The sequence below is a fragment of the Mucilaginibacter sp. P4_D1 genome, from assembly GCF_056401935.1.
In genome coordinates this window covers 1-57671 of record NZ_JBFUIJ010000040.1, presented here as the reverse complement: position 1 = coordinate 57671, position 57671 = coordinate 1, and the positions used below count along the sequence as shown (strand labels likewise).

Genomic DNA, 57671 nt, shown 5'->3' with positions numbered 1-57671 from the left:
CAGGAGCCCGATCCAACTACCGGTGCTATCATGACGCCGATATACCAAACATCTACCTATTGGCAAAAATCGCCGGGAGATAATAAGGGATATGAATACTCGCGTGGTACAAACCCAACCCGTAAAGCGCTTGAGGGCTGTTTGGCTGCATTGGAAAATGCCGAGTTTGGTTTGGCTTTTTCAAGCGGAATGGGCGCGACTGACGCCGTGATGAAACTATTACAGCCCGGCGACGAGGTGATTACCGGAAATGACCTGTATGGTGGTTCGTACCGGATTTTTACCAAAATATATGCTCACTACGGCATTAAGTTTCATTTTTTGGATCTGTCTGATCCCGAAATTGTTGCCGAGTACACCAACTCATACACTAAACTGGTTTGGATAGAAACACCTACCAACCCAACCATGCAAATTGTAGATATTGAGGCCATAGGCAAAATTACCAAAGAGAAAAATTTGCTGTTTGTGGTAGATAATACTTTTGCATCGCCATACCTGCAAAACCCTATCGACCTTGGGGCCGACCTGGTAATGCACTCCGTAACCAAATACATTGGTGGCCATAGTGATGTTGTAATGGGCGCCCTGATGACGAACGACGAGGACCTGTACAAAAGACTTTGGTTTATTTACAACGCCTGTGGTGCCACACCGGGCCCAATGGACAGTTTCCTGGTGCTTAGGGGCATTAAAACCCTGCACCTGCGCATGAAGGCGCATTGCGAAAACGGTCGCTTAGTAGCCGAGTTCCTGAAAATACACCCCAAAGTAGAGAAAATTTACTGGCCGGGCTTTACCGATCATCCAAATCACGAAGTTGCCAAAAAGCAGATGCGCGATTTTGGCGGCATGATCTCTATCGTATTGAAAGATGCCGACCTGCAGGAGACCTTCCGCATCGCATCTTCATTTAAAGTATTTGCCCTTGCAGAGTCATTAGGCGGTGTGGAATCCCTGATTAACCACCCCGTAAGCATGACCCATGGATCTATCCCCAAAGCCGAACGCGAAAAAGCCGGCGTGGTAGATAACCTGCTGCGTTTAAGCGTAGGCGTAGAGGATATTGAAGATTTGCTGGAAGATTTGAAACAAGCGCTTTCTTAGTAGCAAGTAGTTAGTATCAAGTATCAAGATTTTTGGCTCCGGTCTAATATTTTGTACTTGATACTTGATACTCGCTACTTGATACTATTTATGGAAAATCTTCAATCCTTCCTCGACGCTAAAGTTGCCCAATACAACCGCCCGGAGTTTATTGAGAACGACCCTATAGTAATCCCGCACCTGTTCAGCAAAAAACAGGATATCGAGATCATGGGTTTTTGGGCAGCTACCCTGGCCTGGGGGCAGCGGGTTACCATCATTAAAAAGTGTAAAGAACTTATTACGTTGATGGATGGGGCACCCTATGATTTTATCATCAACCACGAAGAACCAGATCTTAAGAAGCTGCTGAGCTTTAAGCACCGCACTTTTAACGATATCGATACATTGTACTTCATCAGCTTTTTCAGGTATCATTATGAAAATTTTGATTCGCTTGAGGACGCATTTATGCCCCCTAACCCCCTAAAGGGGGAACAACGGGCGGCTAACAAAAAAACTCCCCCTTTAGGGGGTTGGGGGGCTGAAGATCATCTCAATCAATTCCGAAGTTATTTCTTTTCCCTGCCCGATTACCCTCATCGCACCAAAAAACACGTATCCTCTCCATCGCAGAAATCAACCTGTAAACGGTTGAATATGTTTTTACGCTGGATGGTTCGTAAAGACGATAACGGCGTTGATTTCGGAATCTGGAACCGGATCAAACCTGCCGACCTGATTTGCCCGCTCGATCTGCATGTAGACAGGGTTTCCCGCAAACTGTTACTCATCACCAGGAAACAAACCGACTGGCAAACTGCCCTTGAACTAACAGAACGCCTTAAACAATTTGATCCGCTCGATCCGGTGAAGTATGATTTTGCCCTGTTTGGTTTGGGCATTGAGGAACGGTGGGGCGTGCAGTTTTAGGCCCCCATTTTAATTCGCCGCCTTTTTGATGCCAAAATCTATTAAGGTTATCTCGTCGCTTCTTATCTTTCTGCCTTTCAATTCCTCATAAAAACCGATGATGTCGCTTTTTTTGATGCCTGATTTACTAAGCGCATATGCCCATTTTATAACTGCAATTTCCCGGTTGGTAGCATAAATGTTATCTTTTGTACTTGCGCCCGTTTGAATCCTTTGGCCATCATATTCATGCCCTTTTATAGGCGTCCAAAAATCAAACCTGCCACCATCTTTTGATTCGGCTAAAATTTTGCTTTTAACGTCTGCAGTAATAGTTGCAGAAGTATCTGTGTCATTTGTTTGGGCAAAAGCCGTTGTTATGGTTGTTAAAAGACCAATGGTAACGATTGTTTTCAGGAGGTGTTTAAATATCACCTTTTTATGGAGGTTACTCATGCTTTTTTATTTTAAAAATACAAAGTTAAATACAATATAACGGTTGAGGTAGTGCGATTTTATTGATTAACTGATTTTAATTTCTTGCTATCATTCTGATAAAACCTATCAAAATGATAGGTTTTTCGATTTTTATAAATTCATAAATTTACAGCCAATTATCTGTAATACAGATTTTTAGTTTTTCTAATCGCCCTGTAGGCATATGTTTTGAATACGAGGGTTCGTTATTAAAAACAGTTTATGGTGATAGTATTTCTTTGTTGCGGCGGTCAACATTCAATGTGGCTACAAAAAATATCCCTGGCAACAGTACTGTCACCTTTTCAATCCCCTAATTTTTTTATTTATTAAATGAACTCACACGTTAAGCACCTCACATTTGCGGGCATGATTGTTACGCTCGGTATCATTTTTGGCGATATCGGTACCTCCCCGCTATATGTATTTCAAACTCTGCTGGTCGAAGGCGGGAAAGTAAATCCGGCCCTGGTTTTAGGCTCCATCTCTTGTATTTTTTGGACGCTTACCCTGCAAACCACCTTTAAATACATTGTAATAACCCTGCAGGCCGATAATAAGGGCGAAGGTGGTATCTTCTCGTTGTATGCCCTGGTAAGGCGCTATGGCAAGTGGCTGGCTATCCCGGCTATTATAGGGGCAGGCACATTACTTGCCGATGGTATAATTACTCCGCCAATATCGGTAACTTCAGCTATTGAAGGATTGAATTTGGTACCTTATTTTTCGGATATTATTATTCCGGGTAATAACCTCATTTTGATCATTGTAATAGCAATAATTATACTGCTTTTCTTTTTTCAGCAATTTGGCACCAAGGTGGTTGGTTCGGCTTTTGGGCCTATTATGTTGATGTGGTTTTTGATGCTTGGCATTTTAGGCGGAATACAGGTAATCCATTCTCCCAGCATATTTAAAGCCCTAAACCCTTATTATGGGGCGCGCTTACTGATGGATCATCCAAAAGGTTTCTGGTTGCTGGGCGCGGTGTTTTTGTGTACAACAGGCGCCGAGGCCTTATACTCCGATTTGGGTCATTGCGGCCGCAAAAACATCCAGGTAAGCTGGATTTTTGTAAAAACCACACTGGTTATTAATTACCTTGGGCAGGGTGCATGGGTATTGGCGCAGTCGCCAACCAAGAATTTTACAGGTGTAAATCCATTCTTTGAGATAGTGCCTCACCAGTTCCTTATCCCGAGTATTGCACTGGCTACCATGGCTACTATTATTGCCAGCCAGGCGTTAATCAGCGGGTCGTTTACCCTGATCAGCGAGGCGGTGAGCATGAACTTCTGGCCGCGCATTACCATCAAATATCCATCTAACATTCGCGGGCAGATTTATATACCCAGCATCAACTGGATTTTGTGTGTGGGGTGTATCCTGGTATCGTTGTACTTTAAAACATCAAGCGCCATGACCGCGGCTTATGGCTTTAGTATCACTATTGCCATGCTTAGCACTACCATTTTAATGTACTACTTTATGCGTTATGTGAAGCATTGGCCTGTTTGGTTGGTAACCATTATACTGTGTTTGTTTTTAACTGTTGAGTTCTCGTTTTTTGTAGCCAACGCAGTTAAAATATTAAAAAGACTGTTCTTTGTAGGCTTTGAAGTAGGGTTGATATTTACCATGTACATCTGGTTTAGGGCAAGGAAGATTAACAACCGTTTCCTTCATTTTGTAGATATTAAAGAAAAATTACCCCTGTTAAATGCGCTTAGTGCCGATACTACCGTAAACAAATACGCTACGCATTTAATCTATCTGACCAAGGCCAATAACAGCAAACAGATAGAAGAAAAGATTATTTACTCTATCATGAGCCGCCGCCCTAAACGTGCCGATATCTATTGGTTTGTGCACATTGAGCGTACAGACGAGCCTTACACCATGGAGTACAGTGTTGACCATATTGAGCCGGGTAAGGTTATCCGGATCGAATACCGCTTAGGGTTCAGGATCCAACCGCGGGTTAATGTGCTATTCCGCAACGTGGTAGAAGATATGGTGAAACGTAAGGAAATTGATATTACCAGTAAATACGCGTCGCTTAAAGAATACAATATCCCTGCCGATTTCAGGTTTGTAATTATGGAAAAATTCCTGAGTTACAATAACCTGTTTAGTGTGAGCGAAGGATTTATATTGAACAGCTACTTCGCCATTAAAAAACTGGCCCAGTCAGAAGCCAAAGCTTTTGGGTTAGATACCAGCGAAACCCGGATTGAAAAAATACCCTTGGTAGTTAAGCCGGTGAGTAATTTGCATTTGAAAAGGGTGGAGCCGGTATAGGTTAGATGAGTGGTTGGTTAAGTTGATTAGGTGAGTGGTTGAATAAGTGAATGGTTGATTAAGTTGATTAGGTGAGTGGTTGATTAAGTTTAAAATGTTGATCACTTGTCAACCACTTAACCCAATCAACCACTCACATAATCAACTAACCCTACGCTTCTTCCTTAAAATAAACCTTATAAAAGTTCATAGCTTTATCGTCGTCAAAGCCTTTTTCGATGAGTTGTTTATCGCCATGGATATAAATGTGGAAATTTTTATCCAGCTTTAAAACACTTTTGTAGTCGCGGGCTTGTTTTTTTACAGCATTGCCCGATATTTCGAAGCTGTTGCCAATTGGGCTGTCAAATTCCTGTTCGTACTGGTTTTTGAAGGTTTTGAATGATTCAATGGCTTCCGGGTTGCCTATTACCTCGTTGCCAAATTCGTCCATATCAAAAGTTTCCTTTTCTTTAAAGTACTTCATCGACCGGTTAAGCAGGTCTATTTTGTCGGCCTTGCTCATTTCAAACTGATCGTCGAGTTTTTGGGTAACAAAGTTTTTGTAAATTCCCAAGGTATTGTTGGTTTGGTTAAAGCTATCGTTACGGATTTTGAGCTGTAAAAAATCGTCTTTCCAGTACACGGCTGCATCCTGGCCGCCGTTGGTTTTATCAACCACCACCACTTTATAACCGTTTTCTTTTTCGATATTGAAGATGAGCACGCCTTTATCCAACTTGTTAATGTTAATGGCATCCTGCTCATAATCAACCTGGAAGCCGCCTTTATCCGGGTAAACTTTCAGGTAGGTTTCTTTATTTTCCGATTTAAAAATGCCAATGGTATCCAGTGGGTTACCTTCAATTTGTACGCTGTTAAAGTAAACCACGTACAGCTCGCCGCCTTTAATATTGGGGTGGGTGGTAACCTTAAACAGGTGTTTGGCAATTTTTTCTGATGCTTCGTGAAATTTTTCCTGATCCTCAAACACCTGGGTGGCAAAGTTATGCAGCTCGTTAAGCGCAAGGTCGCCACTGCTATGTGTCAGGTGATAAACTTCGTTAACCTTTTCAAAAGGTTTTAAAAAATACTGCATCAGCAGGTTAGGAATAATCTCATCCTTCAATTCCAGCGGACTATCCGACAAGGCGTATAACTCGTCCTGCAAAGGATTACCAACATGATGTACCGAAATAGTATCGAGCGAAGCTTCAAAAAATGTTACCATAATTACGCGAAGTTAAGGTTTTTAGTCATTGGGTTATTTGCTGCGCGTCATTAAGTCATTGAAAAGTAGTTCATGGCCTTTGGTTCATAGTTCAAGGGATTTTGTTTTACTTTTGTGTCCGAACCGGAATTCATCGAATTTTTAGAATTGCGCAAATTTTAAAATTCTGTCAATTCCTTAATTCTACAAATTCCGGTTCAGATAAAACTATGGACACTCACAACTCACAACTCATAACTCACAACTCCGAAGATACCATCGTTGCCCTTGCCACCCCAAACGGGATTGGCGCTATCGCGGTTATCCGCCTTTCGGGGCTGAATGCCATAGCTATTGCCAACAGTGTGTGGAAGGGTAAAGATTTAACCAAACAGGCCTCACATACCATCCACTTCGGCCATATTGTTGACGGCGATTTGGTGCTAGATGAAGTTTTGGCTTCGCTATTTGTGGCCCCGCGATCATATACGCGTGAGAATGTTGTCGAGATCAGTTGCCATGCCTCGGGCTATATCATTGAATCCATCATAAAGCTATTCATTAAAAAAGGAGCACGGTCAGCCAAGCCAKGCGAGTTTACCCTCAGGGCTTTCCTGAACGGGCAGCTCGATTTATCGCAGGCCGAAGCCGTTGCCGATTTGATAGCCTCCAATTCCAAAGCATCACAACAGGTAGCTTTACAGCAATTGCGTGGTGGCTTTAGTACCCAGCTACAGGCCCTGCGCGAGCAACTGGTAAATTTTGCATCACTAATTGAACTGGAACTTGATTTTGCCGAAGAGGATGTAGAGTTTGCCAACCGCGACCAGCTGAAAAACCTCATCCATGAGATCACCAAAATAGTAGGCAGGTTAATCCAGTCGTTCGAACTGGGCAATGCCATCAAGAACGGCGTTAACACGGTTATAGCCGGACGGCCCAACGCGGGTAAGTCCACGCTATTGAATGCCCTCCTGAACGAGGAAAGGGCCATCGTGAGTCATATCCCGGGTACCACCCGCGATACTATTGAAGAGGTACTGAACATCCAGGGCATCAATTTCCGGCTGATAGATACCGCAGGCATCCGCGAGGCAACTGATGCTATTGAGCAGATAGGGGTGCAGCGCACGATGGAGAAAATAAGCCAGTCGGCCCTGTTGGTTTATGTGTTTGATGCTGCCGAAATTACTACCGAAGAATTGAACAGCGACATTGGAAGCCTGCAAAAGCCAGGAATTTCCATGCTGCTGGTAGCCAATAAAGCCGATTTGCTTACCGAAGCCCTGATAGCGGCTTTGCCACATGCCGATAAACTGACCATCATATCTGCTAAAGAGAAACAACATATTGACGAACTGAAACAACGCATCTATTCTTCATCAATTAAAGACCAGCTGAGTGGCGACGAAACCATGGTAACCAACATCCGCCATCTGGAAGCGCTTCAAAAAACTGAGGAGGCCCTTGTGCGCGTACTTGGCGGGATCGATGGCAGCATCACCTCCGATTTTTTGTCGATGGATATTAAACAGGCATTACATTATTTAGGCGAGATTACCGGTGTGGTCACTACGGATGATTTGCTGGAGAATATATTTAGTAAGTTTTGTATCGGCAAGTAGTCGGCATAACTAATTGATTGTCAATCAGTTATGAAATAAAAACAGAAAGTAAAATTCTTCATTTTAATTTCTTAAATACCATGTTATCAGGCGTTTATAAATAAAACCTATCGGTATATTTATGCTTTTTGTTACTATTTGAAAGTAATTTTGTTGCTTTTTTGGTTCCCAAATTATCTTTTGTTCCTCATTTTTAGGCTACTTAAAATCGTTGTAACTATCGGTAACTAAATAGCACTAAACGATACTAAATGCCACAAAACACTACAATTTAGGGAGAAGTAACAACCGATATCGTTGCGTTGATTTTCTTGGAGCGAGTGTTAATGTGGATAATTAGATTGTGGAAATTTAAAATACATGAGTTCAAATTTCACGATCCAAAGAAAATGTGTGCATTGTAAACAAACATTCAATGCCATAAAGCATTCATTGATGCCTCGGCACAGTATTTCCGGCATAACCTCGGCGTTCTAATGATGGCATTATCAGGGAAAGACTTTTCTGATAAGAAAAAGCAAGTTTTATTACCGGACATGTGGGCCTCTTTGTTTCTGGTTATCCCATGTATTTCTACAACATTTGCATCAGTTGGCAGGATGATGAAAGAACTGCCTCCAGAATCTTTAGGCTATCTTTTGGTGGATGAAGCCGGGCAAGCTTTGCCACAAGCGGCCATTGGCGCCCTGATGCGTACTAACCGAGCGATCATTGTAGGCGATCCGGTTCAGATTGAGCCTGTTGTGAGTTTACCAGATAGTCTAACACGAAGCATTTGCGGTGAATTTTTGGTAGAAGCAGATCGTTATAACGCGCCGGAGGGTTCAGTACAGACATTAGGAGATCAAACGTCTGCTTTTGTCGCTGATTTCGTAGCTCCTGGAGCCGTCCGCACGGTCGGAGTGCCTTTATTAGTACATCGGCGTTGTGCCGATCCGATGTTTTCGATTTCAAACAAGATCGGTTATGGTGGGCAGATGGTTCAGGCAAAGCGCCCTTTATCTTCATCAATACGAGATTTGTTCGGCCCTTCCCGTTGGTTTGATATTGCAGGTCAAGCACAAGACAAATGGTGTGCTCAGGAAGGCGATTGGGTGATAGGGATGCTGCAACAATTGAAAAGCTCGGGTATAAAGCCCGATCTCTATATTGTAAGTCCTTTTGTAATAGTCGCGGATAATTTACGTATGCTGCTTCGTCGTACCGGTATCCTGCATAACTGGGTCGATAACCCGGAAAGTTGGCCATCGGAGCGCGTAGGCACTGTACACACAGTACAGGGCAGAGAAGCGGAAGCGGTGATATTTGTTCTGGGAGCACCACTTCCTGCACAAAGTGGCGCTCGGAATTGGGCTGGCAAAAAGCCTAATTTATTGAATGTCGCAGTAACGCGATCAAAAGAGGTGCTATATGTAGTTGGAAACAGGAGTGCATGGAAATCTGCTCACCTTTTTCAAGAATTACACGGGAGCCTTTCGGATATACTGTAGTTAAAATTAATTACTTAGTAAAAGGAGCAAAATAATCATAGATCTGACAACAAAAGCTTCATTAATTGGAAGACATATTGGATGAAAAACTCTGTTGATACTGTCATTCAAGATTTGTAAATAAAAATTGTGAGTTATTAACATTTTTTACTATATTATGTATCTGTTACTCATTTGTTACTCAAACTCTGTAACTTTATGATAATCAACTGATTGGTAATTCCTGTATCGGGAAATAGGCCTGTCAAACGCCCTTAAATTCCATAAACCTACAAAGATAAACTGCTCATTATTAATAAGTTATGTTGATTCTTCTTGTCCCAGTCCTTAGATAATTGCCCTTGTTTTTCCGACTTTTGTTACTCAGATGTTACCCAAAATTTTATTTTTTGATTTCATCGGAAGTGTGGATGAAATTAAGTCGCTTCGGGTACTTAATTACTCTTAGATAACCTTAACCACCTTTAATGAAGGCCTGACCGGTTACTTCATTACCACTACCTTATTGGGCAGTTCCCCCGGCTAACTGATCCGCATTGTTAGCTTGCAATACACGCATGAGCCGTAAGAACAATGTAGAGCAACCCTATCCAATCTGGCTTATTGGTTGGCTTTGGCAGYCCTGCCAGTTTTTCGGCCGCCTTCTCTCGCCATTTTGGTTTTACGCCAGGTAACACTGTGGTGGTCTGATCTGTAAAAGTTATCTATAGATGTTTAATAAATTTCTTATTGGGTAAATAGGGAACAAATTCGAAAGAATTTGCAATGAATTCGAAAGTTTTTTTTGTGTTTCTTCTTTTTATTTGCCTTAAAAGAAATTAGTTATTCACAAAACATTTTACCAATGGAATTAAACTCAAATGCTGCTTTAAGCCGCGAAAACAAATTAGAAACTACAAGGACCGCTAAAGTTTATACGCTAAGTGGCCCGTCTACAGAACTATTATTACCCGGTAGCGGGGTAGTAATTGTAGCCAATGGCGATTCAGCTTTTTATGACCAGTTAGAACAAGCCGTTGCTTCAACAGATACTGAAAAGATAAACGATTTGGCTTATGAAAACAAATTGGAAGTTAATAAGCTAACTAAGCTGTCTGATGATCAAGCATTAGCTGCTTTACAAACTGCTCCTTTTATTGTCGACCTGAACTACGGAACCAAAACAATTGCGATAAATTTATTTACTGTTAAAGGTGTAGCGTTTACCAAGGTGCTTTTTGCTTTTTCAGGGGGGCAATTTGACGCGGATAATTTTAAGTACACTGTTTACTCAAATGATGAGTTAAAAGTTGAACCAAAAGTTATGGTTGTTCTCCATCAGCCACAATTATCTGAATTAGAAAAGCAGGCTGTTGACATCCCAATGGATAGGTCGTCCATGAAGTTTGGAAAAGTAGGCGGTGATGATATTGTATTCGCGACTCCTGCAATAGTAACTGTTGGCATAACACCTGGTATCTTGGTTGCCGGTGTTGCTACTATTATAGGACGTCGCTGTCTTAAATGGTATCAGGAACAAACAACAACCGAGATACCGGCTGCTACATTTAAAAGCGCAAATCCAACCGTTAAAGAACTTGTTGCTGCTCGTCAGGAAATTATATCACGTACAGCAAAAAGTTAATCCTTTGTGATGAATGAAATTCCGGGTATTTTATTAGGGTTTGTTTTAGCCTTGTATTTTATTATATCTATAATGAAATATTTACCTTTTGCCCAAAAATGGATAGATAGGACAGACAAGCTTACACTCGTTCCAACATGGACGTTTTTTGCCCCCGAACCTAATGGCACAGATTTTTACCTTTTTTTCAGGGTGTTTTCAGACGACTTTCAATCTCCCTGGCGATTAGCTGAATTTGGCAAAAAAAGAGCCTGGTACAGTTTTATATGGAACCCGAACAGGCGGCACAGAAAAGCTTTTTTTGATCTTTGCCAGTTGATCTTGACACAACCTGGCGAATCTGGGGAAGAAATGTTGTTCGGAGTGCCTTATTTACTGATATTAAACCATGTAAATAATTTGTGCGGGAGAGAGTTGGGGGAACTTGTTCAATTTACCATTGCCAGGAAGGTACCATCGCAATCGGACAAGCTTTCCCATGTTTTCATTTCAAACACACATCAGTTATCGTAATGTTTATAGGCTTTGATAAACTTATTGGTATTACTGAAGGCGGCGCAGTTATGTTGACCACAATCTGCGTCGCCTTTACCATAGTATTCATGAGTGTAGAATATTTGTATCTGATTTACAAACGGCGGTTTAGTAGAGATACGTTTTTTTCGTGGGAAATTTCTGGCGCAGGCGAAGGATGGTTATACTCGGGATGGCGCGCCAGGATTTTAAATTACATTTTCGACGGCAACAAATTTACATCGATAATTATTTTACGGTTGTTACTTGCAGTATTGGTTATGATTATTAGCGAAAACCGTTTATTAATAAGCGGCTGCCTTTTTATGCTTTTTTTTATATCATGTTTACTCAACTTAAGACACACACATGGGCGGGATGGGGCGGATGAGGTTATATTGATAGCATTGTTAGGCTTGGCATCGTACTATGTTATTGACAAAACATCAATTTTACGATGGGTTGGGCCGGGTTTTATTGTAGCGCAACTTACGCTATCTTATTTCATATCGGGTATATATAAACTAAAATCAGGTACCTGGAGGAATGGCAGCGCGGTTAACAAAGTAATAGCGACGGTTATATATGGCAAACCCGAAATGCAGTTTGTTTTAAAATATAAACCGACCGCATTATTTTTATGCTGGCTGATCATAATTTGGGAGTGCACTTTCCCAATGTTATTTTTGTTCCCACAGCCCGTATGTTTTATATGGTTGGGCTTAGGAGTTCTGTTTCACTTATCTATGGCAGTCATTATGGGATTAAATACCTTCATGTTTGCATTTTTATCAGCATACCCTTTATTTTTTCTTCTACTTTCAAAAATTCGTTTTCCAATATAGTTGGTTTCATCGCTTAAGATGCCAGTCTGTATCAATTACCGAATAGTGTAGAATTAATTTTTACGCAAAAATCTGTATTGCTATAACGTTATATAAGTATAATAGCAAATGGAAGTAGCTTTTACTAAGTATAACCAACTTATAAATAGGGTATTGTAGGGCTTATGCTTATTGTTTTAAAACAAAACGCTAAATGGTTTTGCAATATTGTCCTGTGAATTAATCAACCTGCAACAAATCGTATCAACATTTCGTCAAATCGTATCAATTTGAACTGTAGCGAAAAGTTACTTCATTTTTTTCCTATTTTTATTTCACAATTATAATAATACAATACCGGCTTAAAGTAATTAAAAATTAACGGCCTGTATTTAACTAACATTTACCAAATTATGAATACAAAACAAAATGCTATTATGGCCATGGTGGCTATGGTCAATTATTGCTGCCGGCTACCGGCGATCAGTCCCAAAACAATTTGTAGTAATCTAAAATGTTAGGAGTTAGTCCTGGATATTTATTCCTGCCTGCCTGCAATTAACTCAGTAAATACTTAAACTAAAATCTATGCTCACAAACCTTACTCAACATCACTCTTCCTGGCAAATGCCTCAGATGCTTAAGCAGCATACTGTCTTCGTGAAGGTGTAATCCTTTACAAAATCAATTTTTATATCCATTAATCAAATTATCCATTAATTATGCGATACTTATGGCTGTGCTTTGTAGTTTTTTCAGCAATTACTACAAATGCACTTACTTGCTTAGCTAAAGATAATAGGGGAGAGAGAAGCAAAATCAACTATATTGTGTTTAACAATGACACCACAGTTCGTCGCGATACAACTGTAAAGGACTCGTTGTTAAAGGATAGTACCAACTTTATAAAAAAGCGTACTATTTATAACGTTTTTGCCGATAGCGTTACTAAAAAACCTTTTGAATTATCCTTATTTCCGGCAGTTTCATTACAACAACTTTTAAAAGGGAAATTCGCCGGGCTATATGTTCAGGAGCCTTCGGGCGAGCCCGGTTCTGTACAAAACATGTTTATCAGGGGCGCGCCAATGCCCTTGTTGTCGCAAAGGGAAGTTTATCAATCACAGCCGCTTGTGGTACTTGATGGTATTCCGATAATAACCGAACACCCGTTTGCATTTGATATTCAGCAATATGAGTTTAACAGGCCCGGCCCTGCTACTAACATATTTGCCGGTATTGATATGAACAATATTGCGTCGATAGAAGTACTGAAGGATTTGGCGGCTACTGCGGTTTATGGCCCAAGGGCTGTAAACGGAGTAATTGTTTTATCTTCAAAAACGCCTGGCGCCTCAAGAAGCATCACTTTCGATTCGTATATCGGATTGGCGCAACGGCCGCAGGTAACAACCATAAACGGTAAGTACGAAAACGCTTTCAGACAAAGGTTTTACGACCAGTATACTACCAACGGCCGATATTCTGATGATGAAAATTACCCTATTTATTTAAGCGATTCGCTTAACAATGTATATAGCGGAAAAGCCGACTGGAGCGATCTTTACTACCGCAACGCTTTAGTTTATGGTATCAACTTCGGCATTTCGGGAGGTACAAACCGGGCGAATTTTCGCTTTTCTTTAGGCGATATGAAAAATGAAGGGGTTGCTGACGGAACAGCGCTAAATCGGTATAGCGCCATGTTTAACATCAATATGAAACCCGTAAAGTGGCTGTTGTTTTCAACCATGGTAAATGCTAACAGGTTGGACCGTACCCGTAATAAAAATTTACGCGACAGGTTTGCGCAGATCAATTACTTCCCGGACCTGAGCGCGCCCTTACCTCCCAATAAAGATTATTATGCCAACTATCTTAAAGAGTACCAAAAAGGCTTTGACAATAACAAAACCAATATTATTGACGGGTACGCAAGGATTGGCGTTGAATTTGGAAAATTCAATTTCAGTACCACTTTTGGTGTAGATTATAATGAAGGTTATCGTGATGTGTTTTATGCCCGTACACTTTTACAGGGTAATAGCTATGCATCAAACTACTTTGGCTTTAACCAAAGATTAATGTTGGATAATAAAGCAACATATTCTTTTAACCTAAACAAAGTAAATGATTTTCAACTGGAGGTAGGGCAATCAACCCAATGGAACATTTATAAATACAGCAATGCATATGCATATAAAGGTGTAAACGATTTTATCAAAATAAACCTGTTAAACTCCGATCCCAACGATCCTAATTATTTAACTCCCGTTGCTTTTCCACGTGAATTAACCTACCGCTTTTTGGATAAAACCAGGGACAACCTGGTATCGTTTTATGGCAAAGTAGATTACACACTAAAAGAAAAGTACCTGTTATCAGTTACGTTACGCGCTGATGGTTCTTCAAATGCTCAGCCAACAAGCCGTTGGTTTTATTCGCCTGTAGTTTCTGCCGCATGGAATATTAAAAAAGAAATGCTGAAGGATAACAGCGCTGTCAATGACCTTTTATTGCGTGTTAGCGCAGGTCGGTTAGGGCGATTGAATGCATATGATAATTATGCACAGGGCCCGCAGTATACGGCATCGGTAGGCTATACCGGCAACTTAACTGTACCTGGTTACAATGCATTTGGTGTATTAACCAGGCCATACTCAACCGGGTGGATTGGCTACGGCATCCCATGGTCGTATTCAGATCAGCTTAATCTTGGCGTAGATGCCGGTTTACTTAACAACCGTTTACACTTATCTGTTGATTGGTACAATAAAGAAGAAAAGAATCAGCTTATTGGTATACCTGCCTTTGCCGAATACGGTTATAAGCAATCTATAGAAAGTGGGATGGCTGTAAATAACAGCGGTATAGATGTTTCGATAGCAGCCAATATAATCAATCATAAAAACTTTGGCTGGTCATCATCTTTAAACCTTAACCACAATACCAATAAATTAAAAGCGCTTCCAAGGGGCTTAAATGAAATTATAATTGGTGACAAGCTTTTAAAGGTGGGCCAGCCGGTTGATCAATACTGGCTTTTAGTGAACGATGGTATTTATACGTCAAATGACCAGGTACCGGTGGTTAACGGACAACCCACTAAGTATAACGGCATCCCATTGCAGGCCGGCGATCCTAAATGGCGCGATTTGAATGGCGATAATGCTATTGATAACAACGACAAAATATTAACAGGCCATTCGTTGCCCAAAATATCGGGTGGTTTTGATAATAATTTCAGATACGGTAACTGGAGCTTAAACCTCAATTTTTATTTCAACCTGGGCAGAAACCTGATTAACCAGGAAATGGCCAACCGGTTTGATTTTATTAACAGGGAAGGCAATAGCGATGTTAACTCTGTTAAAGAGATTACTTATTGGGAAAAACGCGGAGATTACAGCAAGTACCCTTTGTATAATCCATGGAGCACGGTAATTCCGTACCGTGTTGATCAGAATTTATTTCTTGAAAATGCTTCATTCCTGAAATTGAGGACGGTGTTAGTTGGGTACGACCTTACCAAAACACTGCGCAGAAAAAGCATAAACGTAACCCGGTTTTATGTGTATGCATCAGTAAATAATGTATTTACAATCACTCCTTACACCGGCCAGGACCCCGAGCTGGTAAACTATAACGGGTATGATACAGGCTACGGACTGCCAATACCAAGAACGTACACATTAGGAGTGAAAATGGAATTATAACATGGAAAAACGAATTACAAAAATGAAAAAGATATTATATATCACGCTTCTGTTTTTTGTGGCCTTAACCGGTTGTAATAAAACATTGGATATAAATTCTGTAAGGGTGGTTGCCGAAGTGAATATGTGGAATAAGTTGGAAGATACCCGTGCCGGCTTGCTTGGAGTTTACGCGCTTACCCGTGCCGCATTATCTGATAACGACAGTCATTGGTTGTATGGAGATGTTCGGACAGGCGAGTTTATCAGCCCAAACAGGCCCGATCTTAAGGCCATTGCCGGCAATAAACTAAATGCATCCTACCCAACCGTAGACGCTTTATCCGACTGGACCAGGTTTTATGCCATCGTGAATGCAGCCAATATTTTCCTGGAACGCGTTGGCGATGTAAAAGCGGCAGATAAGCGCTATACAGAAAACAATATGATTGTTGATGTTGCCCAGGCCCGCTTCCTCAGGGCCTTCGCTTACTTCTACATGGTTAGGATATGGGGCGATGTACCGTTTATTATCACATCGCACGATGGCAAGTTTGAAAACAAAGCCCGTGAAAACCAAGGTAAGATATTGGTTTGGGCTCAGCAGGAAATGCTAACAGCCGCAGCCGATTTACCATTTATTTATAGTGGCGGCGATGTTCAGCAACCCGGTAACTATTACAATGAGGATGGAACCAGGTGGGGTGGTGCTTTAGCAACAAAAAATACGGCTTATGCTGTTTTGGCTCATTTGGCGGCCTGGCAAGGCAATTATACCGATGTTGCCACCTATACCAAATTTGTTGAAGATAACTATGGCAAAAGTGGCATAGGCTTCCAGAATACCGAAGACCTGACCAAATCAAACGGATTCTTTTTTAATAAAAACACCAGTCAGATGTTTGGTTTCAACTCCGATTGGGGGCATATTGATGGATCTGGAACTGGCCATATAGAGGAGTTGACCCTGGCGGAACCTGTTTTAAATAAAAAGGTTCCTGATATCTATATGCCTAAGGACACCATTTTAAAAATATTTAATCAGCCAAATGACGAGCGATTTAGCGTTGATACACTTGGGCTGCCACGGTCCGAAAGATATTTTACCAATATAAATGGTAAGTACCCCATTTTCAGTAAGATAAAAGTTATACAGGGAGGTACCACCGACCCTACTTTCAGGTATTTCACCAGTGCGTTGATTTTTACCAGGCTTGAAGATATTGTTTTGTTACGTGCCGAAGCATTAGCTGTTTTAGGTGATCAAAACGGTGCCATAGGCGAGTTGATAAACGTAATGACAAGGCGTGGGATAACCACTATAACCATCAATAGCGGCGAGTTGGTTGACTTGATATTTGAAGAGCGGCATCGCGAATTACTGGGCGAGGGGCAACGATGGTACGATTTGGTAAGGTATAATAAAATCAAGCAAAATAATCCCGCTTTTTTAAACCTTATAAACTCCCAGGGAATTTATTGGCCGATATCCCGTAAGCTTATTTCACAAAACAACTTATTAACTCAAAATCCATTTTGGAAATAATCAGACCATATATGAAAAACTCTAAAAAATATATGAGTGCCTTAAAGCTATCAGTAGTTATGGCACTGTTGCTGTCTGCCTGTAAAAAAGATGGGGGATACCATAGCACCGCAACCAACAGCCCCGTGTTTGCCGGTAATACTTATGAATATTTAAAAAGCAAACCGGGTGTTTACGATTCGCTGATAGCAGTGATTGACAGAATGGGCTTAAAGCAAACCTTAACCGATAGTAATATAACCCTGTTTGCTGTTACAAATCCCAGCTTTCAACTGGCAATCAATAACCTGAATACCTTAAGAAGACAAGGGGATAAAGACCCGCTTTTTCTTTCGAACATTGATGGTGTACAGCTGGATACCATGGCATCGTACTATATTATGAGGGGAAGGCGCACTACCGATTCATTAACCTTACAGGATGGGCTTGATTTGTCAAGCGTGCGGTTTGGTTATCCAATGCATGGTAAAGTTACACGGGCATCGTCATCAGGTTTGGTAGATGGTGGCCCGCAGGTAATTGAATTCAGCAATACCAAAAAGAGCAAATTTATCCGCTTTTGGTCAACAACCACAACAGGATCTAATAACATCATTACCAAAAATGGGGTAGTACATGTGGTAAGTGCCGACCATATTTTCGGGTTTGATGAGTTTGTTCCCCGGCTCACATTTATCCCGCCGCCACCAAACCTAATATCATTAATTGGAGGTAAGCTATCTGTATTAAGAGATAATGATGGTGGACCTGATAATGGCGAAGGATCGAAAAAAGTTATTGACGGAGATGACCATACCAAATTCCTGGCAGAGCTACAAGGCAGGTTATGGATCAAATTTGAGCTGAATACACCGGCAGTATCGGGCGTATACACGCTTACTTCGGCAAACGATGCGCCCGAAAGAGACCCGAGGGCATGGACTTATGAGGGGTCAAATGACGGACAAACCTGGGTTGAACTGGACAGGCGCAGCAATTTCTTTTTTGAAGAACGGTACCAGACAAAAGTTTTCAGCTGCCCCAATACAGTAGCTTATAAATTTTACCGCATTGACATTACCGAACTCAGGGACGGCGGCCTTTTCCAGTTAGCTGAATGGTCAATTAATAAGGCTAAATAAGTGATGAAAATTCAAGGAATTAATACAATTAACCATAAACAGATGCGAACATATTTTAAAAAAGAGTTCATTTTCTTCTTGTTTGCTATTGCTGTATTAAGCAGTTGTAAAAAGATATTTAATCTGCCAAATGATAAGGACTATTTGAGCTCAAATGTAAATTACAGCAATAAGATATTTGAACCAATTATAGGGCGCACTACGGTGATAGGTGGCTTTAACGGCGATAATTCAACACAGCCCATAAAGTTTGAAATTGTTAACCCCCGCTTTGGCGATGGCCGGCCGGTAACAGATCTTTTTCAGAAAAAATCAACTTACGTTTGGACAGCCCCTTATAACGGCCTGGAAAAAAGTTTGGCCGAAATTGAAGCCAAAAGAAAATTGCAGGAACATCCATTATTTGAAGTACTCCCATCCGGCGAGTTTATTTTATGGGCATCGTCAACCAATGAACTTATTGCTCCGAGGCCGGCAGATAGTACAAATTTTCCGCAGGATACCCGTTTTTTTGATCTGAAGATCACCAACACGGGCGGCCATACCATTATCCGCGATTTCCAGATAAGGCCTTTCCGGGAGCGCCCTTATGAACCATCTGACGATTTTAATATTTACTCAGGCGGCCCGGCCCCGCACCCAAAAACACCTTATAACCCGTTAAGCCGGAATTATATAAGGCCGTTTTTAAATAATGTTATTGGGGCTACTACCGATATACCACTTGAAAGTAACGACGATAAAAAAGACGTGGTGGTCTATATCCGCCCATTTACAGGTGGTACGGGGAATTCGCTCAGGTTTAAATTTTTAAATAAAGACTCGGTAGAGATGAACCCTGCTTTGTTTAATGAAACAGTATGGGATAAGATAGTGCACGGGTTTAACTTTCAAAAAACACTTACATACGCGCAGTATGATGTGGCTTACCCAATTCCTTTAGTTGAAATACCTACTATATATGCTCCCGGGGGTACCCGTGATCATGCCGAATTCAGGTATTCAAGAATTGGTTTTGGTGGTGTTAGGGTAGTGGCAAGTTTCGGGATCGATTTTGCCATATACAGAAAAGGAGACTGGGAAATAGTTTTCCATTTCCGAAAGGATAATCCAAAGTTCGAAAACGAATAATAGCATTTAAAGCCACTGAAATGAGAAAACATATACTATTTTACGTAGTACTAATAGTTTGCATAATCTGCAGTGCAGATATATATGCGCAAACAAAAAATATAACGGTTTCTGGTAAGGTACTTGATAAGCCCGAAAACAAGGTGCTGGTGGGGGTAAATATCGCTATAGATAAAAAGGGAATAGGCCAAACCGATGCCAGTGGAAGGTTTTCCATTACGGTGCCGGTCAACTCTGTAGTTTCATTCTCATTTATTGGGTTTGTTACGCAAAAGTTAAAAGTTGAAGAAAACCAGAAAGACGTTATCATCACATTAAGCGAAGACAAAAAAGGGCTTAATGAAATAGTTATTGTGGGTTATCAAAACCGCAGTAAAGAAACCACTACAGGCGCTTCGGCAATTATTACCAATAAGGATATCGCCGATATCCCGGTATCAAGTTTTGAACAGTTACTGCAAGGTAAGGTTGCCGGCTTAAACATTCAGAACAATACGGGTGCGCCGGGCTTCAGGGGCTCGGTACAGGTGCGTGGCTTGTCAACCCTTAGTGTTAGCGGCAGCGGTAACGAATCGTTTTTACAGCCGACATCTCCGCTGTATATTATTGATGGGGTTCCGTTAGATGCAGATAAGGCAGCTGAGTTTGGTTTTCAAACCCAGGGCCCCGGGGTTAGCCCATTGTCTTTGATTCCGGTAGAAGACATCCAGAGTATCCAGATCATGAAAGATGCCCAGGCAACTTCTCTTTATGGTTCAAGAGGCGCCTATGGTGTAATTATCATTACCACCAAACGCGGCAATTCAAAGGTGCCAAGGGTGCGTTATACCACTAACTTTTTTGTTAACGCGCCGCCAAAACTGCGCGAAACATTGGGAGGTAACGATGAGCGCCGCGCAAAAATTCAGCAAATATTATCAAATGCCACAACGGTTGACGAGTTAAGAAAAATAGGATTGACAGGCTTTTTGGCCGACAGTTTAAACGCTTATTGGAATAACTCAACCAACTGGCAGTCTATATTTTATGCAACTACCTATAACCAAAGCCATAACCTGGCTTTAGATGGCGGCGATCAGAAATTCAACTACAAGGCAAACGTTGGCTACTACTCAGAAAAAGGGGTAATAAAAAACACCGGATTTGACAGGTATAACCTGAACATGAACATGGAGTTTAAACCAAACGACAAGTTTAGGTTTTTCGGATCCTTATTTGGCTCGGTAGGCAGCCAGGCTAAAGGCGATGGCCTGGGGCTGTTGCAGCAAGGCGTTGCTACAAACGGCCAGGCATCAACGTTATTGCCACCGCCGTCGTTCTACCTGTCGTCAGACGGTGTTACATCGGCGTTGAAAACGCTCAACAGCAACAGTTCAAGAAACATACGGGCCAACGTAGACGGCCGGTACGAGTTTATCCCCGGGCTTGCTTTATCATCAAGCATCAGTTATGATTATACCTCCGATGCCGAATCGACATTTACGCCGGCTGCGGCCAATTCCCAGTTTGCACAGGTATATGATTTTGAGGGGCGAAACTACACCTTGTATAACCGTAACGCCATTACTTATGCTAAAACATTAGGTAGCAACCATAATATATTTGTTAACTTATTTAATGAAATATATAAACAGGGTGGTCAAAGTGGCATCATCAGGCAAGAGCGTACGCCCAACGATCAGCTCCAGGGACCGGTAGGTTACGATTCGTATTACTCGCGTGGAGGTGGTGTGCTTTCAAATTACAAAAATGCCACCATCGCTTCTTTTGCGGGTGCGGTAAGTTATGATTTTCAGCGCAAATACGTTGTTGAGCTTTCATACCGGTTAGATGGCACGTCATCAAACGGATTAGAAAACCCATACTCCAAAAACCCATCGGTGGGCTTAAAATGGAATTATAGTAAAGAAAACTGGTTTAAAGACCTGTCCTGGCTTAATTATGGAGGTATAAGGCTAACCTGGGGCCAAAACATTGTGCCTACCGGTAGCTTGCAAAGTATTTACGGTATCTATAACCTGAATGGTAACTTTAATAATAACCCAACTATTGGTATAAATTATGATTTTATACCCAATCCTACATTAAAACCAACTACCACTACACAATACAATTTAGGATTTGATATCGGGCTGTTTCAAAGCCGGGTTGATTTAAACTTCGATACCTATTATAAAAAGGTTGATAATTTATTGTTTGATAGGTTTTTATCAAACACTACCGGCTTTAACCGCCGGGTGAGCAATGACGTAGCTATTGCCGATTATGGTTATGAGTTAACACTTACGGTAAGGCCGGTAATTTCAAAAGATTTTAACTGGAGTATCTCGATGAACGGCGCCATCAACCGTGATGTTTTATTAAAGCTACCTGCGGAGTATAATGGTCAGTACATTAAGTTTGATAACAGCCCTTATTTGCAGCACATTGTTTTCAGGGTAGGCCAAAACACGCTGTCAAACTATTTGCACATCAACCAGGGCGTATATGCAACAGATGCCGATGTGCCGGTAAACCCTGCAACCGGGAAAAAATACTCGTCGAACGGCGTGCCGTTTAAAGCAGGCGACCCTATTTTTAAAGATGTTAACGGCGATTATATATTAGACGACAGAGATTATGAAATAACCGGTAATTCGCAGCCTTTGGTAACCGGTGGTATATCAACAAACATCATCTACAAAAACTTTGGCCTTAATATTTACGCAACATTTACCGCCAAAAGAACTGTTCTGAATAATGCATTAGCCGACCGTTTGGCCATATCCCGTAATCCTTATGATTTATTGGCTGTTGTGCCATTAAGTAATATGGATATATGGAGAAAGCCTGGCGATCATACCGTTTACCCAAACCCCTATTCGTTTTCAACCTATAACCAGATACAGCCTTTAAGGCCCGATCAAACATTATGGGCCGAGGATGGATCGTATTTTAAATTAAATAACGTAACGCTGTCGTACTCGTTTGATCGCAAACTTATCCGCAAGATTGGTTTTAACAACCTTAGGGTATATTTCTCAACCAATAACCTTACTACTTTTTCAAGCTATAAAGGGCCAAACCCCGAGAACGTAACAACGCTGGGGCGGGATATTTCCAGCGGATACCCTGTACCGCGTACTTATAATATTGGTTTAAACTTAGAACTCAACACAAGTAAATAAAACTTAAAATCATGAAAAAAAGTATTTTATACATTTTAGTAATTACAGGAAGTTTCTGTTTACCTGCCTGTAAAAAGTTTTTGAACATTCAGCCTATTGATAAGTTAACGGGTAACAACTTTTACCGCTCAAAAGAGGATGTTGTTGCCAATATATATGACCTTTCGCGACTGTTTTTCGGGAAGATCAACGAAACTCATTTCATAGGCGCTACGGGCGAATACCGCTCTGGCGAGGTAATGCACGAAGCACAATCAGACCAGGGCCCGGCCCGCGAGTATGTTGAAGTATTGGGCAGAAACGATTTGCTGGGTCTTATCAACGGTAACCCGCCATGGAACTTTTACAATTTTTATAAGATAACCAACTGGACGGGTTATTACCAGGTTGTACAGGGAGCCAATATCCTGATATCGAAACTGGACGAAGGCATACCCGGAGTATCCTCCACCGAGAAAAACCAATTTAAAGGCGAAGCGGCTTTTATACGGTCGCTGGCTTATTTCTTTATGGTACGGCTTTATGGTGATGTGCCTTATTATACCGATGCTTTTCATTCCACTTCGTTACCCCGTGAAAACATGGTTTCGGTTTTAAATAAATGCATTGCCGACCTGAAAATATATAAAGACAACATGCCCTGGACTTATTCGGACCCTGCCCTAAAAGGAGTACGGGCAAGCAGGGGCAGCATCATAGCGCTGATGATGAATATGAATATGTGGAATGCCGGTTTTGATAAGGCAAATGCCACTAAGTATTACCAGGAAACTGTTGACCTGGGCCAGGAGCTTATTAAAAGCAACGCGTACAGGTTATTGCCAATTGCAGAATGGGCCACGGTTATTAAAGGACGATCGGACGAAAGCCTGTTTGAATTTTATCGAAGCGTTAACTATGGTGATGCAAACTTAAATATAGCGCCCATTGGAGATATGTTTTTGCATTACCCCTACAAACGACCAGAATATACACACAGGATAAGCTTTGCTTATTTCCGCGGGGAATATATGCAAAAACTATATCCCGGAACAGCAGATAAACGGGCTACCATATGGTTTAATGAAGACATTTATGCAGATAACGGAAAGTTTATGATGTTAAAATTCGCTCAGAATGCATTCGCAACAGGCGAAGAAGATAGTAACCCCGATAATACTTTTATGATTTTTAGGTATGCCGGCGAAATTTTACTATGTGCAGAAGCAATGGCCGAACTGGGGCAGGATAATGAAGCCATAGCACTGGTTAACAAGGTTAGGAACAGGGCCGAAGCTTCGCAATATTCCGGCTCAGGTGGCCAGGATCTGAAGGATTTTATCTTTTTAGAAAGATCTCGCGAATTGATGGGCGAAGGGCATCATTATTTCGACCTGGTACGTACCCGCAGGATACTTAGCAGCGAGTGGTCATACAATGTATTAACCTTAGATAAATTTAACAGGGGTGCCTGGACATGGCCTATCAGCAGCGACGCATTAACCAATAACCCTTTCATGACACTAAATGCCTATTGGGTAAACGGTGGTAATTAAAACATAGTTTAATAATGATAACAATTATGAGAAATATAATTATTGTTTGTGCTGGTTTATTATTGGTACTTACCGGGTGTAAACGGGATGAATACTACAGGGATGGAGGCAAAGCTAATGCCGATTATCCCGGAGACATGTTTCAGTATTTACAGGCAAAAGCGGCCCCGTTTGATACCATTGCGCAAATTGTGAAGTTGGCAGGGCTTGAGAACACTTTTCACCAGACTGATTTTACTTTTTTTGCCCCTGACGATGATGTTATAAAAAGAACTATCGGCAATGCCAAAACTTCGGGCTCGTTAAACCAGTTTCTGTTTGATGTAGGGCGCGATACAGTGAAAAGGTTAGCAGATATCGATTCGTTAATATGGCGTAAATACCTGCAACGTTACATGTTTAAAGGCATCAACAGGCTTAAAGATTACCCGCAGATTGACCTGGATCTTCAAAATCAATACCCCGGCGCATTATATTATTCATACAGTGGCGACGTATCCAACATCGGGGTTATTTATGGCGATGCAAACAAGGTTAGATACATAGGTCCGCGCAGCCTTATTATCAGCTATGTGCTTGATATAAACAATGCCGAAAACGCGGTTTTCCGAACATACATATCGTCATCAGATATTAAACCAAAAAATGGGGTGGTGCATACGTTGCAGTATAACGGGGCATACTTTGGGTTTGATAGAAACGATTTCTTCACTGATGTTTATAATACAGGGCTTCATTCATCCAATTAAAATATTTGCGTTGATGTTTGATCAATAACGAATTGACATATGAAAAAAATCAGATACATAATAATATTTGCCATGGCAGCCTTAGTTATACAAAGCTGCAAGAAGACTAAGGAGACCTTTGAAGCCCCCTATGGCGATGGCAAGCCACCGTTGGGCGTTTCCCTTAGCCGCGATGCGTTACCCAGCCCAACATCGGGCGCAGTAGGTGCCGAAATTACTTTTAAAGCAACCGGGTTGCTGCCTTATAAGGATAAACTGAAATTTATGTTTAACGGCGAGGAAGGGCAAATTACCGAGGTTACGGCAGCGGGCATCAAAGTAAAAGTTCCGCCGTTTGGTAGCAGTGGTATCACTTCTATAGCTATAGATGATCAGCTGGTGTTGGGGCCGTTGTTTAAGGTAAACGGACTTATTAACATCGATCCTTCCTTCAGGGCTACGTTGGGTGCAAACAACTTTGTGAGCCAGATATTCCCATTGGCCGATGGCAGAAACCTGGTGGTAGGCCGGTTTACCAATTATGATAACAAGGGAATCATTACCCCGCTTAACCGGATTGTAAGAACATCATCCGATGGCGAGTTTGACCGTACCTTCAGGACGGGTAAGGCTGCCAACGGAGCTTTAGCCAGGGTTATGCAGATAAACTCGAAGTTTATTATTGCGGGCGGGTTTAGCGGATATAATCAACGCACAGATAATATTAGTAACATAACAAGTTTGGGCGTTGACGGCAGTGTTGATACTATCGGTTTAAAAGTATACCGGAGGCCTACACAAAAAGATACCTCGAGGGATACCACCAAGTATTTTCCAAAATTTAATGGAGGTACAAACGAGTTTATAAACAGGGTGTATAACCATCAAAATAAGATACTGGCAACCGGAAACTTCAGGTACTATGTACACCGCACCTATAAAAAGCCCAATCACGACTTTACAAAAGATACAGTTATTGTAGATAGTACCGAGATAAGGCAGGTGCTGCGCTTTAACCTGGATGGTTCATTAGATAAAACGTTTCGTTTTAACGTGGCTGCCAACAAAGGCCTGCCGGCGGCAAACGGCCCCATAGATTCATATATGCATACAGATGCCGCACTGGCAGAGAAACTTGTGGTTTTTGGAAGCTTTACAACGTTTGACCAAACCCCGGCAGGGCGTGTTGTAAGGTTAAATGCCGATGGTGGAATCGATAACACATTTAAAGCAGGCTTGGGGGCCGATAACAGCATCTCATCATTAACCTATAACACCGTTACAAAAAAATATCTCATTACCGGGGTGTTTAGAACATATAACGGTAAACCTGTAATAAGTATGGCATTACTAAACCAGGACGGTAGCCTTGATGAGTCATTTGCGCCAAAAGTATTTGAGGGCGGCTACCCGGCCTTTGCAAGGCAGCTGGATGACGGCTTAATAGTAGTTAGCGGCGGTTTTAAAAAATATAATAAGGTAACGCGCAACGGATTCATGGTACTTAACTCCAAAGGCGACCTTGCAGGTAATTATAACACTACTGGTCCGTTTTCGGGTGGTCTGTCAGATATAATTGAAACAAAATCAGCCGATGGAAAAAGGGCGTTATACCTGATAGGTGGGTTCGACAGGTTTGATAACCAGCCGGTAAATAACATTATACGGGTAACCATTGAATAAATTAAAAAAGAAATTATAACTATAAAAAGATGGGGCAGAAGAAAAAATACCAGGGAATAATGTTTGGAATAATGTGTTCCATACTGGCCATTGCGGTAATATCCTGTAATAAAGATTTTTTAAAGGCGTTGCCTGATAAAAATTATAGTGATACCACCAGCGTATCATACGGCCAGCGCAAAGTGCTGTATTTGATTGTTGATGGGGCAAGAGGTGCATCTGTAAACAGTGCTAATGTGCCTAATATTAAAGCCTTATTGCCAAATTCCATTTACAGCTGGGTAGCATTAAGCGATCCTGATTCAACCAGGGATGTTAGCAATTGGGCCAACATGTTAACTGGGGTAAAAAAAGAAAAGCACCTGGTTTTAAACGATAATTTAACCGGGGCGAATTTGGCCAACTACCCGGTTGTGCTTCAAAGAATAAAGGACGAAAAACCTACCGCCAAAATGGTAGCGTTTTCGTCTTCTGCAATCTTTAAAAATAATTTCACCAAAGGGACTGCGGTAAGCGAGTTATTTGATACAGATGAGCAGATTAAAACAGCTGTTGTAAATAATATCAATACCGATACAGCAAGCCTTATTTTGGGGCATTTTAATGATATAGACGAGGCCGGGGCCAAATACGGTTATGATAATTCGGCACCCCAATATAAGGCTGCTATTGAAAAGTTTGATGGCTATGTAGGTGCTATAATGGATGCACTCAAAAAACGGAAGAATTATCAGAATGAAGAATGGCTGGTAGTTATAGCATCAAGCGGTGGTGGCAAGTTTACCATACCGGCAAATCAAAACGACAACACGGTTTTTAGCAACACAGCGGCAAATACCTTTACTATCTATTACAGTTCAAGGTACAAGCAACGCGTAATTGGAAAACCGTTTACCGGAAACCGTTATTTAGGTAAAACAGTGAGGTTGTACGGCGAATCGGTAAGGGCAGAAATTGATACGGCAGATGTGTTTAATCTTGGTGATACTACCAAATTTACAATTGAGCTAAAGGTTAAAAAAAATGAGGATAAGTTTTTTTGGCCAAGCATATTGGGTAAAAGACACGAGTGGTCAAGTGGGCACCCAAGTGTAGGCTGGGTTATTTACCTGGAAGACGCCTATTGGTATTTTGAAATGAGAGGTACAAAAGATGGTGATTACAGGCAATGCAGGGGAGCTGATTTGCAGAAAGGCAGATGGCATAACCTATCTGTTAAATGCGAGATCCGTGCAGGCAAACGCTTTATCAGAACGTATACCGACGGTAATTTTAATAACGAAATGGAAATTACGGGGTCGGGAAGCCTTGATAATAATGACCCGTTGAAATTGGGCTTTTTAAATGGTAACGGGCATGGTACACCAAATGTATATGTAAGCGATATCAGGTTTTTTAAAGTGGATGTACCAGATGCCGTAATTGGCAATTACGCTTGCGAAACGTCTATTTCAGAAGGACACCCTTATTACAGTTTTCTTGCGGCCTACTGGCCAGGAACCGATGGACAGGGCGACAAATTGAAAGATGTTGGCCCGCAGGCCCGTGATTTTCAATTAAAGGGAGATTATAAGTGGGAAGATTTTAACGACCTGATATGCCCGCCGCCGGCCGAAGCACTTGCAGTATTTGTGCCGCAAACAACAGATATACCTGCACAAATAATAAACTGGTTCAGGATCCCTAACAGGCAAAGCTGGGGCCTTGATGGCAGAGTTTGGTTAGATCAGTAAAATTAATACACAATAAATTAATTGATGATGAAAAATTATATATACAGTATACTGCTTGGGATAACCCTTGTAACTGTTTCTTGTAAGCATAATAACCTTGACGACGTAGGTTTAATTAAAAATAATGCCGTAAGTATTTCTGGTGATGGTGTTGTTGTTGCGGGGGTAACAAAGGATAATGAAACAGTAAAAGTTCCGTTTAAAATATCACTGTCTGCGGCGGCAACTAAAGCGTTCCAGGTAGGTATCACCCTTAATAGCGATACCGTTAATCAATTAATAGCAAATGGCACTTTAAAAAATACGGTAGTACTACCTAACGGCGCTATTGATTATCCAAGTGTAATTAATGTATCCTATGGTGCCGATACCGCTACAGGAGTTGCAACAGTAAGGCTTACAACGCTTGAGGCTAATTATGGTAAAGACGTAGCATTTGCTTTTAAACTTACCGATCCCGGAAAAGGCAACGTAGTTAAAGCGTCTAAATCAAATATCATGGTTGTGCTTAATACCAAACAGCTGATAGCCGAAAAAGATATCCATTACCTGTCAATTGTAAATGGAGGCACTATTATGAGTGTTGATTATAAGAAGAATTACACTACTTCTCCTGCCGGCATTACTATACCATTAATTGTCAATCTGTCTGGTCAGGCCGGTACTGCATTTAATGTACACGTAAAGCTAAATACAGATACCATTAACAAGCTTGTGAGCAGCAAAGTATTACCGGCTAATGCCATCAACTTAAGCCCGGCCAATTTTACTATAGATACTTTAATCCGGGTAAATTCCAATTCAAATACGGCCCAAATACGTTTACAGATAGGGTGGCCGGTTTTTGATGCCAATATTGTTGCAAACAAAAAATTTGCATTTGCAATAAGCTTAAGCGCACCAACAAGGCATATTTTACACCCAACAAGCAGCAAAATAATTGTTTTGGTGGAGCCTACGGTTAATCTCGACAACAATTCATACATAACAGGTAATGGCACCGGCCTAAAAGCCGAATATTTTTCGAACAATCAGCAACTCGATTTTGATGGCAGGGCACCATCCCTGGTAAGGATAGACGAAACTATTGATTTTGGCGGCGATTGGTTACCCTCATCCATTGTTAGCAACGATAATTATTCATCCAGATGGACCGGTGAGTTTTTAGCCCCGGTTCGCGGTGAATATATATTTTATCAAACACGTTGGGACGACGGTGCCAGGTTGTTTATTGACGGTAAAGCGGTTATCGACGATTTTACCACCCAGTGGGATCTGCCAAGCAGATTTGCCAAAGTGACTCTCGAACGTGGAAAGCGATACAAGATAGAAGCAGACCATCGTGAAAATGTTGGCGGCCAACAGGCCAGGCTTGAATATGAAGTGCCGTCGGCAGGCATCAACGGAAGGCGGATTGTACCCAAAAGCCAATTATTTCCGGCACAATAATCATTTATAACGATTAATAAAAAGGCAAATGAAAAAGTTATTTAGCATAATATCAGCACTTATACTCATAGTAATGATGTCGGTAGGATGTAAAAAGGATAAACCGGTAGATACTACTGTTGTTGAAGAACCTGTGCCATTAACAGGTTTTACGGCGGCGAAGGCCGATAGTGTTGATTTTTTGAAATATCAGTTTACCAACACCTCAACCAATTACAAAGAGTTATTATGGCAATTTGGAGATGACAGCACTTCTGTAGAAAAGTCGCCGCTGCACAAATATGCATTTGAGGGCATATACCACGTAGTACTTACATCAAGAAACTCGCAGGGGCTTTCGTCGAGCCGGGAAATAATATTGAATGTAGCCGATCCTAATTTTGACAGAACAAAGGTTGGTGAAAGCTATTTTGCTACTATTGGCGGTACGTTTACTGTTTCGCGCGATAACGGAGGTGGTCCTAATTCAAACGAGGGCTCTTTAAAAGTGGTTGACGGCGATCCGAATTCAAAGTTTTTCCAATCGGGTTTTTCCGGCGACCTGGTGATGAAGTATGAGCTTAAAACTCCTGCCCTTGCAGGAGCGTACACTTTGGTAAGCGGTAATGATTCGCCCGATCGGGACCCTAAAACGTGGATATTACAGGGCTCCGAAGATGGGATAAAGTGGATAAACTTACATTCGCGCACAGGCGAGTTGTTTTCTGGCCGTGCGCAGCGTAAATTATATCATTTCAATAACAATGTACCCTACAAATTTTACAGGTTAAGCATTAAGGCAAATAACGGCAGTCGCGATTTTCAAATGGCCGAATGGACAGTAAATAAAAAGCAACCCTAATCCATAATATTTATGGGCAGGTTTTAGGGACGCTGAACTTATGATTGCATTAAGCTAAATAAAGTATAGATCGCGATTTAAAAAACGGAGAATGTTTTGAGTTGCAAGACATTAAAAAGTGTCACTCCGTTTGCAGGTTTTAATTTTTTAGGTATCGGCAGTTATGGTATATACAATTTTACCGGGTAGTAAAATTGTATATATCATAACTCCCCAAATCCGTTGCTTAGCATTAAAAATCACTTTGGGCCTTGTATCAGGCTCTGGCGCTACTGGTAATTATTTTACCCGAATGAGTTCTGAAGCCATCTCCTGTTGCCCAATCATGACCGTTAAGTGCCAACCATTTATAATCGGCCCAAAACAAGCATGTTACTGGCACGGGGGTTAATTATTCATTTTTACACGATAATAAATTTACAAACACATACCAGCGAATGACGAAAGAAATCAATAAATTAAAAATACTTGGCGTAATAGGATGCGTTTTTGCAGGCATGCTGCTCAAAGCACAGGACCGAAAGGCGCCATCTTATCCATTGATTACACATAACACCTATTTTAGCATTTGGTCAAATACAGATAAATTAAACGAGTCATCTACAACACATTGGACGGGCGCAGAGCAGTCACTTTTGGGGCTGATAAATGTTGATGGAAACATTTTTCGTTTTATGGGCGTGGAAAGTCCCAATTATACCACCATCCTGCCAGCATCAGATGAAAAGACATACCAGGTACAGTATACAGAAACTAAGCCCCAGGGAGATTGGATGTCACCTGATTACGCAGCCTCAGATTGGAAAACAGGCTCGGCACCAATAGGTGACGATATTAAAAACATAAAAACCATTTGGCGTTCAAACGAAATATGGGTAAGAAGACCGTTCAGGGTTTCTAATCTGGCGGCAATTAACAAACTTTTTTTAAAGATAAACCATGATGATGATATCCAGGTTTTTGTTAACGGGAAAAAGGTATATACAAAAGAAGGTTGGACAAGCAATTTTCAATACATCGCGTTGAATGATAAAAATGTCCTTAAAGAAGGCGATAACACTATCGCTATACATTTAATGAATACTGCAGGTGGTAGGTATCTTGATTTTGGATTGGTTGACAGGCAAAAAGATAATGCTGTAAAAATACAGGTAGCCAGGCAAAAAAATGTCGACGTAAATGCTACCCAAACTATTTATGATTTTACCTGTGGTAAAATAGATCTGAAATTAACCTTTACCTCGCCGTTATTGATGAATGATCTGCAATTGTTTGCCAGGCCTGTATCTTATATTACCTACCAGGTAAAAGCCAATGACGGTAAAATGCACCAGGTTAAGGTTTCCTTAAGCGCATCATCCAATATTGCAGTTTATAATCCCTCGCAGGAGGTAACAACCCAAAAATACGCCACCAATAAATTATCTATTTTAAAAACCGGTACTATTGAACAACCGGTTTTGAAAAAAGCAGGTGACGATATGCGGATTGATTGGGGATATTTTTATGTTGCCGCCCCCAAAACAAGCAATGCTATTCAATTTGTTACGCCAGGGAAAGATGCTGCCGGCGCTTTTATAAAAGGTAATTATCAATCAACGGCTAAGCAAGGCAAAATGCTGTCATTAAATACTATTATACCTTTTGGTGCAGTTGGTAATGCCCCGGTCGAAAAATTCGTCGAGCTGGGTTACGATGACATTTACTCGGTTCAATACTTTAAAAATAATCTAAGGCCATGGTGGAATGCTTCGGGAAAGGCAACCATTGAAGGGGAATTGACTGATGCCGCCTTGCAGTACAAAAAGGTAATGGATAAATGCGTTAGCCTTAACAAATCAATTTACGCCGATGCAGTAAAATCTGGCGGGGTGGAATATGCACACCTGTGTATGTTAAGCTACCGGCAAAGTATTGCGGCACATGCACTGGTTAAAAGCCCGCAGGGCGACATCTTATGGTTGTCTAAAGAAAATAATAGCGGCGGTTTTATCAATACTGTTGATGTAACGTACCCATCTGCACCGTTATATTTAATTTACAATCCATCATTATTAGAAGGGATGCTAAACGGCATTTTTTATTTTAGTGAAAGCGGAAAATACCCTCATCCATGGGCTGCGCATGACTTAGGAACTTATCCCTTAGCAAACGGCCAAACCTATGGCGAACCGATGCCAATTGAAGAATCTGGCAATATGCTGATTTTAACAGCCGCAATTGCAAAAGCACAGGGTAATGCAAACTATGCAAAGCTGCATTGGAAAACACTTAGCACCTGGGTTGATTATTTAGCAAAAGAAGGATTGGATCCTAAAATGCAGCTATGTACCGACGATTTTGCAGGCCATTTGGCCAGAAACGCTAATTTATCGGTAAAAGCCATTGTGAGTATTGCCTGTTATGCACAGCTGGCAGAAACACTGGGGTATACTGAAGTTGCTGATAAGTACAGAACCATAGCTGCCAGTATGGTTCCTAAATGGATAGAAATGGCTGGCGCCGGCGATCACTATGCATTAACTTTTAATGATAAAAGTACATGGAGCCAAAAATATAATTTAGTTTGGGATAAAGTTTTAAACCTAAACTTGTTCCCGCAAAAAGTATATGATACAGAAATTAGTTACTATTTAACTAAGCAAAACAAATACGGTATTCCGTTGGATAGCCGAAAATCGTATACTAAAAACGACTGGATTTTGTGGACTGCAACCTTTGCACCAAATCAGAACGAATTCCAGGCGTTGATTCATCCGGTTTATAAACATGCAATTGAAACAGAATCAAGAGTGCCTTTAAACGATTTTTATGATTCAAATACAGGCATACGCGATAATTTTAAAGCCCGCAGTGTAGTTGGTGGCTTCTATATGAAAATGCTTGCTGATAAACTAAAAATGACTGCAAAGTAATTTCAAACAATAACAGTAAACGGGAATATAACTTTTAATTCGATTCATAGGAAGAAAGCATCTAACAGCAATAAAACATTAACACGCTCATAGTATTCAGCTAATCCGCAATTAGGCTACAAATGCCCTCAATTAGACTACATACGGCAGGCTGGCCCTCCTGATCTTTGCTTCATCAATAATTGAAAAGATAAAGAACATGGAAAGTAAAAGGAATAGTAAGGTGTGGTTTATTACGGGCGCTTCGCGAGGTTTTGGACGTGTTTGGGCAGAGGCCGCTCTTGAGCGTGGCGACAAAGTTGCAGCAACAGCACGTAAAGTAGATAATTTAGCCAGGCTTAAAGAAAAATATGGCGAAAATGTGTTAACCCTGGAATTAGATGTAACCAGCCCTGGCCAGGCAAAAACAGCCATAAACCAGGCACATGCCCATTTCGGAAGGTTGGATATTGTGCTGAACAATGCCGGCTATTCATTAGTAGGTACTATTGAGGAGGCGAGTGCCGAAGATGTTAAGGCGATGTATGAAACCAACATTTTTGGGGCAATTGCTGTTATCCAGGCAGCTTTACCGTTGCTTCGGGAGCAAGGTGGAGGCCATATCCTTGGCACATCCAGCAATCTTGGCCATGTTACCCTGCCGGTAATTGGTTACTACTGCTCGTCAAAGTGGGCATTTGAGGCTATTCATGAAAGCCTGGCGACAGAGGTTAAAGACTTTGGCATCAAAGTGACTATTATAGAGCCGGGCGCATACGCTACCGAATTTGGCAGCCAGGACTCTTTGAAATTTGCAGCCGGCATGGAAGTATACTCGGATTTTAAAACGCAATTTTTCGGAAGATTAAAAGATATGGAACGAGGCGACCCGAACGCCACTGCACAAGCGCTCTTCCAGATCGTAGATACGGAAAACCCGCCGTTACGGTTTAACCTGGGTAGCCAAAATTTGCCATGGGTACGCGCTGCTTACGCAGAACGGTTGGCCTTATGGGAAAAATGGGACGCTGTTTCCAGTTCGGCCCAAAAGGTAGCTGAGTAATAACCAGATCATAACCGGTAATCAAAATGATTGCCGGTTATGATTATATTTGTTTTGAAATGAAAAAAGACGAGAAAAGTCTGCATAAATTTGAAACGCTATCCGATGCCCATCGGGCCTTCGGCCTGCCTCATCCGAAACACCCATTGATAAGTATAATTAACGGGGCGCATTCCGTGGCACAACTACACCAGTCGGCTCAGCATCATGTGTTGGGCTTTTATAAAATTTCTTACAAGCCAAAACTTGGCGGCAAATTGAAATATGGCCAGGGCTATTATGATTTTGATGAAGGCGGTTTGCTGTTTGCTTCCCCAGGCCAGGTGATAGGTAGCGGCGATAACGAGGGAACGGTATGTTCTGAGTATACCTTGCTAATTCATCCGGATTTCTTTTTAGGTTATCCTGTAGCTAAAAAGATCGGTCAGTACGGGTTCTTTTCTTACTCAGCCAACGAAACGCTGCACCTTTCTGAAAGCGAGAAAGCTACCATCATTTCTATTTTCAGGATCATGGAAGAAGAATTGAACAGCCGTATAGATGATTTTAGCCAGGATGTCATCATATCTCAAATTGAGTTGTTGCTAAATTATGCCAACCGCTTTTACAAGCGCCAATTCATTACCCGTAAAATAGTAAGCCATGATCTGCTGCAAAGGCTGGAGGACCTGCTGGCGGACTACTTCGGGAATGAATATTCTTTAAGTAAGGGTATTCCAACCGTTCAGTATCTTGCCGAAGGCCTGCATCTGTCGCCCAGCTATTTAAGCGATATGCTGCGCGCGCTTACCGGCCAAAACGCGCAGCAGCACATTCATGATAAATTGATCGAAAAGGCAAAAGAAAAACTTTCTACCACTACGCTATCGGTGAGTGAAGTAGCTTATGCGTTGGGGTTCGAACATCCACAGTCATTCAGTAAGCTATTTAAAACAAAAACCAACCTCTCTCCACTCGTCTTCAGGCGGTCTTTTAACTAAGCAACCTCCTATAGGATGCAGGGATAGGTAAAAATATTTACCTAATTTACATCAAGGTGAGTATAAATTTCTTCAACTGTTGTCTTCCCTTCATTAATACACAGTTTTAAAATGATATGCAGGCAGTTTATGCATCTGAACACCCGGGCTATAGCAAATACAAGGTTGGAAGGAAGCCGAACCCTTTCCCGAACCCGGTGATTCCGCCGGGCGATATTTTTACCAATATGGGTTTCAGGAAATCCACTTACCCCGGATTTTTGGCCGCAATTACAGTAACCACAAATTATCAAGTTAGCAACCTCTTTTTCGCTGGTAAATAATACCGGCGATCATACAAACGCCGGCGTCCGGTTTCGGGAGTAGCTTATTGCTTGAAGAAACAGTGTTAAGGCGGATGAAGTTTGGATTAAGCCTGGTTTGCTTTAAGGCAGCTGTCTTAAAATAAGTGTTTAAAAAACAATAATTAATTTGATGATAAAATTTAATAATCACTAAATTAGTGAGCCAATTAATAAATCGCCCCTGAGGGTAAATTCTGTTGCTAAAAGATCGCACCGTAGCTTGCAGCCATTTTATGAAGAGATTGCTTTTTATAACCGCGTTTATACTACTAAAGTATAACGCCGATTCCTCCTCGCTCCCCATGTCGTACCTGGGGATTGAGCAGGGCTTATCTAACAATACCGTAACCACTATTTTTAAAGATAAATTCGGCTTCATGTGGTTTGGCACCCTTGATGGCCTTAACCGGTTTGACGGCTATTCCTTCAAAAAAATCAGGAATAAAATAAACGACCCCGCAAGTTTACCCGAAAACACCATTACAGCGCTGGAGCAGGATGACCTGGATAGGATATGGGTTGGTACCCGTCATGGAGTTGGTATTTTAGATAGTAAGACGCTCTATTTTTCGCAGATAAACTACAAAACAGGCCTTGCGGATGCTTTGACACCCCTGCCGGTTGATAAAGTTATCAACGTGTTAAAAAAAGATCTTTCGGGAAATATGATGATCGGATCAGCAGATGTCGGGTTACTCATTTATTATAAAAATAAAACCTTTGCGGTTGAGGCCCCGCTGTTAAATGCCCAAAAAAAGCAACAATGGAAATACACGGTAACCGCGATTACAATACTGAACGACCACAGCATTTGGCTGGTTGTTGATAATGTTGGCCTATGCCGGTTTTTACCTGGCAAAAACGTTGTACTTCCGGTTACCGTCTCGTTCCCGCAGGCTACCCATATGAAGAAGGGACCCGACGGTAACCTGTGGATAAGCACCAATGCGGGCATGTTTTCTTTCAATACCTTAACAAGCCAGTTAAAGCATCAGTCTTACAGCAATAAGGCGCTTGATAACATCAAGATATTTGACTTTTATTTTGATAAGGTTAAAAACCTATGGCTGGCAACCGATGGAATGGGGGTTGGCATTGTAAATATTTTTGGTTCGGGGCATTGTACCCTGCTTCAGCAGCAAGATGCCGGTACGCTTTCCAGTAATTCGGTTTATGCCGTTTATGAGGATAACCAAGGCCGCAAATGGATAGGTACGTTAAGGGGAGGGATTAGTGTTATCGATCCTAATAAAAACCAGTTCAAAACCATCGCGCATCAGCCCTATAATAAAAACAGCCTGGTATCCAATTTTACATTTTCGTTTTGTGAGGATGCCGGTCACAACATCTGGATAGGCACAGATGGTGCGGGCCTTAGTATATGGAACCGGGCTAAAAACACTTTTACCACATTTGTACATACCGACAATAATCCGCAATCGTTAAGCAATAACCGTGTTTCATCAATCATTAAAGATAACCAGAACCAAATATGGGTGGCCACTTTTGGGGGAGGTGTAGCTATATATGATGCTGATAGTCATTTGTTTAAAAATATACCATTTGAAAATACCGGAAATTATAGAAAATCCGCCTGGAAAATTTATGTTGATGCCGACAATACGATTTGGATTACGGCTTTAAGAGGCGAAAAAACAGGGAATGAGCGCGCTCGGCTTTTTCATTTTGATAAAGTGTCCGGGAAATTTGTTTCGGCGGGGTTTGATGTTAAAGACGATGTACTGTCAATTGCTGACGATGGTAAGGGGAATTTGTGGCTGGGCGGTTTTAAAAACCTGGTGCGGGTTAATAAACATACGGGTCAATCGGCGGTAATACAGTCAAATATTGCAGTGAGGAGTTTGCTGGTTGCCGCGGGTACCTTATTTGTTGGTACCCACGGCAAGGGCCTAATGACTTACCAACTGGCTACGGGTAAAATGGCCTGGTATAACGAAAATAATGGGCTGCCCAACAATACCATATTAAATATCGAAAGCGATAATAAGGGGAATTTGTGGATGAGCACCTTCAACGGCTTATCAAAATTAAAGATTGCAACAAAAAAATTCGAAAACTACTATGCCTCGGATGGCCTGCAATCCAACCAGTTTTACTTTAACGCATCCGGGAAACTATCATCCGGCGAACTGCTTTTTGGCGGGATAAAAGGCTTTAACATTTTTTACCCGGATAGCATCAGGCGTTTTAACAGCTTTCCTGACCTGCTGATTACGCAGGTTAATATCGAAAATGAAAGTGCCAATGCCAATAATGCTTATATAAAAAACGCCACAAACATTTATGACATCGATAAAATCCGGCTGCCGTATGATAAGGCCGTACTATCAATGGAGTATGTTGCCCTGGAGTATTCGCTGCACGAAAAAATTCAGTATGCCTATTACCTGCAGGGCTGGGATAAAGGCTGGAACTACGTTAACAACGCGCGGGTTTTAAATTATTCAAGGTTAAGCGAAGGCAACTACACGCTGCATATTAAGGCCACCAACGGTTATGGCGTATGGAATACAAAAGAAAAAACCGTGTACATTACCGTGCTGCCACCCTGGTTCAGAAGTTGGTGGGCCTATTTGCTTTATATGGGCATCGTCTCCGCGTCGGTTTACGGTTATATTTATTACCATAAAAAGGAAAACCGGCTACATTATGAAGTTAAGCTGGCCAACCTGAAGGTACAACAGGAAAAAGAGCTTAACGAAAAGAAGATTGCTTTTTTTACCAATATCTCGCACGAGTTCAGGACGCCACTTACACTAATAGCCAATCCGGTTAAAGAATTACTACAAAATAATGGTAAAAATATCGACCTGATAGACCTTAGTTCAGTATATCGAAATGCCAGGAGGCTCCTTAGCCTGGTAGATAGATTGCTGCTTTTCCGGTCGACAGATAATGAGTTAACCGAGTTGAAAAAAGAATGGGTAAGCCTGTCGGACATTGCCCGCGAGGTTTTTTCATGCTTTAACAACCAGGCTAAAACAAAGCACCTTGATTATCAATTGCACATGGAACAGGAAACCCTGGCCTGCATTGATAGGGAGAAAATTGAAATCGTTTTGTTCAATTTACTTTCCAATGCGCTTAAATTTACGCCTGAGGGTGGAAAAGTAGCCATGCATATCCGGGAGATGGACGACAGGATTGAAATAGAAGTTCACGACAGCGGACGCGGAATTTCGGCAGAGACAGGCGGACGTCTTTTTGAAAAATTTTACCGCGAGGAAGCAACCGACAGGGCTAACCAAAGTGGATTTGGCATTGGTTTATTCCTTGCCAAAAAGTACGTTGATGTTCATGGCGGAGATTTATCATACACCAGCGCACCGGGCGAAGGAACGGTTTTCAAAATAGGATTGCCGGGATCGGACGAAGTAACGAAACCACTGGCGGTAACTAAACCGGTTTTCCGTTCCTCGGCTTTTGAGATCCTGAACGAAGCTATTATTGATCCTGAACCAGGATTGTTAAGGGAGCCCGAAAAGCCAGATCACGTAAGCGAATTAATGGAAAATATTGTAAAAGATAAGCCATCGGTGCTGGTTATTGATGATGATGGTGATATTCGTCAATATCTCAGGAGGTTACTTAAAGATTCCTATAACGTTTATGAGGCGGAAGATACGATACAGGGGTTTGAAATTGTGATGCAGGTTGACCCCGATATTATTGTTTGCGACGTAGTGATTAAGGAGTTTAGCGGGATTGAGTTTTGTTCTAAATTAAAAGATTCGCCCTCATTTAGCCATATACCCGTGATTCTTTTAACGGGCAGTTCTTCCGCCGAAATAAAGTTAAAAGGGGTTGAATGCGGTGCTGATGATTATATAACCAAGCCCTTTGAAAACGACCTGCTGGTTGCGCGAATTAAAAGTATTTTAAAAGGCCGCAACACGCTTAAACAGTTTTTCCTGAACGAGGTAACGCTAAAAAGCAACAACCTGAAAATTCCGGAGGAGTACAGCCAGTTTTTGGCGAAGTGTATAGCTTTAATAGAAAAACACCTGGATGACGAAAATTTTTCAGCAACTGTGTTCACAAAGGGCATGGGGATGAGCCGGTCTAACTTATTCAGGAAGGTTAAAGCTATTTCAGGGTTAAATATTTCTGAATTCATCAGGCATATCAAACTCAAAAAAGCCGCTGAACTATTGATTCAAAGCGATTTGCAGATTAAGGAAGTGGCCTATAAAATTGGTTTCCAGGATGTGAGATATTTCCGGGAACAGTTTTTTAAGCTTTTTGAATTGAATCCGTCCGATTTTATCCGCAAGTACAGGAAAACTTTTGTAAAAAGCTATAACATTGGTGCCGGCATGTCGCCCGAGAAACTCAGGCAATAGCCACGATACTCAGTGGCCCAAATGATTGGGCACAAATCTAACCCGGTTTAGGAGTTGCTTCCTGGCCGGGTTTTTATTTAAAGTGGTTTTGTCCCTCGGAACGCGGTACTGTTCCTCCCGATTGTAGGGCCGCATTGTCAGGCAATCAGGCGTTGAGTGCCTTAATAAATTCTCCTCCCGCGATGTATTTATAATTTGGTCCCTGGTTATCTATCATAGGCACGCCTCTAATCGCAATTAATGGCGAATTTTCTCAGATATCCCCAAATAGCTCCTAAACCGGTTTTTTAGGCTTTTTTGACCAGTTTACGTCCGCTGAATGGTTGTTTTATAGCCTTTCTGTCGCCTAAAATCCACTCATATTAGCTGTTGTAAAACCAATTATCCGGCAATCGAAAAAGTTCGCGCCAATTTTTCTAGCCCGATTTTAAACGGTTGTTTTTTGGGAGCAGTGGAAACCAATATCAATTATAACTATACATTTTTTATGAACATGAATGACCAGTTAGCCATACGTTGGGAAAAAACCCGTCAGGGCGATGTCAGTGAATTCGGGGCTATTCATCAGGAGTTGTACCGGGTACTTTACCATTATGTGCTGAAAATTACCCGCGACGAAATTGTATCACAAGACCTTATTCAGGAGTTGTTTATAAAAATGTGGGAACGCCGGGAAAGGCTTGGGCCGATATACAACGTAAAGGTTTACTTTTTTAAGGCAGCCCGCTCACTTGCGCTCAACTATTTTAAAAGCCAGAAGAATCATTTACCAATAGCCGAAGACCAGCGCGAAATTGACCTTGCATTTTCGCAGGAGGAGATTTGGGTGAACGGCGAAAATGATATAGAGTTCAACAGGTTATTAACGCTTGCGTTAAACGCCTTACCCAAAAGACAAAAGGAAATGGTGCATTTAAAATATTTTGACGGCTGGACGTATGAGCAAATAGCTGAGGTAACCGGGATAAATTACCAATCGGTAGTAAACCACGTACATCGGGCTATGCAACAGTTGCGTATCAATTTGGTAGATGATAAACGGGTGCAATCCTGTCGTGTGGCGGTATGAATGGCATAATAGATTGGCAATGCCGTTAAGTTAAGAGGTCTTTCTCGCAAAGACGCAGAGGCGCAAAGTGATTATTTTTCTTGGGCGTCTTGACGCGAAATTAAAATTTTAATATTTCTCCCAACTTAATGGCATTGCCCTCTCCCCAAGGAAGTAATCGCTCATCCCTTTGCTTTTTTTATCTCTTCCAAACACTATGCGCGTAATTTTTACCCACTACCCGCAACACCAACCATTAGCGTTTTTATTTTCCCTGGTTAACTATTGATTAATCCATAGCCTCTTTTTGGTTAATCAAACCCCTCTCATAGAGGTTTTTATAACAGAGATTTGTAATCTGTAAACCAATTATCAGCCATTATAAAACCTATGGCGCCTGTTGGTAGGTGGCCTTTAATTGTGCTCTGACAACACAACACAATTACTGCCATACTATTGCGGCTGGTGTTAACGTGCAATTAATTAAACCAATATACTTAACCATTTATTATGAAAACAAAATTGATGTTTCTGTTTTGTCTTTTTTGCCTGCTTCCTTTCTGGAGCTGCAGGAAATCAGGTGCCCCCGCCGCGACTGCTACCGACAGCGTTAAAACCGGTAAATTATCCAAACTTAAGGTCGCTGCCGTTAGCCCCTTTATCCATCCGGGCCTGTTGCATACCGAGGCCGATTTTATCCGCATGCAAACCATGGTAACGGCAAGCACCGAGCCATGGCTTTCGGGCTGGAACAAGCTTACCGCAAATTCGCACTCCCTGTCTACCTATGTGATGAAGGGCCCGGTTGATACTGTGTACAGGGGATCAGGCGCGCCCGAAAATTACTCCAAGCTGTATAATGATATTGCTGCGGCGTATCAAAATGCCTTGCGCTGGAAAATTAATGGCGATGTGGCCTGTGGTAATAATGCGGTGGCTATTATGAACGCATGGTCATCTACACTCGTAGCGATATCTGGTAGTGCCGATAGGTGGCTTGCTGCGGGCATTTACGGCTACGAGTTTGCCAATGCTGCCGAAATTATGCGCTCATACGGCGGATGGGCGGCGGCCGACTTTACCAGGTTTAAAACCATGATGCTTACCGTGTTTTACCCCATGAACCACGATTTCCTGGTGAATCACAACGGAGCCTGTATCACCAATTACTGGGCAAACTGGGATTTGTGCAGCATGGCCTCAATCCTGTCTATCGGCATCCTGTGCGACGATGCCACCAAATACAATGAGGCCGTTACTTATTTCAAAACCGGCGCCGGTAATGGAGCAATAGATCATGCGGTACCATTTTTATATACAGGCGGGCTTGGCCAGGGTCAGGAAAGCGGCCGCGACCAGGGACACCAGTGCCTTGATATCTCCTTACTTGGTGCCTTTTGCCAAATGGCCTACAACCAGGGCGATGACCTGTTTGGCTACAAAACCAACAAAGCGCTGGCAGTAAGCGAATATACGGCCAGTTATAACCTGGGCAATACCGTACCATTTACAACCTACAACTGGGGCAGCGGTACTACCTGCGCGGCAAATTCGCAAACTGTAATTTCGGCATCAAGCAGGGGCGATATCCGGCCATCCTGGGAGCTAATCTATAACCATTTTGCCAATGTAGCCGGTGTTACAGCCACTTATAGTGCCCAGTATGCCAGCAATATAAGGCCCGAAGGTGGTGGCGGAGACTATGGCAGTACAAGCGGAGGGTACGATCAATTAGGATTTGGTACCCTTACGTTTACAACGTCTACTCAGCCTATTGCTAATGGTACTTATCATCTCGTGAACCGGGCAAGCGGCAAATACCTGGATAACCTTGGCGCTACTGCCAATGCTGCTAATGTTGGGCAATGGGCCAGCAGTACATCCGGTAATCAAAAATGGGTGCTATCCTATAGCGGCGGCTATTACAAGCTTACCTGTGTGTCCAGCAGTAAATGTTTGGATAGCAATGCCAATACGGCCGATGGCTCCAATGTTACCCAGTGGGCAAGCGGAACCTCGCCAAATCAGCAATGGATAATAGTGCCTGTCGGGTCGTACTATAAAGTGGTAAACCGCACCAACGGCAAATGCCTTGATACCGGTGGCGGTACTGCCAATGGCTCCATTATGCAATTCTGGGGTAGTAATACCAGCTTTAACCAGCAGTGGTCTATTGTGCCTTGATGCTGAGTTGTGGAGTCTGAGGTGTGAAATCTGAGGGCCGCGGTCTGAAGCCAACACGAATTCGGGCCTCAGGCCTCTGACCCCAGCCCTCAGATTTCACACCTCAGATTGAGTATTAAATCCCCGGTGGGTTGTCATAGCAACAGGTTGCCCAACTTTTAACTTATTAACTATTGCAGCCTGCTGTTAAACCTGATGAAGAAATTAGTTATAAAAGATATTGCCGAACAATTACAGGTATCAAAATCGACTATTTCATTTGTTTTAAATGGCAAAGCACGGCAACATGGTATTAGTATCAAACTCGAAAATAAAATATTAAAGTATGTTGAAAAGGTAGGCTATCAGCCAAGCCGCATAGCTGTTGGGCTTAGTACCGGCAAAAGCAAAACTATAGGTATGCTTGTTGAGGATATTTCGGATCCGTTTTTTTCTTCAATTGCCCGGGTTGTCGAACGGTCGGCCCTCTCTTCGGGTTATAGAGTTATTTATGGCAGTACCGAGAATGATACCGTACAGGCTATTGATCTGTTGCAGGCCTTTCGAAACCATAATGTCGACGGATATATCATCGCCCCGCCGCCCGGAACTGAAAATTATATCCGGGAACTGGTAGCCGATGGTTTCCCGGTTGTTGTATTTGACCGCGATGTGCCCGGCCTTAACTGCGATAAGGTACTGATTGATAATTTTAACGGGGCCTTACAGGCGGTAGAGCACCTGGTAGCCAGGCAGTTTAAAAATATTGCGATGGTAACGCTGTTATCAAAGCAAAACCAGATGGAAGAGCGCGTCAACGGCTATTTAAAGGCGCTGAATGATTCCGGGCTGGTGCAAAGGATCAAACAAATACCCTACGATCTTGAAAAATCAAAATGTGTAGAACAAATCCGGAGATTTTTAACGGGCCAAAAGGCTATCGACGCCATATTTTTTTCAACCAATTACCTTGCCCTGAGCGGTATAGAAGCTATCAGGCAACTTGGCCTGCAGGTTGCCAGGGACATAGGTATTGTTGTTTTTGATGATAATACCAATTTCGAATTGTTTAGCCCGTCCATTTCGGCCGTCGCCCAGCCTGTAAAACAAATAGGGGAGCAGGTAACCGAAATAATGCTGGGCCGGCTGCAATCAAACAGCCCCGCCGCTTTTCAGCGGATAGTGCTAAAAACCAACTTCATCGCAAGGGAGTCCACATTAAGTCAGCTGCTTTAAGCTAAGGAATTTTAAAAGTGATTTATTCTGGCTAACAATACTAACGCCAACTATTAAATAAATTAAAATTATATATTTATAACTTAAATGTTGTTTAAGCCGTAAAAATCCTGCGGGCAATTGCATAAAAGTGCAATGGCGTTTGTGATACAGTTTAAACAACCTTTACTTTATAACCCTGATTCTATTTTTTTTTGATTGAATGAATACCAAAATATGGCTTAGTATTTTATCGCTTTTTTTATGCAATTTGTGCTGGGCCTATCGTTATGAAGCAAAATCTGATAGCCTGCGAAACGAATTACTCAAATCCATTGCGGCCAAAAAGCAGGTAAATGATACGGCAGTTATAAATGATTTAAATAAACTGGCTGTAGCCTATACCTCATACTATCCGGATAGTACCATTTACTACGGGCAAAAGGCAACACAGATTTCGCGCAGCATAAACTACAGCACCGGCATTGCCGATGGGCTACTGGCTGTTACAACGGTTTACATCAGCCAATCTAAATATGATATCGTATTAAAGAACATTAAAGAAAGTATGGCCCTTTACACCCGGGCCAAAAGTGCCATGGGCATTAGCAATTGTTATAAGCTTTACGGCGACTTGTATTACCAGCTGAGCGATTATCAAAAGGCGTTAAGTTACTACAATAAGGCGTTGCCAATTAAGCTTGCTATTGATGATTTGCCCGGCCTATCGCGTTTATATTTAAGCATGGGCAACAATTATGATAACCTCGGTCACTCATCCACTGCTCTTGATTACTATTTTAAAGCCCTGAATATTGATACAAAGCTTCATAACAAAAAGAAAATATCGGCAGATTATAATAACATAGGCGTCATCCTGCAAAGCATGGAAATTTATCCCCAGGCTTTAACCTATTTTACCGAGGCACTGCAAACCTGGACACAAATGCAATCGGACGGTGGCATTAGCGTAGCCAAACAAAACATTGGCGAAGTATTAATGGCCCAGGGAAAGTATGACAACGCTATTCAGTACCTTAACGATGCCCTGGCTATCGACCAAAAGCAGGACGATAAAGACGGTATAAGCACTTGTAATAGCGATTTGGCAGTTTGTTATATTCGTAAAAAGGAAAATTCCAAAGCTTTGGGCTACCTGCAGCTGGCCCTAAAAGTAGCTACGGATAATCAAATGGACTACAACAAGGTAATTGCTTTGATTAATACAGCCCTGTTTTACAATGTAAACCACGATTACGCTAAAGCTTATGGTTTTGCCCTGCAGGCCAAAACCCTTGCCGATCATATTGGCAGCGTTTTGCTGCGCACAAATGCCGCTGTTCAATTAATTGAAACCCTTGGCGGACTTAAATTGTACAAAGAGGCATATGCCGCCCAAAGAGATTTTGACAACATGAAGCGTACTTTCCGGAAAGATGAAAGTGTTCAAAAGTTTACCCTGTACATAACCCAATATAACTATGCTGAAAAACAGCGGCAGCAATTATTGCAGCAAAAGGCAAATGCCTTGCTCTATCAGCAAAAACTACATGATAAAGACCTGTTAAACATTATATTTTTTATAATTATTACGGCTGTGTTGTTAATTGCTTTCCTGTATTACCGGCAAAAGCAACAGCAGTTAAAAATAAACACCCAGCTTAAACTCAAAAACAATGAAGTTTTGGAGCAAAAGGTGAATATAGACGAACAGGCCGAAAAGCTGAACGATTTGAATAAACTGAAAGATAAGCTGATATCCATATTGGCGCATGACCTGCGGTCGCCGCTGAGTACCTTACGCGGCTTGTTTGACCTGTTGTCCGACGAATCTATCAGCCACCAGGAGATGCTGGAGATGATCCCATCTGTAATACGAAAGCTCGATTACACATCTGATTTTCTTGATACACTTCTATTCTGGATCAATAGCCAGCTCGAGAATTTCAACGCATCGGGCAAAAGTTTTTCAATAGATGATATTATCCAGTCGGAAATTAAAAACCATACCGAGCAGGCCTCTTTTAAGGGCATTACCGTGCTATGCAGCGGTAATAACGAACTAATGGCCCTTGCCGACCCTAATTCGATAAGGATAGTTGTCAGGAACTTAATTACCAACGCCATCAAGTTTTCTGGCGCTGGTGATGTTATAGAAGTATCCGCCACTGAGCAGGACGAAAACGTATTGGTAACGATAACAGATACGGGCATAGGCATGCCGCCCGACCGGGCTAATAAACTTTTCAAAAGCCAGGTTGATAGCAAGACCGGAACACTTAATGAATCGGGCACAGGTATGGGCTTGTTACTTTGTAAAGACCTGGTCGAAAAATGCAAAGGCCGTATCTGGGTAACCAGTGAAGAAGGCGTTGGCACCAAATTCAGTTTTGTTATTCCGCTGCAGCCCGCCGCTACCATGGCAGCGGGCGAGGTTGATTGATAAGGGCAGGCAGCCCCCTCTAAATCTCCCCCGGTTGGGGAGACTTAACTGCACTGCTTTTTAAAGTCCTCCCTCCCGGGGAGGATTTAGGTGGGGCTTACCGTTCCGTATCCGGCAGCTGTTTAATCTCGATATTCCTGAAATCAACAGGTTGGCCCTCGCTTTGTAAAGCAACAAAGCCGCTGCTCAATAACTTTCCGTCCTGTTTGTATTTAGGATCATAACCATTGGCCACGCCGCCTCCAATAGAGGGTTTAGAGTATTGCAGTACGGTATCGCCGTTGATGATATGGGTAACTAACTTGTTGCCCAGAACAATCAGTTCGCCTTTTACCCATTGCTCGCCATCATAGGTTTTCGATGTCGAACTGATGCAATGGTCGGGCCAAACCCTTCCTTTATAAACCACATCGGTACCGGGCGAGCACATATTGCCTGTTGGTCTGGGTTTTCCGTCGCCAAGGCCACCCAGTAACTGCATTTCGATGGATATCGGCCAATCCTGGTCTTTAAGCATGGTCCTGGGGTCTTGCGAATGAAACATAACGCCGCTGTTAAGCAGGGTGTAGTCAGGCGCGCCTTTTTGCTGTTTGCCAACAAAACGATACTCAAACCGCAGTTTAAAGTGCGAAAACGGCGTTTTGTAGTACAGGTGACCAAATTGATTATCGAACTCGCCATACTGATCATACCTGATCTTGATTATGCCATCTTCTACCCTAAATGTATTACCATAATTTTCGCCCACCAGGTGATGGTTAATCTTTACAAACCAATCCTTTATATCGGTTCCGTTAAATAGCTTCTTCCAGCCTTTGCCGTCGTTACCGGCATTGGCCAGTTTTTTAGCGCCGGTACAGCCAAGTAACAAAAAACAGGAAAATATAAAAAGATAACGTGTGTTTTTCATGGCAGGGTAGGTGTTATGGTTTATGACCAGGTTGTTTTAATGGTACCAAAATAGCATTAAATTCAATAGGATAAGTAAAACCGGAGTATAAATAACGCAACCAGCACCGGCAAGGCGCCCATCAGCTTTTATCATCCATTTGTTACAATTAATCAAAAAAGTAAAAAAGATAAATGCCAACATGTAGCTTAGTGAAAATTAATGTGTAGCGATGATACAAATCCCTAAAGACCTGCTTGATCATCATTCGCATATCAGGTTGCGATTGTCTGATATGTACGGGATCATCATTGATAAAAAGCGCCCTTTCAGGTGTGATGATACCCTGCAAACCGCGCATTGCCTGGAAATAATTTTAACGGGTACCATTGATGTGAGGTATGGTAGCTACGTACAACACCTAACGGCCGGCGATATCCAGTTCAGGCGGCGGGGCAATTACCAGTTGTTCCCGTCTGATGATTATACCAGCCTGCTCATTTTTATGGAAAATGAGTTTGTTGATTATTTCCTGGAAAGCCATGTGCCCGAATTTAAACAGGAAAAACTGTGTGCCGATTTGCCGCCGTTTACCTTTAAAACTTCCGAATTTATAAAAGCCAACGTAGCCCAGGTTATGCAGCATATTGTACAGCCGCAAAACTACTCCAGGTGCATTGTTAAGTTTGCAGCCCACCAGGTGCTGTTGCAGATCTTATCGGGCGATAAATCAAAAACCTTTGCCTCGTTTTTGAAAGACCTGGTAAGTAATAAAAAGGTTGATCTGGCTTACTTTATGGAAACCAATTTCAACAGGCAGCTTTCCATAGCCGATATGGCCAAACTCACCGGCAGGAGTGTAAGCGCGTTTAAAAAAGAGTTTACAGATCGTTTTAATACCACGCCAGTAAAATGGCAGTTTAACCGCCGGCTGGAGTATGCCGAGTACCAGTTAAAGCACTCGAACGATCCGGTATCGCTGGTGGCTTATAGCAGCGGGTTCGAAAATATTTCGCATTTTTCGAAAGTTTATAAGCAGAAGTTTGGTGCTTCGCCCAAAAGCGCGCGTAACGAACTGGTGTCGTGTCTTCCATAAAATTGACGGACAGTTTTTAGCCCAAAGTCTTAAGTTCTAAATCAAAAAAATAACTTTAGACTTACGACTTAGTACTTTAGACTTAACCGGCCTTATAAAAACAAACAAATAAAGCCTCACAACAAAATTACGGCCCTTACAAAGCTGCAATTTTGGGGTATGAAAACACTACAGAACACCAACCCTGCATTAATACTCGTTGATATACAGCAGGGTTTTGATAATATCCCTTATTGGGGCGGCCAACGCAATAACCCCAATGCCGAAGTTAATGCCCGCAAACTGCTTGATTACTGGCGGGCAAATAACCTGCCGCTGTTCCACATCCAACATTGCTCGGCTAACCCTAACTCGCTGCTGGCCGAGGGCAACCCCGGCAACGCGCACAAAGAAATTGTGAAACCTTTGCCCGGCGAAACGGTGATCAAAAAATCGGTAAACAGCTCCTTCATCGGCACCAATCTGCAACAACAGCTGGATGCTGCGGGCATAGATACCGTAGTTATAGTTGGCCTTACCACCGAACATTGTGTATCTACCACGGCCCGTATGGCTGGTAACTTTGGCTACCACACCTTTGTAGTGGCCGATGCTACCGCCGCCTTTGCCAAAACCGGCATCAAAGGCGAACACTACGATGCCGAAACCATCCATTTAACCGCACTGGCGCAAATTAACAACGAGTTTGCCACCGTTTTAAATACCGATGACGTACTTAACGCTTTAAAAAAAAACGATGATTTTCTTTAGCAATTTAATCCATAAGCTGTTTGCAAGCTATTTGCCCGTCTCACAGGTGCTGTCGGTGATGAAATAAAGGCAGCGCCGTCTTGATTCTTGATACTCAATACTTGATACTAAACAGTGCGTTCCCGCCGCTGGTAGAAGCGGCGGTCAGGCTTTTCGTTACAAGTCCTCGCCTTGCCTTTGCCGCCCCGGCCAGCCCGCGCTCTGGGCTTTTCACTGCAATCCTTAACGCGAACTGCGGGTATACAAAAAACTCCCGGATGAAATTAAACATCCGGGAGTTGCATATTTATTACATAGCATGCAGCTCCGGAGCATTATTCCCCGGAAATTGGCTCTACACGAATATTGTCGAACAAGTTTCGGCTGTATGTACTTGCTATGAATGCCGCACCCTTTAAATGCGACTCGTCTGTAATGGTCGTCAGTTTTTTACCGTCAATAAAGCCGGTAATTTGTGTGCCCTTCATTTCCAGGCGCAGGTGGTGCCAGGCTGCAGGTGCAAATCTCTCAATCTGGCCCGAAGCAAGCGTATTATAACCCCAATTGAGCTGCCACCGCCCATCCCCTGTAAGTATCCAGCGTATGCCCAACTTTTCGCGGTCGGCGTAGCGACCGCCTAACTCAACATCGCCGCCATCAATTAATACATCGCCTTCTATGGCATAATCGTTCCAGTTAAGGTCGCCAAATAGCGAGTGGGGCTTCAATAGCCAGTTATCATACCATAAAATGCCCTGTTTAGGTACAATTTGTGCCAGGCAGATCCCACCCTTGGGTGATTTGCAAGTTTCGAAAGTACCTTTCTGATCAGAAAAGTAGCGTGGTGTTTTTCCGGCAGCATAGGATTCAAAATTTTCGGTATAGGGAAACGGGAAGGGCTTACTTTCGGGCGGCGTACCATGGGAGCCTTTTGTTTGCCCGGTGGTACTGGTTAAGGTATAAATTGCATCACCTTCCAGTTCAACTTCTACCGAATTATTGTTTAACCGCAACGGCCTTTGCTGTATAAACTGCTCTTTCGCGGTCGATTTCCATATATAAACCGGGCCTTTTTTAAGCCCTTCACCAATATCCAGCTTCACCTGCTGTTTTTGGCCGGTGACTATGATAACCGACCAATCGCCGGTTTGGGGATTCCGCAATGCCACATGGCTGCCGCGCCAGGTAGTTGCATCAAATTGTCCGCAGGCTTTATCCATATAAACCCAGCCGGGTTCGGCAAATTGGGTGGTGTGAGCCACTGCCCATACCGAAGGCCAGATGGTGTAATGGCCGCTCCAGGGTTGGTCGGCCTGTAAGGCGCCGGTATTGGCCCAAATAATTTGGTCATAAATACCATCAACAGGACACCATATCTCAAATTTGGTAATACGGTCGCGGCTATATAATTTGTTCATTAGCCGGGCCAGGTAAATGGTGCCTTTGCCTCCCCATTCCTGTCCCGACTGGCTCCATTCCTCGCTGGCCCATAAAGGCTTGCCCGATCGTTTGGCTTTTTCCGTCGCGTCGCGGCCTCCTTTCTGATCAATATCCCAGGGCTCACGACCGTCCACATAGTGATAACCCACTGCATTAACCAGGTTGTTATACACCGCATTTTTTTCAAGTTTATCAAATACCTGCCAGAATTCGCTATCATCATCCGGAGCCTGCAGCTTTACTTTGGCAAAACCATGGGCATTTAGCGTTGGGCGTAAATTTTTGGCTATCCAATTTAAATCAGTTCCCATTTCGTTTTGACCGGCCGATATCCAGTTGATATTCAAATGATAGTTTTTGCGGGCAACGTCTAAAAAGGAAACAATCCAGTCGGCAGATGCCTGCGAAAAACGATTGTCAACCCAATTAGGATAAGCCCAGGGCAAACAGTCAAGTATGATTTTCGGGTTACGTTTGCGCGATTCGGCCATCAGCCAAAATTCATAACCGCGGGGTTTGGGATTCAGCAATTCTGCGCGTGTGACAACATGCGAAGGCTCGCTGCCGCATGTGGAATTCTCGCCACTTCCTATCTCAACTTTAAGATGCTGAAAACCCGCGCCAAATTTTGGTTTAAAAAGAAAATCAAGAACTTCAGCCCGTTGCTTTTTAGGGTAGTCGACCAAATTACGAGTAGAAGCGCCGGCACTTACAGCCCCAATCCCTTCAAACACCCTTCCCGCATCATTTGCGGCTAACGTGATCGTTGTTTGCGCTTTACTATCCAACACAACAAGAAACATTGTTGTAAAACAGAGGATAATTTTTTTCATGGTAAAAGCTTTATTACTGGTTTAACTGAACTTGCGAAACTTGAAATTTGACCCAAAATAGCATACCCGGCAGGGGTATGCAAATTGCTTAGTACCATTATCGTCGTTTACAGAAATGGAAATGCCGTTATGGTGCTTTGGTATAAAGCTACAATCATTTTGTTAATATTGGTCATGGTTTGCCGCTAACGGGGTTATTGTTAGTGCTTTACCATTGTACATAACAACAAGTATTGTCATTAATACTACCAGCTAAAGCTTGATGATCTGGTTCTGAATGGCATACAATACCAGGCCTGTGCGCGATTTTATGTTCAGTTTGGCAAACAGGGCCTCACGGTAATTATCAATGGTGCGTGGACTTATGTTCATTTTGTCGGCCATTTCTTTGTAGGTAAGCTCCGAACAGCAGAGTTTTAAAAATTCCACTTCGTTTTTTGAAAATGATGCCTCGGCTGTTTGGCTGGTCATGGACCGCATAAGTTTGCCCGATACCATTTCGTTAATGAAAACACCTTTGGCAAAAACAGTTTTTATAGCATTGAACACCTCGCGCGGGTCGGCTTCTTTTAATACATAACCACAAGCGCCGTTTTTAATCATTTTAATTACAGCCTTATCATCTTCATACATGCTTAAGGCTAATACCTTAACCTGGGGGTAGTGGTTTTTTAACCAGGCGGTAGCAGCGTAGCCATCCATAACCGGCATGTTAATGTCCATTAAAATTACATCGGGCATTGTTCTGTTGGTTAAAAACTGTTGCATGTGTTCGCCGTTGCCGGCTTCAAAAACAATATTCAGCTCGCCAAATTCTTTCATCAGCGCGGCTACGCCGTTACGGAATAAGGTATGATCGTCTACAATGGCAATATTTATAATAGTGTTTTGTTGCATGTTACAGGTACGGAATAAAAACGTGAATATGGGTGCCTTCACCGGGGGCGGAGTGGATAGTAGTTTGCCCGCCAATAAGTACAGCACGCTTATGGATGTTTTGCAGCCCCATGCCCATTTGGCCGGCCTGTATTTCGGCCAGGTTAAAACCAATACCATTATCGGTAATAACCAGTTGAAGTTGTCCGCCGTGATAGCTTAATTTAATGCCAATGGCTGTAGCCTGCGCGTGTTTGATAGCGTTATTGAGCACCTCCTGAGCTATCCTGAAAATAATCAGGTCCTTTTCAGGATTGGCAGTTACTCCGCTTAATCCATCGTCGAGGTAATTAACATGGTATTGCCCGGTTTTTTCCAGCCATTTTACTTCTTGTTTTATAGCTTCGGTTAAACCAATGCCTATCAACTGCTCGCCCTGTAGCAACTTACCCAGCAGGCGCATTTCCTGTATGGACCGCGAGGTAAGCTCAATGGCGTCACCCACCTTTTTCATCATCGTATCCGGTTCGCCATAAGCAATTGATTTTAAGGTGAACGAGGTAAGGCTCAGCAACTGCCCCACGTTATCATGCAAATCGGCCCCAATGGTTTGCATGGTTTGCTCGCGAATTTCGTGCTGGGTTTTGATTAGTTCGTTATTAAAATTCTGCTCCATCTGCTCTTTCTCCTCAGCATATTTTTTCTTCCGCTTGTTATACACCAAAATGTAAAGCACAATAAATGCCGGGGAGATCATAAATATCACCGTCCCGGTAATCACCAGTGCTCTTATGTTGTCGTTATTAACCATTTTCGGCAGATAAAACTATAGCTCCAGAAACCATATAATAAAATATCAAGAAACCTGAAAATATAATACGTGAGGTGATGCTTATACAACATTACCGCATACAACTGCTCATCAAATAAATTAGATGCAGTTGCACCGAAGAAAAAGAACAAAATACCTGCTGCCCACCAAAACTCGGGTGAATACCTCAAATCAACATATTGGTCATCTTTAAACCTGAGGTAATAATAAATAAGACTGTATAACACAAACAATACCGACATTACCGTATAAGTATGGTTGCTATACCAAAAAAAACCTTTGTTATACATATCATATGCATAACAAAGGCCTAATATAATAACGCCTATAATTAATACGGGCTTAAAATTAGTGTAGCGACTAAACAAATGTGCAAACATTATATGTGTGATAACAATTTCGAACAATATGAAAATGTTATACACCCAATGGTTATTTTGTGACGCCGAATGTAAGAAAACATACCTGCCGGCTGTTTCGCTCACAAACGTTGCAACCATCAGAACGATCATTAACCGCCAGGCCAGTGCCTTATCCTTTCTTAAACATATTAAGGCAATTACCGCGCAAATGAATTCGCAAATGGTGTTTAAAGTGTAGTAGTCACTTAACATAGTATAATATTAGTTGTTGCAGTGGCTGGGGCAAAGTTCACCGTTGTTTAATCCTGCTGCTTTCGAAAAGAAGTACTTCCGTACTTTTTCAAGAGTATTGCAATTAAAATTATCTCTTTGTGTGTGTCTTTGCGGGTGATCACTTGTGGCTACGATGGTGGAATCTTTTGTCAGAGTAAAAACAAATGTATCTCTCTGCTGCTTCCTATCTAAAACAGGGGTTGATGGAGGGTCCACCGGGCGTCCCAGCGAATTTGTATCACCGTAGTTGCTGGTATAAATACGTATTCCATCAAAAGCAACTTTTGATTCAATTATACTTGCGAGCATTTCGAAGTCAAACCATACAGCTTGGGTATTAATTTCTTTGTTACCGAAGTGCGTAGTCATGTTTTCTCCTTCGGCCCTTGAAATATCATGGCTCGGGCTGATAATGCAATTATCTGCACAGTTCAATCTGCACGGATCATTTAATAATGCTCCTCCGTCACAACTACCAGTGCCTTTTTCTCCACTTATGTCCTTAGAAGATGTGTACAATGGCATTCCTCCATCGTGGTAATAATAATCAGTATGCCATATCGTTGAGGTGCCTGGATACGTCCCTTTGTTTTTTGTTGACACAATGGCTACAGAAAGATCAGTTTTGTCAGACGTACGGCTTATAAAATATATTCTAAACCCATCGGGCGTACCAATGTCTTTACTTAACCTTCCAGCACGCTCTTTCAAAAGCAGGGCATACATATTTCTAATTATGTCGTCGCTGAACCAGATACTTTCCTTGCTTCGTGGAATAATCTTTTGATAGATGACTGAGTTAAACTCGTCGGTCATTTTTTTAACGTCAGCTGAGTCAATCCCATTTAATGACTTATGTACTAATACAATTGGGATCGAATCAGCTTTGGGGGCATGTGCAATTGCTTTTTTTTTAATAACAACTCCACCTGCATCGGTGGTGTCTTTTGATATTTCTTTTTTACTGTAGGATTGATTACATGACCACATCAGCGTGGTCACTGCTAATAACAAGGAGATTTTTTTCATGACATTAAGATTTGGGTTGGTGTTTAAATATAGTTAAAAGTTGTGAATTGATAGTGCCAAAATTCGATATTGGAAACTAAAGTCCTCCAGATACTTATACGGTTTTCAGTACCGTAAAAATACCCTGCCAAAAAGGGGCTTAGTACGCTAAAAGCTACTCATCAAACTCCCGAAGTTTGAATTATTCAATCCCCAATTAAAAATGAGCAAGAATGCGCTGCTGTTTATACTGGCTACTATTTTATTAATGATAGTGACGCTAATTGTGGTTCATCACTGGCCGCGAAAGCTAAATGTAAACACATTGCCATTCAATATCAAAAAAACGGCTTTTGCCTTTGAAAAGAGTTACTGCTTACGCCGCGAGACGGAACAAAGCATGCGGCCCTATATAGTGTTTTAACAAATAAAATAATAAATATTTAACTCAACCCTTAAAACCTCTCATCATGGATCTTAACATTAAAACCACTGCAAAAAACGGGCAACTCATTGTTTACATCATTAACAAAAACAATGTAAAAATTTTAACTGTACACGAAAACGGCACAGGAAGCTGCCTGCTGGTACCTGGCGAAAAATATAGTTTTGAATGGCACACCTGGAACCCGGCAGCAGCCGATTACACCATTATAGCTTCTGTTACAGGCAACCCCACAGGTTTTCCAGCATTAAATTTTGCTAAAAGTTATTCTGGCCCGGCAACAGATGCTGGCGTATTTTCATTCACCGTTTAATTAAGGCATCATGAAAAAGATAATTTTATTAGCGGTATTTATTATTGTGGTAAGTAATGCCTTTGGCCAAACCCCGGCTAAAACTGTTGAAGAGTATAAAGTTGAATCAAATAACAAGCAAATCGGTGAAAATTTCACTCCGTTTGGAGGTGCTGCGTTGTCTAATTTTGTATCTAACATCTCAGTTACCTCAGTTTTTAACGAAGGTGTAAATGGCAAAGTGGAACTAAAATATAAAACCAAATCATCGCTTGTTTTCGGTTTGTATGCCGATCAAAAAGTAGGAGCTGGCGATAAACAGGCATCATTTGTTGATTTTACAAAAGGGATAAGTCCAGGCACAACTATTGGCTTTAATTTTCAAAAAATCCGCTGGGCACCCAAACCGTTTTCGCCAACAGAGCGAACTGACTTAGAAGCGTTATTTGCAGATTACGCGCGTACCCATCCCGAAGTAACCGACCCTCGAAATGTGGGTATGTTAGATGTCGCTACACACGGAACGGAGGCTCAAAAACAAAGGCTTGCACAAGTAGGTTATAAAAACGACGCCCCTGTATTCTTTAACTTTGGCATCTCCTTTACCAAATCAAATTTCTCGTATTCAACAGATTCTGTGAAACTAAATAGGATAGACGCAAATTACTTAACACCTAATATTAAACTGTCTGTAGGTTTTCCATTTAAAGATTTGACAGGCTACTTTGGTATAAACTACGCTTACTCATCAAGCTACAAAGCGGCAGACGATGTTGGTTTTGTTTCACCCTTCGGCACCACAGCCAATTTTATAACACAGACCCTCGCTTTTGGTAAACCAACTAAGCAGTATGATCATAAAATAAGCCTTGAAGCGCGAAAAAGCTTTGGCGGAGAAAACCCGGCGGTAGCAATAGATCCAACCTTGATTTATGGCTTCAAGAGCAAGAAACTGGCGTTATCCCTACCTGTGTACTTTATAAAAGCGCGAGATGACAACGGAAATCCAATTGGCCTGCAAGGGGGTATCAACATCGGCTATGTAACACCAACAAGCTCATTAGCCAGCTTTAAAAGCGGATCAAGCTTCCAACTTATCTTAACTGTTCCATTCGACATATTTGGAGGATTGTAGTCCATGGTACCCGAATGCTTATAATTTCCAAAAGAGGCTGTATCATAAATCATGATCAGCCTCTTTTTTATTATTAATGGTTTATTGCTATAAAATCAATTAGTTATCTATGGTTTTATTTGTTTTAACAATCTGATTTTCATATATTTAAAGTATAGATATATGAGATATGGCAATCAGACAACCTGTTTTCAAACACTATGATCAGCAGCAAATATTAGCTATTCCGCCAACCCTGGAGGAGCTAATCCCGCAATCCCATCCGGTTAGAGTTGTC

38 protein-coding genes and 1 pseudogene (1 of these 39 running past the window's edge) are annotated in these 57671 nt (G+C 42.0%); 31 read left to right on the top strand and 8 right to left on the bottom strand.

Features of this window, described 5'->3' with window-relative positions:
- Both AC1DV1_RS24830 and AC1DV1_RS24825 read left to right on the top strand, forming a co-directional pair.
- Window positions 1-1107, top strand: a pseudogene (locus tag AC1DV1_RS24830) (cystathionine gamma-synthase) (its annotated part extends 39 nt beyond the left edge of the window); the annotation flags it as partial.
- Between the two features lie 90 nt (window positions 1108-1197).
- A complete protein-coding gene (locus AC1DV1_RS24825) occupies window positions 1198-2019 on the top strand; it encodes a TIGR02757 family protein (protein ID WP_477365124.1) in 822 nt (273 codons plus the stop codon).
- A gap of 9 nt (window positions 2020-2028) precedes the next feature.
- Here AC1DV1_RS24825 and AC1DV1_RS24820 read toward each other — a convergent pair whose 3' ends face one another.
- Entirely contained in the window at window positions 2029-2454 is a 426-nt protein-coding gene (locus AC1DV1_RS24820) for a hypothetical protein (protein ID WP_477365121.1), read from the bottom strand.
- A gap of 354 nt (window positions 2455-2808) precedes the next feature.
- On the opposite strand from AC1DV1_RS24820, the gene AC1DV1_RS24815 reads away from it, so the two are divergent.
- Entirely contained in the window at window positions 2809-4776 is a 1968-nt protein-coding gene (locus AC1DV1_RS24815; RefSeq protein ID WP_477365118.1) for a KUP/HAK/KT family potassium transporter, read from the top strand.
- Window positions 4777-4927: 151 nt separating this feature from the next.
- On the opposite strand, the gene AC1DV1_RS24810 is transcribed toward AC1DV1_RS24815, so the two are convergent.
- Window positions 4928-5986, bottom strand: a complete 1059-nt coding sequence (locus tag AC1DV1_RS24810; RefSeq protein ID WP_477365115.1) for a nucleoid-associated protein — start codon at window positions 5984-5986, stop codon at window positions 4928-4930.
- Between the two features lie 209 nt (window positions 5987-6195).
- Here AC1DV1_RS24810 and mnmE point away from each other — a divergent pair, with 209 nt between their 5' ends.
- The 23 genes from mnmE to AC1DV1_RS24695 all read left to right on the top strand — a co-directional run bounded on the left by mnmE (window position 6196) and on the right by AC1DV1_RS24695 (window position 47184).
- The gene (gene mnmE / locus AC1DV1_RS24805) at window positions 6196-7590 is read left to right on the top strand and encodes a tRNA uridine-5-carboxymethylaminomethyl(34) synthesis GTPase MnmE (RefSeq protein WP_477365112.1); all 1395 of its coding nucleotides are present in this window, start codon (window positions 6196-6198) and stop codon (window positions 7588-7590) included.
- A gap of 476 nt (window positions 7591-8066) precedes the next feature.
- Complete coding sequence (locus AC1DV1_RS24800) at window positions 8067-9080, top strand: DEAD/DEAH box helicase (protein ID WP_477365109.1); 1014 nt, start codon at window positions 8067-8069, stop codon at window positions 9078-9080.
- A gap of 844 nt (window positions 9081-9924) precedes the next feature.
- Entirely contained in the window at window positions 9925-10704 is a 780-nt protein-coding gene (locus AC1DV1_RS24795) for a hypothetical protein (RefSeq protein WP_477365106.1), read from the top strand.
- Between the two features lie 72 nt (window positions 10705-10776).
- A complete protein-coding gene (locus AC1DV1_RS24790) occupies window positions 10777-11217 on the top strand; it encodes a hypothetical protein (RefSeq protein WP_477365103.1) in 441 nt (146 codons plus the stop codon).
- A gap of 1654 nt (window positions 11218-12871) precedes the next feature.
- Window positions 12872-15757: a SusC/RagA family TonB-linked outer membrane protein gene (locus AC1DV1_RS24785; RefSeq protein ID WP_477365099.1), complete on the top strand. Its 2886-nt coding sequence runs from the start codon at window positions 12872-12874 to the stop codon at window positions 15755-15757.
- A gap of 22 nt (window positions 15758-15779) precedes the next feature.
- Window positions 15780-17282, top strand: coding sequence for a RagB/SusD family nutrient uptake outer membrane protein (locus AC1DV1_RS24780; RefSeq protein ID WP_477365095.1), 1503 nt, complete (start codon window positions 15780-15782; stop codon window positions 17280-17282).
- 11 nt (window positions 17283-17293) lie between these two features.
- On the top strand, window positions 17294-18403 hold the full coding sequence (locus AC1DV1_RS24775) for an ATP/GTP-binding protein (RefSeq protein ID WP_477365092.1): 1110 nt from the start codon (window positions 17294-17296) through the stop codon (window positions 18401-18403).
- Between the two features lie 42 nt (window positions 18404-18445).
- Complete coding sequence (locus tag AC1DV1_RS24770; protein WP_477365089.1) at window positions 18446-19534, top strand: DUF5007 domain-containing protein; 1089 nt, start codon at window positions 18446-18448, stop codon at window positions 19532-19534.
- A gap of 20 nt (window positions 19535-19554) precedes the next feature.
- Window positions 19555-22701, top strand: a complete 3147-nt coding sequence (locus AC1DV1_RS24765) for a SusC/RagA family TonB-linked outer membrane protein (protein ID WP_477365086.1) — start codon at window positions 19555-19557, stop codon at window positions 22699-22701.
- Window positions 22702-22712: 11 nt separating this feature from the next.
- On the top strand, window positions 22713-24236 hold the full coding sequence (locus AC1DV1_RS24760) for a RagB/SusD family nutrient uptake outer membrane protein (protein ID WP_477365082.1): 1524 nt from the start codon (window positions 22713-22715) through the stop codon (window positions 24234-24236).
- Window positions 24237-24262: 26 nt separating this feature from the next.
- Entirely contained in the window at window positions 24263-24985 is a 723-nt protein-coding gene (locus tag AC1DV1_RS24755; protein WP_477365079.1) for a hypothetical protein, read from the top strand.
- Between the two features lie 39 nt (window positions 24986-25024).
- Entirely contained in the window at window positions 25025-26647 is a 1623-nt protein-coding gene (locus tag AC1DV1_RS24750) for a DUF5008 domain-containing protein (RefSeq protein ID WP_477365076.1), read from the top strand.
- A 29-nt stretch (window positions 26648-26676) separates the two neighbouring features.
- The gene (locus tag AC1DV1_RS24745) at window positions 26677-28380 is read left to right on the top strand and encodes an alkaline phosphatase family protein (RefSeq protein ID WP_477365073.1); all 1704 of its coding nucleotides are present in this window, start codon (window positions 26677-26679) and stop codon (window positions 28378-28380) included.
- A gap of 27 nt (window positions 28381-28407) precedes the next feature.
- Window positions 28408-29829, top strand: coding sequence for a PA14 domain-containing protein (locus AC1DV1_RS24740; protein ID WP_477365070.1), 1422 nt, complete (start codon window positions 28408-28410; stop codon window positions 29827-29829).
- Between the two features lie 28 nt (window positions 29830-29857).
- A complete protein-coding gene (locus AC1DV1_RS24735; RefSeq protein WP_477365067.1) occupies window positions 29858-30670 on the top strand; it encodes a PKD domain-containing protein in 813 nt (270 codons plus the stop codon).
- Between the two features lie 437 nt (window positions 30671-31107).
- A complete protein-coding gene (locus tag AC1DV1_RS24730; protein WP_477365064.1) occupies window positions 31108-33585 on the top strand; it encodes a glutaminase family protein in 2478 nt (825 codons plus the stop codon).
- A 199-nt stretch (window positions 33586-33784) separates the two neighbouring features.
- Entirely contained in the window at window positions 33785-34627 is an 843-nt protein-coding gene (locus tag AC1DV1_RS24725) for an SDR family NAD(P)-dependent oxidoreductase (protein WP_477365062.1), read from the top strand.
- A 26-nt stretch (window positions 34628-34653) separates the two neighbouring features.
- Window positions 34654-35607, top strand: a complete 954-nt coding sequence (locus AC1DV1_RS24720) for a helix-turn-helix domain-containing protein (RefSeq protein WP_477365059.1) — start codon at window positions 34654-34656, stop codon at window positions 35605-35607.
- Between the two features lie 577 nt (window positions 35608-36184).
- Window positions 36185-40315 carry a hybrid sensor histidine kinase/response regulator transcription factor gene (locus tag AC1DV1_RS24715; protein ID WP_477365055.1) on the top strand — a complete coding sequence of 1377 codons (4131 nt, stop codon included), beginning with the start codon at window positions 36185-36187 and terminating at the stop codon, window positions 40313-40315.
- Window positions 40316-40766: 451 nt separating this feature from the next.
- On the top strand, window positions 40767-41384 hold the full coding sequence (locus AC1DV1_RS24710; RefSeq protein WP_477365136.1) for an RNA polymerase sigma factor: 618 nt from the start codon (window positions 40767-40769) through the stop codon (window positions 41382-41384).
- Window positions 41385-41873: 489 nt separating this feature from the next.
- Complete coding sequence (locus AC1DV1_RS24705; RefSeq protein ID WP_477365051.1) at window positions 41874-43547, top strand: RICIN domain-containing protein; 1674 nt, start codon at window positions 41874-41876, stop codon at window positions 43545-43547.
- 195 nt (window positions 43548-43742) lie between these two features.
- A complete protein-coding gene (locus AC1DV1_RS24700; protein ID WP_477365048.1) occupies window positions 43743-44762 on the top strand; it encodes a LacI family DNA-binding transcriptional regulator in 1020 nt (339 codons plus the stop codon).
- 202 nt (window positions 44763-44964) lie between these two features.
- On the top strand, window positions 44965-47184 hold the full coding sequence (locus AC1DV1_RS24695; RefSeq protein WP_477365045.1) for a tetratricopeptide repeat-containing sensor histidine kinase: 2220 nt from the start codon (window positions 44965-44967) through the stop codon (window positions 47182-47184).
- 97 nt (window positions 47185-47281) lie between these two features.
- Here AC1DV1_RS24695 and AC1DV1_RS24690 read toward each other — a convergent pair whose 3' ends face one another.
- Complete coding sequence (locus AC1DV1_RS24690) at window positions 47282-48094, bottom strand: 3-keto-disaccharide hydrolase (RefSeq protein ID WP_477365042.1); 813 nt, start codon at window positions 48092-48094, stop codon at window positions 47282-47284.
- A gap of 211 nt (window positions 48095-48305) precedes the next feature.
- Here AC1DV1_RS24690 and AC1DV1_RS24685 point away from each other — a divergent pair, with 211 nt between their 5' ends.
- Both AC1DV1_RS24685 and AC1DV1_RS24680 read left to right on the top strand, forming a co-directional pair.
- Entirely contained in the window at window positions 48306-49169 is an 864-nt protein-coding gene (locus AC1DV1_RS24685; protein ID WP_477365039.1) for a helix-turn-helix transcriptional regulator, read from the top strand.
- Between the two features lie 159 nt (window positions 49170-49328).
- Window positions 49329-49919: a cysteine hydrolase family protein gene (locus tag AC1DV1_RS24680; protein WP_477365036.1), complete on the top strand. Its 591-nt coding sequence runs from the start codon at window positions 49329-49331 to the stop codon at window positions 49917-49919.
- A gap of 314 nt (window positions 49920-50233) precedes the next feature.
- On the opposite strand, the gene AC1DV1_RS24675 is transcribed toward AC1DV1_RS24680, so the two are convergent.
- From AC1DV1_RS24675 to AC1DV1_RS24655, 5 genes are all read right to left on the bottom strand, one after another.
- Window positions 50234-52171 (bottom strand): glycoside hydrolase family 30 protein, encoded by a 1938-nt coding sequence (locus AC1DV1_RS24675; protein WP_477365032.1) that lies wholly within the window; start codon window positions 52169-52171, stop codon window positions 50234-50236.
- Window positions 52172-52423: 252 nt separating this feature from the next.
- Complete coding sequence (locus AC1DV1_RS24670; RefSeq protein ID WP_477365029.1) at window positions 52424-53068, bottom strand: response regulator; 645 nt, start codon at window positions 53066-53068, stop codon at window positions 52424-52426.
- A gap of 1 nt (window position 53069) precedes the next feature.
- Entirely contained in the window at window positions 53070-53858 is a 789-nt protein-coding gene (locus AC1DV1_RS24665; RefSeq protein WP_477365026.1) for a sensor histidine kinase, read from the bottom strand.
- Window positions 53837-54493 (bottom strand): hypothetical protein, encoded by a 657-nt coding sequence (locus tag AC1DV1_RS24660; RefSeq protein WP_477365023.1) that lies wholly within the window; start codon window positions 54491-54493, stop codon window positions 53837-53839. The genes AC1DV1_RS24665 and AC1DV1_RS24660 overlap by 22 nt, the downstream gene beginning before the upstream one ends.
- A 9-nt stretch (window positions 54494-54502) precedes the next feature.
- Window positions 54503-55543, bottom strand: a complete 1041-nt coding sequence (locus tag AC1DV1_RS24655) for a hypothetical protein (protein ID WP_477365020.1) — start codon at window positions 55541-55543, stop codon at window positions 54503-54505.
- A 202-nt stretch (window positions 55544-55745) separates the two neighbouring features.
- On the opposite strand from AC1DV1_RS24655, the gene AC1DV1_RS24650 reads away from it, so the two are divergent.
- Genes AC1DV1_RS24650 through AC1DV1_RS24640 form a run of 3 tightly spaced genes read left to right on the top strand, consistent with a single transcriptional unit; the run spans window position 55746 to window position 57394 of the window.
- Window positions 55746-55946 carry a hypothetical protein gene (locus AC1DV1_RS24650; protein WP_477365017.1) on the top strand — a complete coding sequence of 67 codons (201 nt, stop codon included), beginning with the start codon at window positions 55746-55748 and terminating at the stop codon, window positions 55944-55946.
- A 46-nt stretch (window positions 55947-55992) separates the two neighbouring features.
- On the top strand, window positions 55993-56280 hold the full coding sequence (locus AC1DV1_RS24645) for a hypothetical protein (RefSeq protein ID WP_477365014.1): 288 nt from the start codon (window positions 55993-55995) through the stop codon (window positions 56278-56280).
- 10 nt (window positions 56281-56290) lie between these two features.
- Window positions 56291-57394, top strand: a complete 1104-nt coding sequence (locus AC1DV1_RS24640) for a hypothetical protein (RefSeq protein ID WP_477365011.1) — start codon at window positions 56291-56293, stop codon at window positions 57392-57394.
- Window positions 57395-57671 lie beyond the last annotated feature (277 nt).

Bases quoted from the DNA above. Each gene is read 5' to 3' on its own strand.
- AC1DV1_RS24720 (WP_477365059.1), top strand. From the start codon at position 34,654: ATGATTGCCGGTTATGATTATATTTGTTTTGAAATGAAAAAAGACGAG.
- AC1DV1_RS24700 (WP_477365048.1), top strand. From the start codon at position 43,743: ATGAAGAAATTAGTTATAAAAGATATTGCCGAACAATTACAGGTATCA.
- AC1DV1_RS24755 (WP_477365079.1), top strand. From the start codon at position 24,263: ATGAGAAATATAATTATTGTTTGTGCTGGTTTATTATTGGTACTTACC.
- AC1DV1_RS24640 (WP_477365011.1), top strand. From the start codon at position 56,291: ATGAAAAAGATAATTTTATTAGCGGTATTTATTATTGTGGTAAGTAAT.
- AC1DV1_RS24810 (WP_477365115.1), bottom strand. From the start codon at position 5,986: ATGGTAACATTTTTTGAAGCTTCGCTCGATACTATTTCGGTACATCAT.
- AC1DV1_RS24825 (WP_477365124.1), top strand. From the start codon at position 1,198: ATGGAAAATCTTCAATCCTTCCTCGACGCTAAAGTTGCCCAATACAAC.
- AC1DV1_RS24650 (WP_477365017.1), top strand. From the start codon at position 55,746: ATGAGCAAGAATGCGCTGCTGTTTATACTGGCTACTATTTTATTAATG.
- AC1DV1_RS24690 (WP_477365042.1), bottom strand. From the start codon at position 48,094: ATGAAAAACACACGTTATCTTTTTATATTTTCCTGTTTTTTGTTACTT.
- AC1DV1_RS24715 (WP_477365055.1), top strand. From the start codon at position 36,185: ATGAAGAGATTGCTTTTTATAACCGCGTTTATACTACTAAAGTATAAC.
- AC1DV1_RS24685 (WP_477365039.1), top strand. From the start codon at position 48,306: ATGATACAAATCCCTAAAGACCTGCTTGATCATCATTCGCATATCAGG.
- AC1DV1_RS24780 (WP_477365095.1), top strand. From the start codon at position 15,780: ATGAAAAAGATATTATATATCACGCTTCTGTTTTTTGTGGCCTTAACC.
- AC1DV1_RS24800 (WP_477365109.1), top strand. From the start codon at position 8,067: ATGATGGCATTATCAGGGAAAGACTTTTCTGATAAGAAAAAGCAAGTT.
- AC1DV1_RS24765 (WP_477365086.1), top strand. From the start codon at position 19,555: ATGAGAAAACATATACTATTTTACGTAGTACTAATAGTTTGCATAATC.
- AC1DV1_RS24795 (WP_477365106.1), top strand. From the start codon at position 9,925: ATGGAATTAAACTCAAATGCTGCTTTAAGCCGCGAAAACAAATTAGAA.
- AC1DV1_RS24665 (WP_477365026.1), bottom strand. From the start codon at position 53,858: ATGGTTAATAACGACAACATAAGAGCACTGGTGATTACCGGGACGGTG.
- AC1DV1_RS24660 (WP_477365023.1), bottom strand. From the start codon at position 54,493: ATGTTAAGTGACTACTACACTTTAAACACCATTTGCGAATTCATTTGC.
- AC1DV1_RS24725 (WP_477365062.1), top strand. From the start codon at position 33,785: ATGGAAAGTAAAAGGAATAGTAAGGTGTGGTTTATTACGGGCGCTTCG.
- AC1DV1_RS24775 (WP_477365092.1), top strand. From the start codon at position 17,294: ATGAAAAACTCTAAAAAATATATGAGTGCCTTAAAGCTATCAGTAGTT.
- AC1DV1_RS24750 (WP_477365076.1), top strand. From the start codon at position 25,025: ATGAAAAAAATCAGATACATAATAATATTTGCCATGGCAGCCTTAGTT.
- AC1DV1_RS24695 (WP_477365045.1), top strand. From the start codon at position 44,965: ATGAATACCAAAATATGGCTTAGTATTTTATCGCTTTTTTTATGCAAT.
- AC1DV1_RS24655 (WP_477365020.1), bottom strand. From the start codon at position 55,543: ATGAAAAAAATCTCCTTGTTATTAGCAGTGACCACGCTGATGTGGTCA.
- AC1DV1_RS24820 (WP_477365121.1), bottom strand. From the start codon at position 2,454: ATGAGTAACCTCCATAAAAAGGTGATATTTAAACACCTCCTGAAAACA.
- AC1DV1_RS24760 (WP_477365082.1), top strand. From the start codon at position 22,713: ATGAAAAAAAGTATTTTATACATTTTAGTAATTACAGGAAGTTTCTGT.
- AC1DV1_RS24770 (WP_477365089.1), top strand. From the start codon at position 18,446: ATGCGAACATATTTTAAAAAAGAGTTCATTTTCTTCTTGTTTGCTATT.
- AC1DV1_RS24680 (WP_477365036.1), top strand. From the start codon at position 49,329: ATGAAAACACTACAGAACACCAACCCTGCATTAATACTCGTTGATATA.
- AC1DV1_RS24735 (WP_477365067.1), top strand. From the start codon at position 29,858: ATGAAAAAGTTATTTAGCATAATATCAGCACTTATACTCATAGTAATG.
- AC1DV1_RS24740 (WP_477365070.1), top strand. From the start codon at position 28,408: ATGAAAAATTATATATACAGTATACTGCTTGGGATAACCCTTGTAACT.
- AC1DV1_RS24815 (WP_477365118.1), top strand. From the start codon at position 2,809: ATGAACTCACACGTTAAGCACCTCACATTTGCGGGCATGATTGTTACG.
- AC1DV1_RS24790 (WP_477365103.1), top strand. From the start codon at position 10,777: ATGAAATATTTACCTTTTGCCCAAAAATGGATAGATAGGACAGACAAG.
- AC1DV1_RS24730 (WP_477365064.1), top strand. From the start codon at position 31,108: ATGACGAAAGAAATCAATAAATTAAAAATACTTGGCGTAATAGGATGC.
- AC1DV1_RS24745 (WP_477365073.1), top strand. From the start codon at position 26,677: ATGGGGCAGAAGAAAAAATACCAGGGAATAATGTTTGGAATAATGTGT.
- AC1DV1_RS24675 (WP_477365032.1), bottom strand. From the start codon at position 52,171: ATGAAAAAAATTATCCTCTGTTTTACAACAATGTTTCTTGTTGTGTTG.
- AC1DV1_RS24670 (WP_477365029.1), bottom strand. From the start codon at position 53,068: ATGCAACAAAACACTATTATAAATATTGCCATTGTAGACGATCATACC.
- AC1DV1_RS24705 (WP_477365051.1), top strand. From the start codon at position 41,874: ATGAAAACAAAATTGATGTTTCTGTTTTGTCTTTTTTGCCTGCTTCCT.
- AC1DV1_RS24645 (WP_477365014.1), top strand. From the start codon at position 55,993: ATGGATCTTAACATTAAAACCACTGCAAAAAACGGGCAACTCATTGTT.